The 57,671-nt window shown below is 42.0% G+C and carries 48 protein-coding genes and 13 pseudogenes (1 of these 61 running past the window's edge); 56 read left to right on the top strand and 5 right to left on the bottom strand.

All coding sequences use genetic code 11. From position 1 onward, the window contains the following. A protein-coding gene (fdhD, locus tag MFLO_RS05805; protein WP_036096978.1) for a formate dehydrogenase accessory sulfurtransferase FdhD crosses the window boundary here: on the top strand, positions 1-551 show its 3' portion. Its footprint begins 241 nt before the window's first position; 551 of the gene's 792 nt are visible here — the last part of the coding sequence; its start codon lies beyond the left edge, outside the window; its stop codon occupies positions 549-551. Positions 552-586: 35 nt separating this feature from the next. On the opposite strand, the pseudogene MFLO_RS16315 reads toward fdhD, so the two are convergent. Continuing rightward, positions 587-1,322: pseudogene (locus tag MFLO_RS16315) on the bottom strand (alpha/beta hydrolase). A 241-nt stretch (positions 1,323-1,563) separates the two neighbouring features. On the opposite strand from MFLO_RS16315, the gene MFLO_RS05795 reads away from it, so the two are divergent. The 6 genes and pseudogenes from MFLO_RS05795 (at position 1,564) to MFLO_RS05770 (ending at position 6,469) form a co-directional block, all read left to right on the top strand. Then, positions 1,564-2,385: a Cof-type HAD-IIB family hydrolase gene (locus tag MFLO_RS05795; RefSeq protein WP_036096977.1), complete on the top strand. Its 822-nt coding sequence runs from the start codon at positions 1,564-1,566 to the stop codon at positions 2,383-2,385. Between the two features lie 64 nt (positions 2,386-2,449). Next, positions 2,450-2,710, top strand: a complete 261-nt coding sequence (locus tag MFLO_RS05790; RefSeq protein WP_036097001.1) for a hypothetical protein — start codon at positions 2,450-2,452, stop codon at positions 2,708-2,710. A 141-nt stretch (positions 2,711-2,851) separates the two neighbouring features. Further along, positions 2,852-3,376: a dihydrofolate reductase family protein gene (locus MFLO_RS05785; protein ID WP_036096975.1), complete on the top strand. Its 525-nt coding sequence runs from the start codon at positions 2,852-2,854 to the stop codon at positions 3,374-3,376. A 2-nt stretch (positions 3,377-3,378) separates the two neighbouring features. Next, complete coding sequence (locus tag MFLO_RS05780) at positions 3,379-4,011, top strand: nicotinamidase (protein ID WP_036096973.1); 633 nt, start codon at positions 3,379-3,381, stop codon at positions 4,009-4,011. Between the two features lie 26 nt (positions 4,012-4,037). Then, positions 4,038-4,652, top strand: coding sequence for a DUF1648 domain-containing protein (locus tag MFLO_RS05775; protein ID WP_036096971.1), 615 nt, complete (start codon positions 4,038-4,040; stop codon positions 4,650-4,652). Between the two features lie 154 nt (positions 4,653-4,806). Beyond that, positions 4,807-6,469 (top strand): annotated as a pseudogene (locus MFLO_RS05770) (peptide ABC transporter substrate-binding protein). Between the two features lie 48 nt (positions 6,470-6,517). Here the strand turns inward: MFLO_RS05770 and MFLO_RS15030 are convergent. Next, positions 6,518-7,012, bottom strand: coding sequence for a hypothetical protein (locus tag MFLO_RS15030; protein ID WP_241433555.1), 495 nt, complete (start codon positions 7,010-7,012; stop codon positions 6,518-6,520). A gap of 662 nt (positions 7,013-7,674) precedes the next feature. On the opposite strand from MFLO_RS15030, the pseudogene MFLO_RS16960 reads away from it, so the two are divergent. The 7 genes and pseudogenes from MFLO_RS16960 (at position 7,675) to MFLO_RS05730 (ending at position 13,292) form a co-directional block, all read left to right on the top strand. Continuing rightward, positions 7,675-8,653: pseudogene (locus tag MFLO_RS16960) on the top strand (glycosyltransferase family 2 protein). Continuing rightward, positions 8,643-10,124: a DUF6056 family protein gene (locus tag MFLO_RS05755; RefSeq protein ID WP_036096968.1), complete on the top strand. Its 1,482-nt coding sequence runs from the start codon at positions 8,643-8,645 to the stop codon at positions 10,122-10,124. Before MFLO_RS16960 ends, MFLO_RS05755 begins: the two are co-directional and overlap by 11 nt. A gap of 155 nt (positions 10,125-10,279) precedes the next feature. After that, positions 10,280-10,603, top strand: coding sequence for a YxeA family protein (locus MFLO_RS05750; protein ID WP_036096967.1), 324 nt, complete (start codon positions 10,280-10,282; stop codon positions 10,601-10,603). Between the two features lie 23 nt (positions 10,604-10,626). Next, positions 10,627-10,830 carry a hypothetical protein gene (locus MFLO_RS05745; RefSeq protein WP_036096966.1) on the top strand — a complete coding sequence of 68 codons (204 nt, stop codon included), beginning with the start codon at positions 10,627-10,629 and terminating at the stop codon, positions 10,828-10,830. Between the two features lie 66 nt (positions 10,831-10,896). Beyond that, the gene (locus MFLO_RS05740) at positions 10,897-11,091 is read left to right on the top strand and encodes a hypothetical protein (protein WP_036096965.1); all 195 of its coding nucleotides are present in this window, start codon (positions 10,897-10,899) and stop codon (positions 11,089-11,091) included. 32 nt (positions 11,092-11,123) lie between these two features. After that, a pseudogene (lipL, locus tag MFLO_RS05735) lies at positions 11,124-11,961 on the top strand (lipoyl-[GcvH]:protein N-lipoyltransferase). Positions 11,962-11,978: 17 nt separating this feature from the next. Next, a complete protein-coding gene (locus MFLO_RS05730) occupies positions 11,979-13,292 on the top strand; it encodes an HD domain-containing protein (RefSeq protein WP_036096963.1) in 1,314 nt (437 codons plus the stop codon). Positions 13,293-13,370: 78 nt separating this feature from the next. On the opposite strand, the pseudogene MFLO_RS05725 reads toward MFLO_RS05730, so the two are convergent. Then, positions 13,371-13,557, bottom strand: a pseudogene (locus tag MFLO_RS05725) (2-hydroxymuconate tautomerase). Between the two features lie 73 nt (positions 13,558-13,630). On the opposite strand from MFLO_RS05725, the pseudogene MFLO_RS05720 reads away from it, so the two are divergent. The 6 genes and pseudogenes from MFLO_RS05720 to MFLO_RS05700 form a co-directional block, all read left to right on the top strand. After that, positions 13,631-14,289 (top strand): annotated as a pseudogene (locus tag MFLO_RS05720) (site-2 protease family protein). 75 nt (positions 14,290-14,364) lie between these two features. Further along, on the top strand, positions 14,365-14,814 hold the full coding sequence (locus MFLO_RS05715; protein WP_036096961.1) for a YwiB family protein: 450 nt from the start codon (positions 14,365-14,367) through the stop codon (positions 14,812-14,814). Next, a complete protein-coding gene (gene argS / locus MFLO_RS05710) occupies positions 14,801-16,471 on the top strand; it encodes an arginine--tRNA ligase (protein ID WP_036096959.1) in 1,671 nt (556 codons plus the stop codon). The genes MFLO_RS05715 and argS overlap by 14 nt, the downstream gene beginning before the upstream one ends. A 142-nt stretch (positions 16,472-16,613) precedes the next feature. Continuing rightward, a complete protein-coding gene (locus tag MFLO_RS15835; RefSeq protein ID WP_173400575.1) occupies positions 16,614-16,763 on the top strand; it encodes a hypothetical protein in 150 nt (49 codons plus the stop codon). Between the two features lie 114 nt (positions 16,764-16,877). After that, on the top strand, positions 16,878-17,429 hold the full coding sequence (gene rpoE, locus MFLO_RS05705; RefSeq protein ID WP_036096999.1) for a DNA-directed RNA polymerase subunit delta: 552 nt from the start codon (positions 16,878-16,880) through the stop codon (positions 17,427-17,429). Positions 17,430-17,819: 390 nt separating this feature from the next. Further along, positions 17,820-19,409: pseudogene (locus MFLO_RS05700) on the top strand (CTP synthase); the annotation flags it as partial. Positions 19,410-19,488: 79 nt separating this feature from the next. Here the strand turns inward: MFLO_RS05700 and MFLO_RS05695 are convergent. Then, a complete protein-coding gene (locus MFLO_RS05695) occupies positions 19,489-22,002 on the bottom strand; it encodes a GW domain-containing glycosaminoglycan-binding protein (protein WP_162148140.1) in 2,514 nt (837 codons plus the stop codon). 306 nt (positions 22,003-22,308) lie between these two features. On the opposite strand from MFLO_RS05695, the gene MFLO_RS05690 reads away from it, so the two are divergent. From MFLO_RS05690 to MFLO_RS05510, 36 genes and pseudogenes are all read left to right on the top strand, one after another. Further along, entirely contained in the window at positions 22,309-23,226 is a 918-nt protein-coding gene (locus MFLO_RS05690) for a diacylglycerol kinase (RefSeq protein ID WP_036096958.1), read from the top strand. Positions 23,227-23,424: 198 nt separating this feature from the next. After that, a complete protein-coding gene (gene fba / locus MFLO_RS05685) occupies positions 23,425-24,279 on the top strand; it encodes a class II fructose-1,6-bisphosphate aldolase (RefSeq protein WP_036096957.1) in 855 nt (284 codons plus the stop codon). Positions 24,280-24,587: 308 nt separating this feature from the next. Further along, positions 24,588-25,865, top strand: a complete 1,278-nt coding sequence (locus tag MFLO_RS05680; protein WP_036096956.1) for a glycosyltransferase family 4 protein — start codon at positions 24,588-24,590, stop codon at positions 25,863-25,865. Continuing rightward, a pseudogene (locus tag MFLO_RS05670) lies at positions 25,858-26,882 on the top strand (glycosyltransferase family 4 protein). Before MFLO_RS05680 ends, MFLO_RS05670 begins: the two are co-directional and overlap by 8 nt. 41 nt (positions 26,883-26,923) lie before the next feature. Continuing rightward, positions 26,924-27,940, top strand: coding sequence for a lysylphosphatidylglycerol synthase transmembrane domain-containing protein (locus MFLO_RS05665; protein WP_051993523.1), 1,017 nt, complete (start codon positions 26,924-26,926; stop codon positions 27,938-27,940). Between the two features lie 110 nt (positions 27,941-28,050). Further along, a complete protein-coding gene (locus MFLO_RS05660) occupies positions 28,051-29,322 on the top strand; it encodes a UDP-N-acetylglucosamine 1-carboxyvinyltransferase (protein ID WP_036096953.1) in 1,272 nt (423 codons plus the stop codon). An 89-nt stretch (positions 29,323-29,411) separates the two neighbouring features. Then, positions 29,412-30,684 (top strand): annotated as a pseudogene (rho, locus tag MFLO_RS05655) (transcription termination factor Rho). A 103-nt stretch (positions 30,685-30,787) separates the two neighbouring features. Further along, positions 30,788-31,033 (top strand): type B 50S ribosomal protein L31, encoded by a 246-nt coding sequence (locus MFLO_RS05650; protein ID WP_036096952.1) that lies wholly within the window; start codon positions 30,788-30,790, stop codon positions 31,031-31,033. Between the two features lie 200 nt (positions 31,034-31,233). Then, positions 31,234-32,520 (top strand): homoserine dehydrogenase, encoded by a 1,287-nt coding sequence (locus MFLO_RS05645; protein WP_036096951.1) that lies wholly within the window; start codon positions 31,234-31,236, stop codon positions 32,518-32,520. A 2-nt stretch (positions 32,521-32,522) separates the two neighbouring features. Further along, complete coding sequence (gene thrC, locus MFLO_RS05640) at positions 32,523-33,578, top strand: threonine synthase (protein WP_036096950.1); 1,056 nt, start codon at positions 32,523-32,525, stop codon at positions 33,576-33,578. Further along, the gene (gene thrB, locus MFLO_RS05635; RefSeq protein ID WP_036096949.1) at positions 33,578-34,444 is read left to right on the top strand and encodes a homoserine kinase; all 867 of its coding nucleotides are present in this window, start codon (positions 33,578-33,580) and stop codon (positions 34,442-34,444) included. Before thrC ends, thrB begins: the two co-directional genes overlap by 1 nt. Positions 34,445-34,584: 140 nt before the next feature. Next, positions 34,585-35,161 (top strand): annotated as a pseudogene (locus MFLO_RS05630) (thymidine kinase). A gap of 22 nt (positions 35,162-35,183) precedes the next feature. Continuing rightward, on the top strand, positions 35,184-36,260 hold the full coding sequence (gene prfA / locus MFLO_RS05625; RefSeq protein ID WP_036096947.1) for a peptide chain release factor 1: 1,077 nt from the start codon (positions 35,184-35,186) through the stop codon (positions 36,258-36,260). After that, complete coding sequence (gene prmC, locus MFLO_RS05620; protein ID WP_036096946.1) at positions 36,250-37,107, top strand: peptide chain release factor N(5)-glutamine methyltransferase; 858 nt, start codon at positions 36,250-36,252, stop codon at positions 37,105-37,107. Before prfA ends, prmC begins: the two co-directional genes overlap by 11 nt. 269 nt (positions 37,108-37,376) lie before the next feature. Next, positions 37,377-38,423 (top strand): L-threonylcarbamoyladenylate synthase, encoded by a 1,047-nt coding sequence (locus MFLO_RS05615; protein WP_036096944.1) that lies wholly within the window; start codon positions 37,377-37,379, stop codon positions 38,421-38,423. Next, positions 38,420-38,827, top strand: a complete 408-nt coding sequence (locus MFLO_RS05610) for an arsenate reductase/protein-tyrosine-phosphatase family protein (RefSeq protein WP_036096943.1) — start codon at positions 38,420-38,422, stop codon at positions 38,825-38,827. Before MFLO_RS05615 ends, MFLO_RS05610 begins: the two co-directional genes overlap by 4 nt. 141 nt (positions 38,828-38,968) lie before the next feature. Then, positions 38,969-40,211, top strand: a pseudogene (gene glyA / locus MFLO_RS05605) (serine hydroxymethyltransferase). A gap of 142 nt (positions 40,212-40,353) precedes the next feature. Further along, a pseudogene (gene upp / locus MFLO_RS05600) lies at positions 40,354-40,985 on the top strand (uracil phosphoribosyltransferase). A gap of 14 nt (positions 40,986-40,999) precedes the next feature. Beyond that, entirely contained in the window at positions 41,000-42,142 is a 1,143-nt protein-coding gene (wecB, locus tag MFLO_RS05595) for a non-hydrolyzing UDP-N-acetylglucosamine 2-epimerase (RefSeq protein WP_036096941.1), read from the top strand. 769 nt (positions 42,143-42,911) lie between these two features. Further along, complete coding sequence (locus MFLO_RS05590; protein ID WP_036096939.1) at positions 42,912-43,310, top strand: ATP synthase subunit I; 399 nt, start codon at positions 42,912-42,914, stop codon at positions 43,308-43,310. A 6-nt stretch (positions 43,311-43,316) separates the two neighbouring features. Beyond that, positions 43,317-44,033 (top strand): F0F1 ATP synthase subunit A, encoded by a 717-nt coding sequence (atpB, locus tag MFLO_RS05585; protein WP_036096937.1) that lies wholly within the window; start codon positions 43,317-43,319, stop codon positions 44,031-44,033. 48 nt (positions 44,034-44,081) lie between these two features. After that, positions 44,082-44,300, top strand: a complete 219-nt coding sequence (gene atpE / locus MFLO_RS05580) for a F0F1 ATP synthase subunit C (RefSeq protein ID WP_003723467.1) — start codon at positions 44,082-44,084, stop codon at positions 44,298-44,300. A 102-nt stretch (positions 44,301-44,402) separates the two neighbouring features. Further along, positions 44,403-44,915, top strand: coding sequence for a F0F1 ATP synthase subunit B (gene atpF / locus MFLO_RS05575; RefSeq protein WP_036096934.1), 513 nt, complete (start codon positions 44,403-44,405; stop codon positions 44,913-44,915). Further along, positions 44,912-45,451, top strand: a complete 540-nt coding sequence (locus MFLO_RS05570; protein ID WP_036096932.1) for a F0F1 ATP synthase subunit delta — start codon at positions 44,912-44,914, stop codon at positions 45,449-45,451. The genes atpF and MFLO_RS05570 overlap by 4 nt, the downstream gene beginning before the upstream one ends. Positions 45,452-45,477: 26 nt before the next feature. Further along, the gene (atpA, locus tag MFLO_RS05565) at positions 45,478-46,992 is read left to right on the top strand and encodes a F0F1 ATP synthase subunit alpha (RefSeq protein WP_036096930.1); all 1,515 of its coding nucleotides are present in this window, start codon (positions 45,478-45,480) and stop codon (positions 46,990-46,992) included. Positions 46,993-47,034: 42 nt separating this feature from the next. Next, positions 47,035-47,907 (top strand): F0F1 ATP synthase subunit gamma, encoded by an 873-nt coding sequence (locus MFLO_RS05560; protein WP_036096928.1) that lies wholly within the window; start codon positions 47,035-47,037, stop codon positions 47,905-47,907. A gap of 72 nt (positions 47,908-47,979) precedes the next feature. Further along, on the top strand, positions 47,980-49,401 hold the full coding sequence (gene atpD / locus MFLO_RS05555) for a F0F1 ATP synthase subunit beta (RefSeq protein WP_036096927.1): 1,422 nt from the start codon (positions 47,980-47,982) through the stop codon (positions 49,399-49,401). Between the two features lie 21 nt (positions 49,402-49,422). Beyond that, a complete protein-coding gene (locus MFLO_RS05550) occupies positions 49,423-49,824 on the top strand; it encodes a F0F1 ATP synthase subunit epsilon (RefSeq protein ID WP_036096926.1) in 402 nt (133 codons plus the stop codon). A 117-nt stretch (positions 49,825-49,941) separates the two neighbouring features. After that, complete coding sequence (locus tag MFLO_RS05545; RefSeq protein WP_036096925.1) at positions 49,942-50,178, top strand: DUF1146 family protein; 237 nt, start codon at positions 49,942-49,944, stop codon at positions 50,176-50,178. A gap of 204 nt (positions 50,179-50,382) precedes the next feature. Beyond that, positions 50,383-51,684: a UDP-N-acetylglucosamine 1-carboxyvinyltransferase gene (gene murA / locus MFLO_RS05540; protein ID WP_036096924.1), complete on the top strand. Its 1,302-nt coding sequence runs from the start codon at positions 50,383-50,385 to the stop codon at positions 51,682-51,684. A gap of 149 nt (positions 51,685-51,833) precedes the next feature. Beyond that, entirely contained in the window at positions 51,834-52,829 is a 996-nt protein-coding gene (gene mreB, locus MFLO_RS05535) for a rod shape-determining protein MreB (RefSeq protein ID WP_036096923.1), read from the top strand. A 26-nt stretch (positions 52,830-52,855) separates the two neighbouring features. Beyond that, the gene (gene fabZ / locus MFLO_RS05530) at positions 52,856-53,287 is read left to right on the top strand and encodes a 3-hydroxyacyl-ACP dehydratase FabZ (protein WP_036096991.1); all 432 of its coding nucleotides are present in this window, start codon (positions 52,856-52,858) and stop codon (positions 53,285-53,287) included. Between the two features lie 233 nt (positions 53,288-53,520). Continuing rightward, positions 53,521-53,901 carry a single-stranded DNA-binding protein gene (locus MFLO_RS05525; protein ID WP_036096922.1) on the top strand — a complete coding sequence of 127 codons (381 nt, stop codon included), beginning with the start codon at positions 53,521-53,523 and terminating at the stop codon, positions 53,899-53,901. A gap of 123 nt (positions 53,902-54,024) precedes the next feature. Next, positions 54,025-54,759, top strand: a complete 735-nt coding sequence (locus tag MFLO_RS05520; protein ID WP_036096921.1) for a WecB/TagA/CpsF family glycosyltransferase — start codon at positions 54,025-54,027, stop codon at positions 54,757-54,759. Between the two features lie 12 nt (positions 54,760-54,771). Next, on the top strand, positions 54,772-55,884 hold the full coding sequence (menC, locus tag MFLO_RS05515; RefSeq protein ID WP_036096919.1) for an o-succinylbenzoate synthase: 1,113 nt from the start codon (positions 54,772-54,774) through the stop codon (positions 55,882-55,884). Next, positions 55,884-56,956, top strand: a pseudogene (locus MFLO_RS05510) (glycosyltransferase family 4 protein). The gene menC and the pseudogene MFLO_RS05510 overlap by 1 nt, the downstream one beginning before the upstream one ends. Positions 56,957-56,981: 25 nt before the next feature. Here MFLO_RS05510 and MFLO_RS05505 read toward each other — a convergent pair. Continuing rightward, positions 56,982-57,671 (bottom strand): transposase (locus MFLO_RS05505; RefSeq protein ID WP_036096917.1); only part of this gene is annotated, 690 nt, incomplete at its 5' end.

The following is a 57,671-nucleotide window of genomic DNA, read 5'->3' as shown; positions in this document are numbered from 1 at the left end:
CCTATGTGAGCGCGAATTTCGTCAATAAATTCAATGCCAAATACCGATCCAAACGCTACATCACATCTTGCTGCGGCAAGTCACGAGAAAATTTTTATTTTCAATCCGATGCATCTCTTCTGGAAAGCTACAATGAAACAGAGACGACATTAACAATTCCGGCTATCTTTGCAAGAATGAATGAATTTGAAGCCGCATCTGAAACATTCAAGCGAACAGGCGGTGTTCACAATGCTGGACTTTGCACGGCTGATGAAGTGCTACTTTCGCGGATGGATATTGGGCGGCACAATGCGCTTGATAAAATATATGGATATTGTCTGCGCAATGGGATTGAGGTTCAAGATAAGGCGATTATTTTCAGCGGTCGGATTTCATCGGAAATTCTTATTAAAACAGCAAAAACTGGATGCGGTATTATTTTGTCGCGCTCGGCACCGACGGAACTTGCGATTCAAATGGCGCAAGAACTGGGAATCACGGCAGTTGGTTTCATTCGCGGGGAAAGTATGAATATCTATACACGCTCTGATCGGATTTTGATGAAGTGAAGCAAAAACAGGAGCTCGCGCCGCGAGCTCCTGTTTTATTTGGCGGTTTGGTAGACTTTCTCTTCGGGCGACCTATATTCGGAGAGAAACCAGTGAACGAGTTTGACGGTTTCGTCAGATTCGAAAATAGCTTGGTGCGCTGCATCTGAGCCGACTTCAATTTTTTCAATGTAAGTGTGAATGTTATCGAAAATCAAGCGGGATGAAAGGGCGCTTCGGAGCGGGACAATGCTATCGCTGAAGGTATCCTCTGCTGTTTTTCCAGCGATTGAAAGCATTTCAAGGCCGCTTGGGTTCTTTTTTTTTGCGGTTAAGAAAACTTTTGAGCATATCGGTTTCGTGCGGTACGCTGTCAAATTCAGCACCGCCAGCATTGTCTTTCTCGTCCAAGTCATTATACGGCGCGCCTAGGATGATCAGCTTTTGGAAATTCGGAGTCTCATGATATTTTTGGACATAGGCCGAGAGTGCGAGGCCGCCATTGGAATAGCCGATGCCGTTTAGTTTCTTGAAGTGAAAACGGGTTTTTAAGTCGGTAATCGCGATGTTCAGCCAGTCACGCCACTCTTCGATTGGAGCTTGGTTGTCATCAAACGCCACAGCAATAATCGGATTTTTAGCTTGTTTGGTCAGTTTACCCATATAATGAAGCTCGCCGTTCGAGCTGACGGTCACGGTTAGTTGCTCGTTTGAGGTTTGATAGTCGTTTAGGAGCCGGTCAGCCAGTTCGTCGAAGGTATGGGCATTTCCGCCGCTGCCATGGACGAGGATGATCGGCTCAGTGGAACTAAGGTCGACCGCATCCGGCGCATTTAGGGTGTCTGATTCATTGCAGCCGGTTAGAAGCAGTAGGAAAAATCCGGAACAAATGATTTTTAAAAAAAAGACGCATCGCTAACTCCTCCTAGAGACGAAAATTCAGCTCCATTATAGCATAGATAGGGAAAATAACGTGACTTTTCCAATTTATGCTATAATGCGGGTAGACTCTTTAAATGAAGGACGTGTAAGAATGATTAATACGATTGTAACGGATATGGATGGAACGCTGCTTGTCACAAAGGGAGACGCAATTGAAGCACGGAATAAAGCGCTTCTTCACGACTGGCAAAACGAAGGGAATAAATTGTTTTTAGCAACGGGGCGGCTCGATCTTGCCATTTTGCCGTTTATTCATGAACTTGAAATCACACAGCCAGTTATTTCTTGTAATGGTGGGCTTGTACGCGATTTTACAACGGGTGAAATTTTATTTAAAAGCGATATGTCGCGTGAAACGATTGCAGCAGTGCTTGAAGCGCTTGCGCCATTTGAAGCGGATTATCATGTGTACACGACGAAACGAATATTAGGTCCGTCAAATTCAGGGAAAATTGCTTTTTTTAATGAGCAAAATAAGGTGCTCCCTGAAAATGAACAAGTGCCGATTACGCTGACAAAAACGCCGCTTGATGTCATGGAAAATGATGAGTTTCCGCTTAAGATTTTAGTAGTTGAAGAAGACGATACGAAGCGGGTGAAACTGAAGGAACGCTTACAGGAATTTGATTTGTCTGTGATGTCCTCCGGAAAAAACTTGATTGACGTGATGAACAAAGGAATTGATAAGGCACACGGACTCCGTTACTTGGCCGAGAGAGGCTATCTTGATCTCGCTGAAACGGCTGCGTTTGGCGATAATGAAAACGATGCGGGAATGATCGAACTCGCAGGTATCGGTGTTGCAATGGAAAATGGGATTCAAGCTGCCAAGGAAAAAGCAGATTTTATAACGAAAACAAATGATGAAGGTGGGCTTGCAGATTTTGTACGCAAGGAGATTTTGAGCCGCTAAATGTCGCATCTGGCGTAGCTTTCATGGTATGATTGAAGTACAAAAAGAGCGGGGAGCTGATTTTATGGAAGAAAGTTTTGATTTTGGACATTTTCTTAAGAAAGCTTTTGTGGCGGTAGCAAGTATCAGTTTGATTTTCATTGGTTTTATTGCACTGCTCACGCTGATCGGTGTGATACTCGCAATTCCACTTCTAAGGAAAGGCTGCACCATGCTGTTTGACAAGGAAGAAAAAAGTGGCGGACGCAAACTGAAATGGAAAACACCGGAATATGAAGCGAAAGTTAAGTTTAGCGACCGTGATTTGCTTGACGAAAAAAGCTGATCAATTTTAAAGTCTGCCTCGGACTATTCCAAGGCAGACTTTTGTTGTTTTTTTTCAAAAAAAAGGCTTGATTTCTAAAATATCGGGGAATAAAGGACGTAAGAAGTGCTAGAAATCTGTTTTTGAAGGGATTTGATCAAGATGGCGGATGAAAAACATGTTTCGCTCTATATTGCGGCAAGTTTAGACGGTTATATCGCCGATGAGCTCGGCAGTGTAGCTTGGCTCGAAGCGTTCGAACGTGAAGATGATGCCGGCTATGCAGCTTTTCTTGAGAATGTCGATACGGTTGTGATGGGGCGCACCACTTATCAGCAGATTTTTTCGTTAACGGATACGTTCCCCTATAGTAAGAAAAATGTCTATGTTTTTTCACGGAAAAAAGCACAGACTGCTGACGAGTATGCCGATTTTGTTTCAGGGAATATTCGAAAGTGGCTGGATGAAATTGAAAGCACAAATATTTGGCTTGTCGGCGGAGCTGAACTGGTCAAAGAGTTTTTAAAGGAAAAGGCGATTGATAAATTTGTGATCACAATTGCACCGGTTATTTTGGGTGGTGGAATTCCGCTATTTGAATCGGACAGTCGTCATTTGCTCGAGCTTGAGGAAGTCGCGCAATATGGTCAATTTGCACAATTAACTTACAAAAATTTGGAGGAATAAGAATGAAGATTGCAACATTTGATGTAGATGCACAAAATGGTTTTAGTCCCGTATGTCCAAATGAGCTACCGGTTCCGGAAGCGGAAGAAATTGTTCCTGAGCTTGAATTTATGGCAACGCTTGGGGAAATTCGGATTGGGAGCAAGGATGCACATCCGGCAAATGCGGTGTGGGTGGTCGATCGGCCGGAAGAGATGCTTCGCCCGCTGGATTATCCCAATGCAGATCTGACTTGGGTGAGGCACTGTGAACCGGGAACGAAAGGGTTTGAATTACTTGAGGGTCTCCCAGCTCCTATCAACTATGATTATTTTGTTTGGAAAGGGATGGAACCAGATCTCCATCCATATGGTGCTTGTTATCATGATATCAAGGAAGATTTGTCTACAGGTGTAATTGAATTTTTAAAGCAGCACGATGTGGAAGTTGTTGTAGTAGGAGGGCTGGCTTTTGATTTTTGTGTGAAGACAACGGTACTTCAGCTGGAAAAAGCCGGTTTCCAAGTCATTGTCTATTTAAAGGCTACGCGTGCGCTTTCTCCGAGCGGCTACGAAGAGACGAAAAAGCAACTGGATGAAATGGAGAACATCAGACTAGCTGAAAGTCGGGAAGACCTCGCTAAGCTTTTAAATTAATTTTTAAAAGTAGGAGGGTGAGGAGAATGAGAAAAGTCGGAGTGTTTCCAAGTATGGTGATTTTTATGACTGTAGCGGTCTCGCTAATTTGTTATCCGCTACTTCCGACAGAGCTGGCCGTTCACTTCGGCAGTGATTTCTCCCCAGATATGTTTATCCAAAAATGGCTAGGTCTTGTCATGATTCCGTTTTTAATGGTGATGTTCACCGGAACAGAATATTATGGCAAGGAAAAAGTGAAGGAAGAAAGTAGATTGGAGTTTGAATATTGTTTCCGCCTACTGCTCGTGCTCCTTTCGATTGTTCAACTCTCGATTATTGCATACGGACTCGGTTACGAGATACCGACTGGACGCTTTGCGTTACTTTCCGCCGGTTCATTGTCGCTGCTTGTCGCTGCATACTTAATGTATTCAAAAAAAGTATTCTTATTTTTGCGGCTGGTCGGCTTTAAAAAAGCAGATGCTTATTTAAAAAATCTTTGGAAAAAAATCACGATCATTACACTCAGTATGTTTGGCTCGGCTTGTTTGATTCTTGCCGTTTTTATGAAAAATGATCCAAGCTACTTTATGATAACTATGTTTGCTTTAATGTGTATTATTGTAGTCGGTTCTGGATTTTACTTGAATAAAAAGTAATAAATAACACAGTTTTTATTTACAATAGATACAGTTGATACTATAATGAAAGACGGAAGACCTGCACTAGATTTTTTGCAGTCTCCCGTCTTTTTTTATTGTGCGGGAAAAGCGCTTCCAAAAAGGAGAATGAAGCACAAAAGGAGGAGAAATATTGCGGAAAAAGGTGAGAAATGTTTTAGCTCAAGGTTTTGTGGTTAGTTTGGCACTGCTCGCAGCATGTGGGAGCGGCTCTGATACGAGCAAGGAAGACAGCGCAAAAAAAAGAACAGAGTAAAACAGTCAATATCATGGAAACAAGTGCGGTGCCAAGTGTCAATCCAATCACAGCGGATAACAGTGTCAGTTTTCGTGTGGTGAATCAGATTTTTGAGGGGCTTTATCGACTTGATAAAGAAGGAAAACCTGAACTTGCGATGGCAAAAGCAGAGCCAAAAGTGACAAATGGTGGTAAGACTTTTGTTTTTGAGATTCGCGAGGATGCGAAATGGTCGGATGGCAGTCCTGTTACGGCGGCGGATTTTGAATATGCGTGGAAGAAAGTCGTCGATCCAAATACGGCAGCAGCGTACGGGCCGCAAATGGAAGAGGTAGTCAAAAATGCCACACAAATTTTAAAGGGAAAACTTGACCCAGATATGCTCGGGATAAAGGCGCTTGGTGAGAAAAAACTCCAAATTGATTTGGAAAACCCAGTGCCGATTTTTAAGGAACTACTCACAACGGGGACGTTTTTCCCGCAAAAAGAAGCGCAAATGAAAAAGGCGGGCGATCGTTATGGAACGAATAGTGAAACGATTCTATCGAACGGCCCATACCTACTTAAAAATTGGGATAGCACGAAACTCAGTTATGATTACGTGAAAAATCCGACTTACTGGGATGAAAAAAATGTGAAAGCAAAGAAAATCCATGTGACGGTCGTAAAAGATACGAATGCGGCATTAAATTTATATAATACGGGAAAACTTGATCGGATTGAGCTTGATGGTGATTTTGTGAAGCAGTTTAAGAAAGACAAAGAGTTTCATGAAATGACAACTGGGCGTTCGGTTTATATGAAAATGAATCAAGGAAAAGACGGCGAGAAAACGGATCTGGCTAACCTTAATATCAGACGCGGTCTTGCGATGGCAATCAATAAATCGGGACTTGTGGATACACTGCTTGCAAATGGTTCAAAACCGCTTGACGGAGCTGTTCCCGGTGGAATCATGTTCAGTCCAGCAAATGGAGAGGATTTCCGCAAATTGAATGGTTCTTTGATTCCTTATGATAAGGAAGCGGCAAAAGCCTATTTTGAAAAAGGGCTTAGGGAACTGGGCAAAAAGGAACTAACTTTGACGCTTACGGCGGGCGATACGTCGCTGATTAAGAAGCAGACAGAGTTTATTCAAAATGAGCTAGAAACAAATTTGCCAGGGCTTACTGTGAAGCTTAAAAATGTACCTACGCAGGTCAGTTTTAAAGCAGATGTCACTCAAGATTTTGAACTCTTGCTCGGCGGCTGGGGCGGCGATTATCAGGACCCGCTGACGTATTTGAATTTGTTCTTAACGGGAAGTCCAGGTAACCACACTGGGTTTTCAAATGCGAAATATGATGAACTTGTGCTTAGCGCGAAAGGAAAACTGGCGGGCGAAGCCAATGCGCGGTTTGATGCGTTACTTTCTGCGGAGCGGATTCTGTTGAAGGATAATGCAGTCTTGATTCCGCTTTATCAAGGGGGACGTGGCTATCTTTCGAAGGATAGTTTGAAGGATTACATCGCTTATCCGATCGGTGCTGAAAATTATAAATGGATGTATAAGAAATAAGCGAAAACCCGCTCGATCAGCTGATCGAGCGGGTTTTTGCAATGTGGATTACCAAAACTGGAATGGGCTGATAAAGCGGAAGAGAATAGCAAAGAGGCAAGCTAGGACAACAAGAAGAATCATTTCTTTGATTGAACGGCGACGCAAGACGATTAGGCTTAAAATTAGCACGAATAGCTCTAACTCGGATTTTAGATCTATATATCCGGCTCCGTAAGCGAATGCGGTATTTATAAAGACGGAAAGTATTCCGGCGGAGAGGAGAATAGCAAATGTTCCGTTTCCAGAAGCGTACCAGCAAATATATCCCAGAAATGGAGATAAAGCCGTAAGACCAATCCAAATTAGCGCATAGGATTGCGGGAAAAATCCAGCAATGTAATGAGAGTAGAGATAGTAACTTCCAACCATTCCAATGAAAAATAGGAAAACATGAAGCGCGGCTTGGAAAGGAGAACGGCTATAAATGGATACGCATAAGGCGATAAAAAGCCAGATTGCAAAGCCGCCAAGAAAGTTTCTTATATCCAAAGTTTCAAGCAAGGAAGGTAATTCGTTAGTTGGTATGTTATCTAAAAATTTAGATAATGTTCCGGATAGAATTCCGAAAAGTGTTATGCAAAGCGAAGATACCAATTTTTTCCAATTGTTTTAGTTTCGGTTTTGGCTTCCTAATGCGATTTAGGTAAGTAATCATAGTTCCTCCTTGTTGCGGTAGTGCAGTTTTTGTGTGGACATATGCCGCTTTGTGATGTTAAATCGTGCGCTAAAATCTCTGTTTTATAAGCTCAGAGCAAAAATTTACGACGCAATAGAGCTGGATGCTTATATGGACTCGGACTAAATCAGCTGTTCAATTTGCAAGTTTTATTTAGCGGGATTGAAAGGGGACATTCCGGCGATAATTTTTTGATAATGACTGTTTATGTTCTCGAGTTCGGGATCTATTCGCGGTTTTCATCTTTGCAAAATCTTCTTACTTCAACGTTAACGGATTGGATAGAATGCGTCAATAGTGAAATGAGAAAATTTGATTTTCGGCAAGGAGACTATTTAATGTCTAATTTTTGAACTAAGTTTAAAAAAAAGTGATTTTTCTGCTTAGGTGTGATAAAAACACTACAATCTGAGTTGTGTTCTGTGCTAAACTATGAATGGATATTTTGAGGGAGGGGTTTTGAAAGAAAAAGGAGGAATTCTTTATTTTGAAACTTATTACGATCTCTGTTCCAGCTTACAATGAAGAAGCCATGATTCAATCGCTCTATCAGCGAGTTGTTGAAGTAATGGACAAGGTTTCAGTGAATTATCAATTTGAGCTACTGTTCATCAATGATGGGAGTAAAGATGGAACGCTTGCCGAAATAGAGAATTTGCGGGAGAACGATGAACGTGTATCAGTGGTGGATTTATCGCGCAATTATGGAAAAGAAATCGCAATGGCGGCAGGGTTTGACTATGCAAAAGGGGATGCGTTAGTTACCATGGATGCCGATTTGCAGCATCCGCCTGAAGTGATTCTCAAAATGCTTGAGCTGTGGGAACTAGGTTATGAGGATGTTTATGCAAAGCGAAATCACCGCGAAGGAGAACGCTTTTTGAAAAAGGCAACATCGAAGTGTTATTACAAAATTTTACAAAAGCTTTCTCGCATTCCAGTTTTGCCTGATGCAGGAGATTTTCGGCTACTTGACCGACGGGCTATTGATGCGCTTCGGAATTTGCGCGAAACTCAGCGTTATACAAAAGGACTTTATAATTGGATTGGTTTTAAAAAAAATTGAAGTGGAATTCGATGCAGCACCGCGGTTTTCAGGAGAGTCAAAATGGAGCTATCGTTCGCTAGTCAGCTTAGCGATGGAAGGAATTACTTCCTATACGACTTTTCCGCTTCGGCTTTCAACCTTTACTGGGTTTATCATATCTGCCGTTGCCTTTATTTACATGATCTATCTTTTTATCCGAACGTTGCTTTACGGAAGTGATACGAGCGGCTTTCCGTCATTAATGATCATCTTATTATTTCTTGGCGGCGTTCAGCTGATCAGCATCGGGATTATTGGGGAATACTTGGGACGAATTTTCCAAGAAGTAAAACAAAGACCGCTTTACTTTGCCGAAAGCTATAACGGCAGGAAACAAGATATTTTTGTAAAAGAACGAGGTAAACAAGATGATGAATAAATTTAACCGCATCCAGATTACGCTTTTCAGCATGGCTATACTGTTTTTCTTTTTGGTGCTTTCTTATATGACGCCGCTTACGCATGATGATTGGACTTGGGGAATTCACTTTGGAACCGATCGCTTAGCCGAGTGGTTTAAAGATTATAATGGGCGGTATATGGGAAATTTGACTGAAATCCTCATCACACGATCAAACCTTGCGCGCTATCTATTGATGGGAGTTCTTGGTGCGGCTTTAGTTGTACTGCCGCTTTTCATTGCAAAAACATCAAGACTTGCTTTAGGTTTTTTAAGCTTCTTTTTAATTCTGTCTGTTCCACTTGGAATGTTCAAATCAACCTTTGCTTGGACAGCCGGATTTGCGAACTATAACACGGCAATCTTTTTCATTTTGCTTTATCTTTTGATCGTTAAAAATGTTTTTAATCAAGAAACTCCGCGATACAACACATTGGCTATTTGGATTGCACTTCCGCTCGGCTTCATTTCGCAGTTGTTCGTTGAGCATGCAACGATCTATAATGTTTTTGCCGCACTTTTTATCATTGTTTATAGCTTCGTGAAGTTCCGAAAATATTACGTTTTTCAACTGCTTTATTTTTTAGGAACTATCATGGGTGCGGTCATGATGTTCACAAATAGCGCCTATGTTAAAATATTCAGCGGCGCAGACAATTATCGTTCTGTTGAAACTGATCAAGGCCTGCTTTCGCAGATTTATGAAGTTTTTTACAAAGATATGTACAAGCTTTTTATTATGAACAACATGTGGTTGAACATTGTACTGGCTCTCGTTACGATTCTTCTGCTTGTTAAAGCCGGAAAGAATGCGACGACTGGCCTAGTGATCATAAAAAACAGTTTAGTAACAATCCTTACGATTTATGCACTGTACGTCCCGATTGTGAAAAATACACTGCATTTTAATTTTTTTACAGATACGTTTAAAAATGCGAACTTCGAAGCGTGGCTATCTGTCCTATTTTATCTAGCCATTTTGCTGAGCGTTCTTTTCTTTGCTGCGAGCAAGATAAAAGTTGAATTGCTGTTTTATCTTTTATCTGCAGCATTTGTATCCGCACCGCTCTTCCTAATCACACCAATCGGATCAAGATGCTTTGTTATTCCTTACCTGTTCTTTGTACTCTATATCATTCGTCTTCTTGTCTATGCTTGCGAATCAGACTGGATTCAGCTATCGAATTGGCTCGTACCGCTTGCAGCAATTGCTATCGTAACAAGCGTTGCTTACGGAGTTATTTTTTATCAGATTAAAACGGCTGACGATGCTCGAATGACGTATGTCTCTGAACAAGTAAGTTCTGACGCAAAAATCATCGTACTCAAGCGCTTGCCCCATGAAGAATTTCTTTGGAACAGCACACCAATAAGTGGGAGCTTACAAGAAAAAACATTTAAATCCTATTATAAAATCCCGCAAAAAACAAAAATCATTATTCAAAAGTAAGCCTGTTAAACTGCCGCGCATCTCGCGGCAGTTTTTTTAGGTCGTATCTGAACTAAGACTAAGGGAGGAAAAAAGAATCGTGCTACAGCCTTTTTTGATTGAACGCCACTCCCGCTATAATAAAACTATCAACAAAACAAGAGGAGCGAAGGGAAATGAAAAAGGCTTGGTTTGGCTTATTTGCAGCAATGTTTGTCGTCGTCATGGTGTTTATTGAACTAGCTTCTCCGCTCGCCGAAGCTACAAGTACATATACAGTAACGATCAGCGGTGCTGGCGAACAAGTTCAAAAAGCAAAATTTAAAGGGTATTATTTTAGTGAAAAATGTAAAACCGATAGCGGAAAAAACGTACAGCTTGATTTTTACTCGAACGAACAGCTCGAACCTAACAAATCATATCAGCTTGTCATTCAAGATAACCACATGGTTGTGAGGTCGAAAGAGCTTTCAGATACACAATTAGTTTCATCCAAATAAAACGAGGAAATGAGGAACCTATCATGAATAACTTTTGGAAATATTTCTTTACTATTATCTTAGCCATCATTGCACTGAACATCTTGTTTGAGGTCATTGGAATTACACTTCACTTCTTATTCCCAATCTTGATCCTAGCTGGAATTGTCTTCTTGATTAACAAAATCTGGACTGGGCAAAGCAAAAACAAATACCAAAGAAGTAGCCGCGATCCTTACGACTATTAAGCTCACTTAAAAAGCTCCCTAGCTTTTTCATAGAAAAACGAGACTTTCCCCAAAGAGTCTCGTTTTTTGTTTGAAGAAATTTATAAAGAGGAAAAGGCAAAAGAAGGAGGTTTGAGACATGAAAAAATTGATACTCTTTTTGGCGGCAGGTATATTTTTTTTTCTTTTTCAAAACCAAAAAAGCAGAATAAAGAGCAGGTTGTGAAAGAAATCCTCTGTTTTCAGGCGTTTCCCCCACATAGAAGCCTCATTATGCTATAATAACAAAAAAGAAAAGCGGAGGAATTTTTGTTGTGACTTTACTTGAAGGAAGTTTATTGAAGCAAGACAAATGGCGCTTCATTGACCAAACTACATTAAACCCGAGCTTCAGTGCGCTTGAATCCTATGCGACGGATGATACGCTTTGCCGGACAATCGGGAAAAAAGCAAGTCCTCCAACAGTTCGGGCTTGGGTACATGAAAAAACAGTTTCAATCGGCATCCAAGATACGAAGCTTCCTAATCTAGAAGCGGGCATAGCCTTTTTTAAAACAAGCGGGCTATCAAGTTGTGCTACGGAACTCGGGCGGTCTCGCGGTCGTGCTCGACCGCGATGTTTTGAATCTTTCGATGGTGCTTCAAGATGCTGAACGCGGCATTGCAATTGATCGCGGATACGAAACGATGTTCACGCTCGTTAAAGATATGTTTACGGATTTTGACCAAACAATTCATGCCTTTGAAATTGAAAACTCTTATTGTCCCGGCAGCTATGATTTAAGCATTGAGGGGCGCAAATTTGCTGGGATTTCTCAGCGGCGGATGGCAAAAGGCGTAGCCGTACAAATTTACCTAGCCGTTCGCGGCGACCAGGATGCCCGCTCGGAACTCATTCGCGAGTTTTATGAACGTAGCGGAAAAGATTTGCAGGAGAAGTACAAATTTCCAAGTGTAAATAAAGCGGTCATGGGCACCCTAACAAATTCGTTCGGCGCAGAGCTTTCGATTAACGACACGGTGCTTCGGCTTTTAAACAGTTTGCGTTTTTACGCTGGCGAGCTCTATTCGAGTACGCTTACGGCCGAGGAGCTCGATCTTTTACCGGCTTATTACGAACGAATCATTCAGCGCAACGAGAAAATCAAATAATGGGAAGGTGACGCAGTTTGAGCTATCTTGAACAGAAAATGCCAGAAGGAAAAGTATTTAAGGATCCCGTGCACGGTCTCGTTCATGTCGGCGACCAGATCATTTGGGATTTAATTGCTACATCAGAATTTCAACGTTTGCGGCGCATTCGTCAGCTTGGTACAACGTCGCTCACTTTTCATGGTGCAGAACACAGCCGATTCAATCATTCTCTTGGTGTGTATGAAATCGTTCGTGAAATCTTAGATATTACTTTCGCGGAAGATACATTTACACCGCTTGAACGTATCACAGCCCTTTGTGCGGCGCTGCTTCACGATCTGGGGCACGGTCCATTTTCACATGCTTTTGAAAAAGTCTTTCATACGGATCATGAAGAATTTACGCAAAGTATTCTTACAGGAAATACAGAAGTAAGAAGTGTCCTTTTACGCGGCGGACGAGAATTCCCGTTTTTGGTGGCTTCCGTTATCAACAAAACGCATCCCAACCAAACACTCGTCAAATTGATTTCGAGTCAGCTTGATGCGGACCGGATGGATTACTTACTGCGTGATGCGTATTATACGGGAGTTAGTTACGGGAAGTTTGACCTGGAGCGGATTTTGCGCGTACTGCGGCCAAGTCCGGATGGAAATGGTGTCATCATTAAAGAATCGGGGATGCATGCAGTGGAAGATTATTTGATGAGCCGCTATCAAATGTATCAGCAAGTTTATTTTCACCCAGTCAGCAGGAGCGGCGAGGTACTGCTCTGGAAAATATTAGATCGAGCAAAATCGCTTTATCAAGCGGGCTATGAATTTTCGGTTAACCCCAGTCAAGTACTGCCGTTTTTTGAAGAAGACATAACGCTTGATGAGTACTTGGCACTTGATGATTCTATCTTAATGTTTTATTTTTCAATTTGGCAAAACGAAAAAGATAAAATTTTAAGTGATCTGTGCAACCGCTTCTTAACGCGGCGTTTGCTCAGCTATGTTGATTATGAACCGTCTTCTGATCAAGATTTCTATAATCAAATGAAAGGTTTATTTGAAAAAGCGGAAGTTGATCCAGCTTATTATCTTGTGATTGATTATTCATCCGACTTACCTTATGACCTGTATAAACCGGGTGCAAGCACAGGAAAGTCTCCGATTCAGCTTTTGATGCGAAATGGCGAATTGCACGAGCTTTCAACAGAATCGCCAATTGTTGAATCCATCGGTGGGAAAATTCGGACAGATGTAAAACTCTATTTCCCGCTCGATTTTATCGAAAATGGGCGCATTCCAGCAGAAATTGCGAAGGAAATAGTGACGTTGATTCATAAAAAGGAAGTGCAGTAAGGGGAAAACTTTCTAAACCTGATAAAGGTCACTTAATGTCCAGAAAAAAACCTCGCCGCATGCGGCGAGGTTCAGGTATTACTGATCGGAACTGCGAACGCCGGCAACGCCGTAGTCCGTTTTTTTTCATTTCTTCAAGAATGACGTGAATGTTTTCTTTCGGAGCTTTTAAATCGGCTGCGATGACATCTGTTACGTCTTTTACTAAAGCTTTCTTTTGATCATCACTGCGGCCTTCTAAAAATTTGATTGTTACGATTGGCATGACTATCACCTCTAGTAATTATTTGGATAATGTCATTATAATATAAATATTTAGGAAACGAAAGGAATTATTTATGAGCAACTTTTTAGCCTATCCGCTTGAAACTCTACCTTATGTGGTACTTACCATTTTAATCGCCTTTACGGTTCACGAATGGGCACATGCTTTTGTTGCACTGCTGTTTGGCGACGACACAGCTAAAAATGAAGGGCGCTTATCGCCAAATCCACTTGTCCATGTGGATATTGTCGGACTGCTGATGGTTGTGATCGTTGGATTCGGCTGGGCGAAGCCAACCCCTGTCAATCGTTTTAAGTTGAAAAAGCGCCGTCTCGGCAGCATACTTGTATCGCTTGCCGGCCCGCTCAGCAATTTACTGCTCGCTTTTATCGGTCTTGGTATTTTTATGTTTTTGATGAGCAATTCAGCCGCTGTTATGACCAACTCAATCTGGTCGAATTTTTTCACGATTTTCATTCAACTGAACTTAGTACTTGCCGTGTTCAACTTAATTCCGTTTCCGCCACTTGATGGTTATCACATTCTCGTTGAATTTTTACCGCAAAACATTAGACGGAAACTGGAACCATTTGAGCAATATGCCTTTTTTAATTTTTTCTTATCATTGCACTTACACCACTGTATAATTTTACGATTGGACCAATTTTTCATACAGTCATTCCATTCTTGCTCGACGGGATGGCAAGTTTCTACAGAGGAATTTTCTTCTAAAAGGGATTTGCTTTTCCCTCTTTTTTTCTCTATAATATAGTACGTCTAAACTTCTGCTTGAAAGGAATTAGAAGCATGGCAAAAGAACGTAAAACGGTGCAAATTCAAATTACCAACTTAATTCGACAAATGGATGCTCTGGAAAAAACAGAAATGACGGTTCCAGGCGTTTTTTATCGTGATGCAGGAAATATTTATCTGCACTATGAAGAAAAACAAGTCGCGGGCAACATTCGCTCTGTTCTAAAAATCTCCGAAAAGGAACTCTTACTCCTTAGAAGCGGGGCGGTAAACATGCGTCTGCACTTTTTTAAAGACCGAAAAAGAAGCACTGCCTCGGTAGATTCTGGTGCTGGCAAACTTGTTTTTGAGTCAGAGCTCGTCGGATATAACGAAACATTCCAAGAAGAAGCAGAAGTACGAGGAGAAGTGGCATTTCAATATGACTTGCTAAGCGCAGGAACGTATATCGGTTCCTATGAAGTAACAATGCGGATAGAGGAGGCCCCAGATGAATTTAGTTAAAGAAAACCAAGACCATTTAATCGCCCAAATCAAGCAAGCCGTGGTGAAGGCGACTGGAATTAATGAAGCTGACATTCCTGAGATTTTACTTGAAGTACCAAAAGAGAAAGCACACGGCGACTATTCAACCAATATTGCTATGCAACTTGCTCGTGTGGCAAAAAAAGCACCGAAAGTTATCGCTGAAAGTATCGTAGCGGCATTTGGCGAAGCAAACCAGCTGGTTGAACGCGTTGAAATTGCTGGTCCCGGCTTCATCAACTTTTTCATGGATAACCGTTATTTAACAGGCCTCGTTCCGACTATTCTTGCAGCAGATGAGCATTACGGCGAATCTGACTTCGGCAAAAAAGAACGCATCCAAATTGAGTTTGTTTCAGCAAATCCGACTGGTGATCTTCATCTTGGTCACGCGCGTGGAGCGGCAATCGGCGATTCACTTGCCAACATCATGGATATGGCAGGCTTCGACGTTGAACGCGAGTATTACATCAATGATGCCGGCAACCAAATTCAAAATTTAGTCCTTTCAGCAGAAGCACGCTACTTTGAAGCGCTAGGTATCGAAAAACCTTTCCCAGAAGATGGCTATCACGGGAAGGACATTATCGAGCTAGGGAAAAGTCTGGCAGATAAGTACGGCGACCGTTATATAGACGCATCCGAATCAGAGCGTCAAGATGTATTTCGAAAAGATGCACTGGCCTTTGAAACGGCTAAACTTCGTGCCGATTTGGATGAATTCCGTGTGCACTTTGATAGCTGGTTCAGTGAGTCTTCGCTTTATGAAAATAATAAAATTATGCCGACGCTTGAAAAATTACGTGCAAACGGTTATGTATTTGAACAAGAAGGTGCTACGTGGCTTCGGACGACCGATTTCGGCGACGACAAAGATCGTGTGTTAATTAAATCAGACGGCAGTTACACTTATTTCTTCCCAGATATTGCTTATCATTTGGATAAGCTTGAACGCGGATTTGATATTTTGATTGATGTTTGGGGCGCAGACCATCACGGATACATTCCGCGGATGCGCGCAGCGATTGAAGCACTGGGATACAAACCGTCACAGCTCGAAGTGGAAATTATTCAGCTGGTTCACCTTTATGAAAACGGCGAGCAGGTCAAGATGAGCAAACGGACAGGGAAATCTGTGACGATGCGTGATTTGATCGAAGAAGTTGGACTTGATGCGACGCGTTATTTCTTCGCGATGCGCAGTTCGGATACACATATGAATTTCGATATGGGACTTGCCAAGTCTACATCGAATGAGAATCCAGTTTATTATGTGCAATACGCGCACGCGCGTATTGCAAGCATTCTTCGCTCTGGTGCTGAAAAAGGAATCGCGGCTCCGGAAAATGCAGATCTTGGGTTACTGCATTCAGAAGTAGAATTTGATCTCTTGAAAGTACTGGGCGACTTCCCGGATGTTGTTGCGGAAGCGGCAGCCAAACGAGCACCGCATAGAATTGTCCGTTATCTGAATGATCTTGCGGCAGCATTCCACCGTTTCTACAATTCAAACAAAGTACTTGATGAAACGAATGTTCCGCTTACAGAAGCGCGGCTTGCGTTGATTAAAACAGCCAAGATTACGCTGCGCAACGGTTTGAAGCTACTTGGAGTTTCTGCTCCGGAAAAAATGTAACGACGCTTAAAACGAAGGGGATTTTTAGAACTCTTTCTCGAATAGTTGTGTATGTACCTTTTAGTGCTGATCATTGACGAGAGAAACAAAATGTTTTAAAGTTAAACAAACAGAAGCATTTTGGTAACGGGGAGAGCAATAAATGAAGCGAATCATTATACTAGCGCTGCTTTTCGTGTTTCTGTGCATCGCAATCTATATTCTCTATAATTTCCAGCTCGGCTCCATCCCGATTTTGCTGATGGCAATTCTTTTTTTCTACATCGGCTATCAAATTGTGAAGCGAAGTTGAAAATTTAGGTTGTGCTTGCCTTAAGTAACATGTAAAATAGTGAAGTTAGAGAAACGATCAGATAATCGACGAGAAAATAAATGAAGAATAGTGTGAAGAAAGGGCGTGCCAGCTTTGGATTTAAGTAAGTTAACGCAAGAAGAACGGAAAGAACTCTCGCTAATTGATGTGGCGCATTTTGTACTTGAAGAAAAACGCGAAGTCATTAATTTTAGTGAGCTAGTAGATGAAATCAAAAAGTTCATGAACTTGTCTGACGATGAAATGAAGGAACGTCTCGTTCAATTTTATACAGATATGAACATTGACGGAAACTTTATTTCGCTTGGAAACAATACGTGGGGACTTCGTGCATGGTATCCAATTGATGCTATTGATGAAGAAGTTCAAACGCAAACCAAACCGAAGAAAAAACGTAAAAAAGATGACGACGATGAAGATGATGAGGAAGAAGTATCTGATGACGACATGATGGACGATGATGTGGACTATGAAGATGATGACATTGTCGAAGAACTGGGTGAAGAAGAAATCTCACTTTCAGATGGTCTTGTTGATGAAGATGATGATATGGATGATCATTTGCCTGATGGAATCGAAGGCGATCTTGCTACAGTCGAAGATGATTACAGCAATGGTGACTATACAGAAGATCCAGAAGAATAAGGATAAAGAATCCCGCTTGAGAATTTCTCAAGCGGGATTCTTGTTTTCAAAACAAGTAATGGCAGCAAAGTAAACCGTTTCATTTCCCTTAGAAAGAGCCGCTCAAAAAAGAAATGCTTGACTTATTTTCGTTTACTAGGTAGTATTTTATTTGGGCTCCCTTAAAAGGGACAGATGATCGGATACGAAGCGCTCCCATTTTTATTTTTGGGGACGCTGTTTTTATTTTGGAAAATGCAAAGGCATAAAGCGGCCAAGTGCAGAAACTTCATTTTGCATTTGGTGCTTTTATATTTGTAAGGCGATTTTAAATGTCGACTTAGTCTCACCCCGAACCGTCTTTTAAAGAGACAATCATTCACGGAATTTGGAAGGAGTAGATTTTAAACGATGACGAAGTATATTTTTGTAACAGGTGGCGTAGTTTCTTCTATCGGAAAAGGGATCACAGCAGCTTCTCTCGGACGTTTGCTGAAAAACCGCGGGCTGAGTGTAACTATTCAAAAGTTTGACCCTTATATTAACGTTGACCCAGGAACAATGAGTCCTTATCAGCATGGTGAGGTATTTGTAACGGATGACGGTGCAGAAACCGACCTTGATCTTGGACACTATGAACGCTTCATCGACATCAATTTAAACCGTTACAGCAACGTAACAACTGGTAAAATTTACTCTGAAGTAATTAAAAAAGAACGCCGCGGCGATTATCTCGGCGGAACCGTTCAAGTTATTCCGCACATTACGAACGAGCTGAAAGACCGTGTTTTCCGTGCAGCACGAATGACGAACTCAGATATCATTATTACAGAAATCGGCGGAACCGTTGGAGACATTGAATCGCTTCCGTTTCTTGAAGCCATTCGCCAAATTAAAAGTGACGTCGGTTCAGAAAACGTGCTTTACATCCACACAACCTTAATTCCGTATATTAAAGCGGCTGGCGAAATGAAAACCAAACCAACCCAACATAGTGTAAAAGAACTGCGCAGTTTGGGGATTCAACCAAACATTATCGTCGTACGGACAGAACATGCGGTATCTACCGAAATGAAAGAAAAAATCGCGCTATTTTGCGATATTAAAGCATCCGAAGTGATTGAAAGTCGCGATGAAGATACGCTTTACAACGTACCGCTTTCGCTTCAAGCGCAAAAAATGGATCAAATCGTACTAGATCACTTACAACTTGATGCACCAGAAGCGGATATGACAGAGTGGAAAGAACTTGTTCACCGTGTGAAAAACTTGACGAAGAAAACGCGGATTGCACTTGTCGGCAAATACGTTTCACTGCAAGATGCTTACCTTTCCGTAGCAGAAGCACTACGCCATGCCGGATATGCCCACGACACAGAAATCGAAATCGACTGGATTGATTCGGAAAAAGTAACTGACGAAAATGTCGCTGAACTACTTGGTGCGGCTGATGGAATTTTGGTTCCCGGCGGCTTCGGAGATCGCGCGATCGAAGGTAAAATTGCTGCAATACGCTATGCTCGCGAAAACAAAGTCCCTTACTTTGGGATTTGCTTAGGCATGCAGCTTGCAACCGTTGAATTTGCGCGTAACGTCGTTGGGCTTGCTGGAGCGCATTCCGCTGAGATTGATCCAGATACACCATACAATATCATCGACCTTCTGCCAGAACAAAAAAATATTGAAAACTTAGGCGGAACACTTCGTCTAGGACTTTATCCAGCAAGAATAAAAGAAGGCACAAAAGCTGCTAGTGCGTATGAAACGAACTTGGTAGAAGAACGTCATCGTCACCGTTATGAATTTAATAACGAGTACCGTGAGCAAATGGAACAAGCAGGCATGGTTGTCTCAGCAACAAGCCCTGACGGACGCCTAGTAGAAGTTGTCGAGTTGAAAGACCATCCGTGGTTTGTCGCTTGTCAGTATCACCCGGAATTTATTTCCCGTCCAAACCGCCCACAAGGCTTATTCAAAGATTTCATTGGTGCCGCATTAGAAGCATCACAAAAAATAAAAAATACGCATCTAAGCATTGCAAAAAACAGCCCCCTTCGAAAAGAAGGGGGCTGTTTTCACGTTAACTAATCGTTAGAGCACGTTTATCAATCCAACCAATTACCTTGCCGTCCAAGCTGAACTGATAATAAATAATATTATTCGTCTTCACTTCACGGACAAGTTTAATGGTTTTTCCAGCATAATTAGAAGCAGGTCCGACAATCTTAGAAGTGCTTGACGTATTATAAGGTTCTGTCCAAACTGTGTGTCCTTGCGTCGTCGTAACGCGGGCATTTAGTGAAACAGCCTTGTTGTAGTCAATCGTCCAGTATGGATCGCGCAAATTGGCTGCAAGCGTCCAACCGAGCAATCCAGAACTTGTTTTAATCCGGTTCCAAACGGCACCGTCGACAGTAACCTTGCGATCAACCATTAATGTAGTTCCTGCAAGCGTGCTGAGCACACCGCGTTTATCAACCGGTTCTGGAACAGGTAACATATAGTAGATGCCGCTCGTATTTTTCACGATTTTATTTCCTGAAAGACTTTGTTCCATTGCTGTCTTGTAGAAGGTGTCAAGCGCGCCATTAGTGACCCAACCGATCACTTTTTCGTCTACACTGATTTGGGAAGAAACGACTGATCCGACGCGTGCTTCACGAACAAGCCGCATTTGCTTTCCGGAATATGTCGAGAGATTTCCAACCGAAACCGATGTAGCGAAGTCGACCGGAGCCGAATAGATCGTTGTGTTCGGCGTTTTCACTCGTGCGTAAGCCCAAACCACATTGTTGGTAGAGACAGTCAGCCCAAGATTGCTTGCTTTCGTCCACCCAACGAGCTTCGAACCTTCCTTCATGCGATTCCAGACAACTCCGTCCACAGTGACTTGGCGATCAATCGTCAAGACTTTGTTATAAAGGTCTTTCAAGTTTCCATAATAGTCAGCCGCTTCAGCAACCGGAAGCATGTAGTAGCCCTCATTTTGGCTGTTCGCTTTCACCATTCTGTATCCAGAAGCTGAACTTTCATTTGCTGATTTATAGAAAATATCGAGAGCATTATTGTTTACCCAGCCGACCACTTTTCCATCCACACTGATTTGCGAGGAAATCGTATTTCCAACACGTGCTTGGCGCACAAGTCGCATTTGTTTTCCAGAATAGCTCGAAAGATTTGCGACAGATGTTGCCGTTGCAAAATCAACAGGTCCAGAGTAAATGGCTGTATTTGGAGTTTTCACTCGTGCATAAGCCCAGATGATATCATTAGTTGACACAGTTAAACCAAGGTTGCTTGCTTTCGTCCAACCGAGCAGTTTCGATCCGTCTGTAATGCGGTTCCAAACAACCCCGTCCACTGTTACTTGACGATCAATCGTTAAGACTTTGTTGTAAAAATCGGATAAGTTTCCTTTTTTATCAACAGCTTCAGCGACCGGAAGCATATAATAGCCTTCACTTTGACTAGCCGTTTTCACCATCCGATATTGTGATAACGATGTTTCATTTGCCGATTTATAGAAAATATCAAGCGCTGAATTTGCTACCCAGCCGATTACTTTCCCATCTACACTGATTTGCGAAGAAACAGTGCCACCGACTTTAGCTTCGCGCACAAGTCGCATTTGTTTCCCGTTGTAACTGGATAAATTCCCAACGGAAACTGCTCCTGTTGCTCCAGTTGGTTTGGAATAAATGGCTGTGTTTGGTGTTGCAACACGCGCATAAGCCCAAATGACCTTATCATATTGAATGATACCGTTATTGATCTTATTATATTTCTCTTGAATCAGCGAAATCATACTGTTCATGTTGTAGCCATATTGATTGAAGTAGCCGATCGGATCGGTGTGCGTTGTACCACCAAGGTATTTTGTAACCGCGTTATGCGACCAAACGGTACCTTGACCGTCCGCCTCAGCGCTGTCAACCGGCATGCCATACGCTGATAACAAATAAGCTGCATAATAAGCATAATTATTGATAGAACGTGCGAAATCATCAAAAGTTTTTGAACGTACAAGCTCAAATTGAATGAAACGGGCATTGGCGTATTGACCGGCTCCCCAAACAGCATTATCAGTCGGGTGAATCTGGATAATACGAGATTTGTCTACAAAAGCGTGAACAAAGGCATTTTGCCAGTTCGAACTCATATAATCAATTTCGTTTTGGATAGTGGAACTATTGTTTGCTGTTTCATGGAGGACAATTCCTTCTGGTTTTCCGTAGCCGTTACGATAATTGAATTTGGCAAATTGACTTTTAAGCTGATATTCAATTGTAGCGGTACTAAAATTTTGCGATTTAATATAGGTGTTTACATCGGGGTATCCAGCTGCTCGAGGCATTGGGACAGCGGCAAGTATATTCGTTTGAGAACCATCTTCAAACCCGTCAGTCTCTTCTGTGACTTTCCCTTCACGAATAGCTTGCGGTACATAAATCGACTGCTCTGAAGCGGGCTTTAAATCGTCCGTCGTGTCTCCCGGTTTTGGTGTATTTACTTCATCAGCGGCTAGTGCAGTGTTAGGTATTGCAACAAGTGCAAATCCAGCTGCGAGAAAAGCTGATTGCAGAAGTATTTTCAAATGATAATCAACTCCTTTTTTCTATTAAAAAACGAAAATACCGTTTCTTATCTTCTATTATGACAATCCTTTAAGGTAGCGTCAACATGTCAAGGGAAAATGATTCTTTTGTCTAGGTGAGTGTAAAATATTTACCAAAATTATCCAGTTTTGCTGTTTATTGTACTTTGGTAGGACTCTTTAAACAGCGAAAAGGGTTTTTTATCCTAGGTAAAAAGTTGAATATTTGAAGCGCTAGATTTGACAGTCAAAGTCATAATATAGGAAACTAAAGGGGTATTTAAGGAGATTAGGGGGAAACAAAACGTGCTCAAGACAGCAATGCTCATTTATAATCCGGCGGCGGGTCAAAACAAATTCCGTAAAATAATGCCTAAAGTCGAGAAGCTTCTACTAGAAGCAGAATATGATGTGACACTCGTTTCTTCAACGGAAGAACCGAAAAGTATTACGAAAATTGCTAAGGAAGCCTCGGATAGAGGGTTTGATGCGATTATTGCCGCAGGAGGGGACGGTACTGTGAATGAAGTAGTGAATGGTATCATGTTGTCTTCAAAAAGGCCTGTTCTCGGGATTCTGCCTGTTGGAACGACTAATGATTATGCGAGGGCGCTTGGATTCCATTTTGATCCACTCGTTGCGGCAAAGCAAATTGCTGATCGAAAAACGGTTCAGGTTGATGTGGGCTGCTGCAATGGTTGTGAGTATTTCATTAATAATGCAGCTGTAGGGAGAATCACGGAAATCACGTACGCTGTTCCAGAAGCTGAAAAGAAACGTTATGGTCGGCTAGCCTATTTATTTAATGGACTTAAAGCGTTGCCGAATCTGAAGCCGGCAAATGTCTCGCTTGAATTTGACGGTGAGCATTTTGAAGGTTCAATTTTGCTTGGATTTATTAACAATAGCCATACGGTTGGAGGACTTGAATCGCTTGTTAAGAAAGCGGAAATCAGCGATGGTTATTTTGATATGATAGTTTTGAAGAAAGTGTCGCCGGCGAAATTATTTTCACTGTTTCTTTTGCTTAAACGCGGTAAGCATCTCGAGAGTCCAGATGTGATTTATCGACGTGTGAAGAAGGTTAAAATTGATGCGGCGCAGCCGCTGAATGTAAGTTACGATGGTGTATACGGCGGAAAGACGCCGTATGAAATTGAAAATTTACATCAAGCACTCTCTGTTTTTGCGGATGTGCATGCACTTAAGTCAAATCAGTTTTAAAGGAAGGCTTGATGCAAGAAGGATTACTGCTAAAGCGTTTTCAGAAAATAATAATGATCTTTTATGGTAAAACACTCACAAATCTGTTATTATAATCCTGTTAGGGGAAAATAGCTGCCACTATTTTCCGCGGCGGAAATTCAAATCTTATTAAGAAAACTTTGGTTTTCTTATATTCCTGAGGGAGGAAATTGTATTATGCCTATCGTTAACATGACAGATATGCTAAATAAAGCATTAGCTGGGAAATATGCTGTAGGTCAATTCAACATCAATAACCTTGAATGGACTCAAGCTATTTTGAAAGCTGCAGAATCTGAAAAAGCACCTGTAATTCTTGGAGTATCTGAAGGTGCTGCAAAATACATGGGAGGATTCAACACAGTTGTAAAAATGGTTCACGGTCTTGTTGAAGATCTTAAAATCACAGTTCCTGTTGCAATCCATTTAGACCATGGTTCAAGCTTCGATTCTTGTAAAGCTGCGATTGATGCAGGTTTCACATCAGTAATGATCGACGGCTCGCATCATCCAATTGATGAAAACGTAGCGATGTCAAAACAAGTTGTGGACTATGCTCATCCAAAAGGCGTTTCTGTAGAAGCAGAAGTAGGAACAGTTGGCGGTACGGAAGACGGCGTTACTGGCGGAATCAACTATGCTGATCCGCAAGAATGTTTGCGTGTAGTGAAAGAAGCTGGAATTGATGCTTTAGCTGCAGCGCTTGGTTCTGTCCATGGCCCTTACCACGGCGAACCTAAACTTGGTTTTGACGAAATGAAAGAAATCTCCGAACTTACAGGTACTCCACTTGTACTTCACGGCGGTTCTGGCATTCCTGAACACCAAATCAAAAAAGCAATCGAACTAGGACATAGCAAAATCAACGTAAACACTGAGTGCCAAATCGTTTGGACAGCTGCTGTTCGCGAAAAACTTAACAGCGACAAAGATGTTTACGATCCTCGTAAAGTTATCGGACCTGGTGTCGATGCAATCATCAAAACAGTTAAAGAAAAAATTCAAGAATTCGGTTCTAACGGTAAAGCGTAAGATTTTAATCGAATTTTAGAGAAAAGAGAGGCTAAAGGCCTCTCTTTTTTTTAATGGTGTTTAAAGCCTCTTTAGAATGGTTATTGTGTTATGATGAAAAAAGTTGTAAAATGGAAAGGTTCAGGTAATTCTGGCGAAGCCGAAAAGGCTGAGTTAAAAATCATTCTAAGGGCGCATGTAAAAGAAAAAGTAAACAGGCATAATAATAGTAGTTAACCGGATTTAGGATACATATATAGTGAATTATGCTATAATTATAGAACGGATTTAAGATGAATGAACCAACTTGGAGAGAGTAGGCGATAGTAATGAATATAGGAATCTTTACCGATACCTACAGTCCGCAAATCAGTGGAGTGGCAACATCCATTACCATTATGGAAGAAGAGCTGAGAAAAAGAGGACATAATGTATATATTTTTACGACCACCGACCCGAATGCTGACCGAGCAAGCGAACAAGGACGTGTATTTCGCCTGCCTAGTATTCCATTTGTGTTTTTTCCAGAACGGAGAGTTGCAATTGCAGGAATGGCGAAGTTTATTCGTCTCGTCGGGGAACTGAATTTAGATATCATACACACACATACTGAATTTTCGCTTGGACTGTTAGGAAAAAAGATTGCAAAGAAATACGGGATTCCTATCGTTCATACTTACCATACAATGTACGTCGATTATCTGCATTATATTGCAAAAGGCAAGATCTTGAAACCCAATATGGTAAAGCGAATGACGCGTTCGTTTTGCGAAAGCTACCAAGCTTTAATTGCACCGACTGAAAAAGTGCGACACCATTTGGAAGATTGCGGCATTCATAAGCTGATTTACACAATTCCAACTGGGACGAATTTAAGTTCGTTTGAGCGAGTCAGTGAGACAAAGCTGAATGAGATTCGTGCAAGTCTTGGAATTTCTAAAGATGATCCAGTTATTCTTTCGCTGGGACGGGTGGCTTATGAAAAGAATATTGATGCGATTATTGATGCTTTTCCAGATGTTTTGGCTGAGATGCCGAATGCAAAGCTTTTGATTGTTGGTGACGGACCTGTGCGCGGTGAACTTGAAGAAAAGGCCGCTGCAATGGGACTCGAGCGTTCGATTTTATTCCCAGGAGCCATTCCTTGGAATGAAATTGGGACATATTATCAGCTTGGACATGTGTTTGTCAGTGCTTCAACAACAGAAACGCAAGGATTGACTTACATGGAAGCGATGGCTTCGACACTTCCAGTTGTAGCAAAACGCGATGAGAGCATTGAAGATTTCTTAATAGATGGCAAGACAGGGCTGTTATTCGATTCGGATGATGAACTTTCCAATCGGTTGATTTATGTGCTTAAAAACCCAGCGCGAGCGAAACAAATTGCGCAAAACGGACGTAGCGAAGTAACGCGCTACTCGGCGGATAATTTTGGAAAAACGATTGAAGAAACCTATCTTGAAATCGTTGCGATGTTTCAGACGATCCAGAAAAAACCGATCGATTTGAAACCGACGCTTATTAAAAGCAAGATGGCTTCTCAGGTATTTTCGTTAACTTCAAATTCGCACGTTAGGAAAGGAAGGTCGAGTCGGCGTGATTAAACTGACTATGCTGTCTTCTGCGGAAAAGGTAAAGGGGCAAGGTGTTGCTTCTGCTTACCGCGAACTTGTCAATCTCGTTGAAGAACATTTGAGCGACCAGTTCGATCTTGCGATTAACAGCTTTCGAAAAAGTGATATAACACATTATCATACTGTGGATTTTCATTTTTATCTTTCGACATTTTTTCAAAAAAGAAGCGCGGGGTTAAGGTCGGCTATGTTCACTTTCTGCCGGAAACACTGGAGGGAAGTCTCAAACTGCCGAAAATAGCTCGCGCTGTTTTTTTTAGATATCTCATTTCATTCTACAAGCGAATGGACGAGATCGTCGTTGTTAATTCGTCGTTTATTCCAAAACTTGAAGCACACGGAATTAAACGCGAAAAGATCCACTATATTCCTAATTTTGTTTCTAAAAAGACGTTTTATCCGCTTGACCAAGAAGCCAAAAATCGTGAGCGGGAGAAATTTGGGATTCCTGCTGACAAATTTGTCGTGCTTGGCGTTGGACAAGTCCAACACAGAAAAGGCGTACTTGATTTTATTGAAGTTGCAAAGGCACTTCCAGACATTGAATTTGTCTGGGCCGGTGGATTTTCATTTGGGAAAATAACGGCTGGCTATGAAGAGCTGAAAAAAATCTATGATGCTCCTCCTGAAAACGTAAAATTCATTGGGATTATCGGGCGTGAAGAAATGAATGCTTGCTTTAATATGGCTGACGTTTTCTTTATGCCGTCGTATAATGAGTTATTTCCAATGGCGATACTCGAAGCGATGAGTTCCGATACTCCAGTACTTTTACGCGATCTGGATTTGTATCAAGAAATTTTAACGGGTTACTATGATGAAGCGAGTGATAACCCGGGCTTTATCAAGAAACTTAGCGAATTAAAGGAAGATCAGTTTGCTTATCAATCTTTGGTTAGAAAAGCGCAAAATGGGGCGGCCTTTTACTCAGAAGAACGCCTTACAAAAATATGGAGTGATTTCTATCATCAATTAGTGAAGGAGTGAAAGCGGCATGAGCAAAACGGCTAAAACGCAACTGGCTCAACATTTTTCTTATCATTGTGATCAGTGTCGGCTTTCTTGTTTGGCAGTTTCGCGATGTCAATTTGAAAAAATTTACGCTTGAACTCGATAAGGTCAATCTCTGGTGGATTCTCATTGCCTTTTTGTTCATGTTTCTTTACTGGCTATTTGAAGGGGTTGTACTCCATCACTGTGTGAAGCCGATTCATAAGGAGCAGCGCTTTCTCTCTTCGTTTCGCATTACGATGATCGGCCAGTTCTTCAATACGATTACACCAATGCAAGCGGGAGGTCAGCCGGCACAGCTCTATGCGCTTGTGAAAAAAGGTGTCGATATCGGTTCGGCAAGCTCGGTTCTCTTGTTTAAATTTATTATTTATCAAGCGATGATTGTGATTAACTTTTTGCTCGTCCTTATCTTCGGCTTTCATTATTTGATGACGGGAGCCGTTCCACAGGTGAAGTATCTTGTTGTGATCGGATTTTTGGTTCACTTTCTTGTGATTGTCGGCTTGATTCTCGTCGGAAAGAGCCGCGGATTTACAACCAGCTTGGTGCATATTGTGCTGAAGCCGCTTGGCTGGTTTTTAAAGAAAGAACGTGTGCTTAAAATGCAGGAAAGTATTGACGAAAAAATCAATACTTTTCATCAAGAAACGAGTCGAATTGGAAAAGATTGGAAACTTATTTTCTCGTCTTGTTTTTATACGACTTTGCAGCTTTGGGTCTATTTTGCCATTCCATACTTTATTATGCTCAGCATGGGCATTACGACGATGAGCCTTTACATGGTCATTACGTTCCATGCTTTTATCATGATGTTCGCAACGGTTGTACCAACACCGGGCGGAAGCGGAGGTGCAGAATATACCTTCACGCTGCTGTTTGGTCCGCTACTTAGCTCAGTTCAACTGTTGGCGGCTTTAATTTTATGGCGGATTGTTACGTATTATAGTTGCATTCTATTTGGGGCGGTAGCGATGATGATTCGTGAGAAGGTTCCGGATGCGAAAAAAAAAAACAGCAAATATACACCTTGAAAAAAAAGCTGTCCTGACGCGGGGTAGCTTTTTTTACGTAGTAGAACCTTGCATAAATGGATCGTTTTAGAGATAATGTAAAAAGAAATTGAAAAGAAAGAAGGTAACCCATGGCGAATCGGTTAGTGATAGAAGGCGGGAAGAAACTCTCAGGAACGGTGACGATTGACGGTGCCAAAAACAGTGCGGTAGCTTTGATTCCTGCTGCGATTTTGGCGGATTCTGAAGTAACGCTTGAAGGTCTTCCGAATATTTCGGATGTGGAGACACTTTATCAGATTGTTGGGGAATTAGGCGGAAGTGTAGAATACAATGAACATAAGGCGATCATTGATCCAAGCGAAATTGTGGATATGCCGCTTCCATCAGGAAACGTAAAAAAATTACGTGCTTCGTATTATTTAATGGGAGCACTGCTCGGTAAATTTAAAAAAGCGGTGGTTGGATTGCCAGGTGGATGTTACCTTGGTCCACGACCGATTGATCAGCATATTAAAGGATTTGAAGCATTAGGTGCGCAAGTGACAAACGAACAAGGTGCAATTTATTTGCGCGCGGAAAAACTGCGAGGGGCACGTATTTATTTAGATGTTGTGAGCGTCGGAGCAACGATCAACATTATGCTTGCTGCTGTTCTTGCAGAAGGCAAAACGGTGATTGAAAATGCGGCGAAGGAACCAGAAATTATTGATGTGGCAACGCTTCTTAATAACATGGGGGCTAGCATTAAAGGAGCCGGTACAGATACCATCCGAATCCATGGTGTAGAAAAGCTACATGGCTGCCACCATACGATCATCCCAGATCGAATTGAAGCTGGCACATATATGATTATGGCTGCGGCAAGCGGAGCGGGTGTTAAAATCCAAAATGTTATCCCAGATCATCTTGAAGGAATTACTGCGAAGCTGATTGAAATGGGTGTTCCGATTGATGTTCATGAAGATTCGCTTGAAATCGGCGAAGCGAAAGATCTGAAAAAAGTCGATATTAAAACGTATGCCTACCCAGGGTTCGCTACAGATTTGCAGCAGCCGATGACGGCGCTGCTGACGCAGGCAGAGGGAAGCGGAATTGTCACGGATACGGTTTATCCCGATCGCTTCAAGCAAATTGCCGAACTTGAGCGGATGGGCGGCAAATTTAAGCAAAACGGCCGAAGTGTGGTCGTGTACGGTAAAACCGCGCTAAAGGGAACGAAAGTGACAGCTACTGACTTGCGAGCTGGTGCTGCACTCATGGTGGCCGGTTTGATTGCTGAAGGGAAAACAGAAATCCTTGAAGCTGAGCATATTGAACGCGGCTACGGAAATATCATTCAAAAATTAACAGGGCTTGGCGCAAAGATATATAAAGAATCAGGCGAGCCTTCCATATCTTAATCAACTTCTCACATTGAACTGGGGGCAGGTAGGGCTCCAGTTTTCCTTCCTTATCTTCATCTCATAAATAAACATAAAGGTGGTTCATTATGGCGAATTTGTCTATGTCTTACTTAGAGAGCCTCACGATCAAAGAGATCTACGCGCTCGCCAAAGAACATAAAATTGCATATTATAGTAAACTCACAAAAAAAAGAATTAATTTTTGCGCTACTGAAATCAAACGCTGAAAAAGAAGGTTTTTTCTTCATGGAAGGCGTGCTGGAAATTATACCGCAAGAAGGATTCGGGTTTTTAAGACCGATCAATTATTCGGCGAGTTCAGAGGATATTTATATTTCGGCTTCGCAAATTCGCCGATTTGATCTTCGGACGGGTGATAAAGTTTCTGGGAAGGTTCGTCCACCTAAAGAAAATGAGCGCTATTTTGGACTCCTGCATGTTGAAGCCGTAAATGGAGAAAACCCGGAAGTGGCGAAGGAACGGGTTCATTTTCCAGGGCTGACACCGCTTTATCCGGATAAACAAATTGAGCTTGAAAGTGGACAATTTCCGCTCTCGATGCGTATGATCGACATGATTGCGCCAATCGGATTCGGACAGCGCGGTTTGATTGTGGCGCCGCCGAAAGCAGGAAAGACGATTCTTTTGAAGGAAATTGCCAATGCGGTAACGAAGAATCATCCGGAAGCGGAACTGATTGTGCTACTGATTGATGAACGCCCAGAAGAAGTGACTGACATTGAACGTTCGGTTTCTGCAGATGTGGCAAGTTCCACGTTTGATGAAGTTCCAGAAAATCATATCAAGGTAGCGGAATTAGTTCTGGAAAGGGCGATGAGGCTTGTTGAACAAAAACGAGATGTTATCATTTTAATGGATAGCATTACACGTCTCGCGCGTGCTTATAACCTTGTCATCCCGCCTAGCGGGCGCACACTTTCCGGCGGGATTGATCCGGCTGCATTTCACCGTCCGAAGCGGTTTTTTGGTGCGGCTCGAAATATTGAAGAAGGCGGCAGTTTGACGATTCTTGCAACGGCGCTTGTTGATACGGGTTCGCGAATGGACGATGTAATTTATGAAGAATTTAAGGGAACTGGCAACATGGAGCTTCATCTCGATCGCACGCTCGCGGAAAGACGGATTTTCCCTGCGATTGATATTAGACGCTCTGGCACGCGAAAAGAAGAATTATTATTAGGCAAAGACCAATTGGAACAGCTTTGGAAAATTCGTAAAGTATTACCGGTTCAAGGCGATGGCTTGGATATGTCGGAACGCTTTATTCGTTATATGAAAAAAACCAAGAATAATCAAGAGTTTTATGAGCTTTTACAAGAAGAAATGTTTAAAAAATAATGGTTGATTGTTTGTAGTCGACTTGTTATAATTATGATACTGTGTGTTTCTTGCAGTTAATATCTCTGTTTCAGATGATTCAGGGCGAAGGAGTTGAAATGAAATGAAAGCTGGAATTCATCCTGAATACCGTCCAGTTGTTTTCGTTGATACTAGTACTGATTTTAAATTCTTGTCGGGTTCTACTAAACCGTCGAATGAAACAATCGCTTGGGAAGATGGTAACGAATATCCGTTGCTACGCGTCGAAATCTCTTCTGATTCGCACCCATTCTATACTGGTAAACAAAAACATGCGACTGCAGACGGCCGTGTGGACCGCTTCAACAAAAAATACGGAATCAAATAATTTCGTACAAAGAACGAAGCTTAATTATGAAAAACGAATGCACCTCCTTTGTGGGGTGTATTTTTGTATGCTTTGAAATAAAAGAATGATTCATTTGTTAGCAAAAGTGAAAGAAATGTGAATTTTCGCAAGATGGGGTTTACTTCTGATAAAAGAAATGCGTATAATAGCACTAATTACTTTTATAAGGAGGTTTTCAAGTGAAAGCAAAATTACAAGTAGGTGTGTTGGGATTTGGCACTGTTGGAAGCGGTGTGATCCACATTTTAAAAGAGCACCAAGAAAAAATCAGTCAAGTGACGGGCTATGACATTACCGTAAAAAAAGTGCTTGTGCGCGACTTAGAGAAAAACCGGCGCTATGAGACAGAGGGATTTAGCCTGACAACCGAACCGCTCGATGTTTTGGATGATCCAGAAATCGCTGTTGTTGTCGAAGTGATGGGAAGCATTCAAACCGCGCGCGAATATATTTTGCACGCACTGAAAGCCGGAAAAAGCGTCGTGACTGCCAATAAAGATTTAATTGCGCTTTACGGGGATGAACTCGTGGCTGTCGCGCATGAAAACCGCTGTGATTTATTTTATGAAGCGAGTGTAGCAGGCGGAATTCCAATTTTACGCACAATCGTGAACAGTCTTGCAGCAGACCGAATCCAAAAAATTCTCGGGATCGTAAATGGTACGACGAACTATATGTTGACACAAATGACATCAGAAAATAAAAGTTATGAGGAAGCTTTGAAAGAAGCTCAGGAATTAGGCTTTGCCGAAGCCGATCCGACAAGTGATGTGGACGGAATTGATGCAGCTCGGAAAATGGTCATTCTAACGCGGCTTGCGTTTGGAATGAACGTGAATTTAGATGATGTTGAAACAAAAGGTATTCGCGGAATTTCTGAAAAGGACATTCAGGTAGCTTATCAACTCGGCTATAAAGTGAAACTCGTTGGACGAGCAGAAGAAATTAATAATACGGTTGACGTGACGGTAGGCCCGGTGCTTTTGCCGCGTTCGCATCCGCTTTCTGGTGTGAACTATGAGAATAATGCTGTGTTTGTAACGGGTGCCGCTGTAGGTGAAACGATGTTTTACGGGCCGGGTGCAGGGGAGCTTCCGACGGCAACGAGTGTTGTGAGCGACTTAATCACCGTTGCTAAAAATGCAAAACTCGGAACAACCGGCAATGCTTTTAACAGTTTTGTGCACGAGACAAAAAATACACCATCTGACCAAGTGTATTCCAAATACTATTTCCGCCTTGAAATGGACGATAAGACGGGAACGTTCCTCAAGCTGACCAAGATTTTTGCAGATGCCGGAGTAAGTTTTGACAAGATTTTACAAGAGCCGCTTGACGAACATACGGCGACCGTTGTGATTATTACGCACGCCGCAAGTCGCAAACAAATTGATGAAGCTTCGAACGCCGCGCATGCAGAACCTGAAATGCGCTTAATCACAAAATATGCAGTTGTGGAGGGTTAAAGATGTATAAAGGATTACTTGACCGCTATAAAGATTATCTACCCATTACGGAAAAAACACCGCTTCTTTCACTATCAGAAGGGAATACACCGCTGATTCCACTGATTCACCTTTCAGAAGAGCTTGGAATCGAACTTTACGGAAAATTTGAAGGCTTGAATCCGACCGGCTCCTTTAAAGACCGCGGCATGGTGATGGCTGTTGCTAAAGCGAAAGAAGATGGTGCGGAAGCTGTCATTTGTGCCTCAACGGGCAATACATCAGCCGCAGCAGCTGCATACGCGGCGCGTGCTGGTATGAAAGCATACATTGTGATTCCTGACGGGAAAGTGGCGCTTGGGAAGCTTGCTCAAGCCGTTATGTACGGTGCTGATATCATTGCGATTAAAGGCAATTTTGATGAAGCCCTTACAGCCGTGCGCGAGCTTTCGGAAACAGAAGCAGTGACGCTTGTCAATTCTGTCAATCCTTACAGGCTTGAAGGTCAAAAAACCGCAGCTTTTGAAATTTGTGAAGACTTGGGCGGTGCTCCCGATGTTCTGGCTATCCCAGTTGGCAACGCCGGCAACATTTCGGCTTATTGGAAAGGTTTCAAAGAATGGAACAACAAGCATCAAAGTGGCCTTCCTGAAATGCATGGATTTGAAGCAGAGGGAGCTGCCGCAATCGTAAGAGGCGAACCAATCGAAAATCCTGAAACGATCGCGACGGCCATCCGAATTGGCAATCCGGCGAGCTGGAAGCTCGCCGAAGCCGCACGTGACGAATCCGGTGGTGTGATCTCATCTGTTACGGACGAAGAAATTATTGAAGCTTACAAACTCGCAGCTGCTAAGGATGGCGTATTCATCGAGCCAGGTTCTGCAGCATCACTAGCCGGTGTGATCAAAAGCTTAAAAGCTGGAAGTATCAAACGCGGATCGAAAGTGGTTTGCGTCTTTACAGGGAATGGGCTGAAAGATCCGGATACAGCAATGAGCGTCCATGACTTTGATATTGCTCATATTGAAGGCGTTGAAGCGATGCGCGACCATCTGAGAAACGGAGTGAACGCCTAATGCGCATCCAAGTTCCGGCAACAACGGCGAATCTTGGTCCCGGTTTCGATTCAATCGGACTTGCGCTAGGCCTTTACTTGACGGTTTCTGTGGAAGCGCCGAGTGACACTTGGAACGTCAGCCACAATCTTGGTGCGGATATTCCCACGGATGAAACCAATCTCGTGATTGAAACAGCGCTTAAGCTCGCGCCAGAAATTTCGCCGCATCAAATCACTATGAAGTCAGATATTCCTCCTGCAAGAGGGCTTGGTAGCAGTTCTGCTGCGATTGTTGCGGGGATTGAACTGGCGAATCAGCTTGGGAATTTGGCGCTTACGGATAAACAAAAAGTCGCGTATGCAGCGGAATTTGAAGGGCATCCTGATAATGCTGCTCCGGCGATACTGGGCGATCTCGTGATTTGTTCCAAACAGTCGGATGCGGATTTTTATGTGCAACAGCCGTTTCCAGATGCGGATTTCTTGGTTTTTATTCCGGAAACACCGCTTCTTACGAGCGAAAGTCGCGCGGTTTTGCCGCGCGAGATGGCATTTTCTGATGCAGTTCGGGCGAGTAGTGTGGCAAGTGTGATGGTGGCTGCGGTTTTATCAGGCGACTTGGTACTTGCCGGGAAGATGATGGAGCGCGATGAGTTTCATGAGACTTACCGCGCGAAGCTTGTTCCGCATCTTGCGGAGATTCGGAAGATCTCAGCTGAAACTGGCGGTTATGCATCTGTGCTAAGCGGCGCGGGACCAACCGTACTTGTTCTTGCACCGCGCGGCAAAAGTGCTCATTTGAAGGAGAAGCTCGAACAATTTGATCCGGCAGCGGAAGTGCTGCTTTTGCAGACGGAATCAAACGGGGTTCGCGTTTTTAACTAGTAAAAATAGATTTTCTAGGAAAGCTTGGCGAAAAGACGCCAAGCTTTTTTTGCGATGAACTTTCCAGCTTCGTTATCCCAATTTCTGTGTGTCTGTGGTAGAATAGGAAAAGAGTTTAGAAAAAGAGGTAAGGTGAAACCATGGCACAGTTATTTTTCCGCTACGGCGTGATGAACAGCGGTAAAACTATTGAAATTTTAAAGGTAGCGCATAATTATGAGGAACAAAATAAATCGGTCGCTATTTTTACATCGGGAATTGATAATCGCGATCAGGTCGGCGTTGTCTCAAGTCGAATTGGATTGAAACGCGACGCAACACCGGTTTTTTCGGATACGAATATTTTTGAAGAAGTAAAAAAACTTGATCCGCGCCCAAACTGTGTCTTACTTGATGAATCACAGTTTTTAGAAAAATCACCATGTTTTTGAACTGGCGCAGATAGTAGATGAGCTTGGAATTCCTGTGATTGCTTATGGTCTTAAAAATGATTTCCGGAATGAGTTGTTTGAAGGATCGAAATATCTTTTGCTTTATGCGGATAAAATTGAAGAAATGAAAACGATTTGCTGGTTTTGTGCGAAAAAAGCAACAATGGTGCTTCGAGTAGATGAAAACGGCAAACCTGTCTATACGGGAGAACAAATTTTGATTGGCGGAAATGACCAGTATTATCCGGTATGCCGGAAATGCCATGCACATCCGCCAATCGCTTAATGAGAAAAGTGAGGGATGAAAGATGTATGATCGTCTGCAAGCGGTTGAAAACCGCTATGATGAACTGAATGAACTCTTGAGTGACCCGGATGTGGTTTCAGATGCGAAACGGCTGCGTGATTTGTCAAAGGAACAATCGAGCATTGCTGAAACGGTGGAAACCTATCGTCATTACAAAGAAGTAACGGCTGGGATTAGCGACACAAAAGAGCTGTTAGCTGAAAAATTGGATGATGATATGCGTGAAATGGCGAAGGAAGAACTTAGTGAACTTCAAACGGAAAAAACGGAACTCGAAGAGAAAATGAAGCTGCTGCTTGTTCCAAAGGACCCGAATGATGAGAAGAATGTCATTATGGAAATTCGCGGCGCAGCAGGAGGCGATGAAGCAGCACTGTTTGCTGGCGATTTATTCCGTATGTATAGCCGTTACGCTGAATCACGCGGTTGGAAAGTCGAAGTGATGGATGCGAGTCCAACTGGAATCGGCGGTTATAAAGAAGTTATTGTGATGATTAACGGAGATGGTGCATTTTCGCGTCTTAAATATGAGAATGGGGCACACCGTGTTCAGCGGGTTCCAGAAACAGAATCGGGCGGACGGATTCATACTTCGACGGCCACGGTTGCGATTTTGCCGGAAGCAGAAGATGTTGAAATTGATATTCAAGATAAAGATATTCGGACGGATACATTTGCTTCAACGGGAGCCGGCGGTCAAAGTGTCAATACGACCATGTCAGCTGTTCGTTTAACGCATATTCCAACTGGGATTGTTGTTTCAATGCAAGACGAACGTTCGCAAATCAAAAATAAAGAAAAGGCAATGAAAGTTTTACGTGCTCGTGTTTATGACAAGTTTGAACGTGAAGCGCGCGAAGAATATGATGCAAACCGAAAATCGGCTGTTGGGACGGGTGACCGTTCGGAACGGATTCGGACATATAATTATCCGCAAAATCGAGTAACCGATCACAGAATTGGACTTACGCTGCAAAAACTCGATCAAATTATGGAAGGCAAACTTGATGAAATCATTGATGCGCTTATTTTAGAAGATCAAACGAGCAAGCTGGAGCATTTAAACGATGTCGAATAAGACGATCTTGACCTTGCTGAATGAAGCGCGAAAACAACTTAAAGCGCGCAATCTCGATCTCAATGCAGCTGAAATTCTGCTTGAAACGCGGCTTGGTATCAAACGAACGGAACTGTGGACGAGTCTTGACCGGACGCTTGAAGAGAAGCATGAGCTTCAGTTTAAAGCTGATTTTGACCGTTATTTAAACGGGGAACCAGTTCAATATATTTTGCAGACAGCGCCGTTTTATGGTTATGACTTTTATGTGGATGAAAATGTTTTGATTCCGCGTCCGGAAACTGAGGAATTGGTGCTTGCGGCAGAACAGTTTCTCACGAAGCATCCACAGAAAACGCTGCTTGATGTCTGCACGGGGAGCGGAATTATCGCCATCGCGCTCAAAAAGTCATTTCCTGAACTCGAAGTATCGGCTTCGGATATTTCCCCCGAGGCGCTCAAAATTGCGGAGCGAAATAGCCAAGAACTTGGTGCGGAAGTCGAATTACGCGAAACAGATTTAGTCAAAGCGTTTCGGGATGAAAGCCGCACGTTTGATGTTGTCCTTGCGAACCCGCCTTATATATCAACTGGGGAAAAAGGGGAAATGTCGGCTTACGTTCTAGCGAACGAACCAGAACTTGCGCTCTTTGCAGAAAATGATGGCTTAGCAATTTACGAGCGCTTGGCGGCGGAACTTCCAAATGTGGTGAATGAAAGATTCTGGATCGGCTTTGAAATTGGCTACAAGCAAGGAGAAGCTGTGAAGGAGCTGCTCGAAAAGCAATTCCCGGAAGCCAAAACCTTTATCCAGAAAGATATAAATCAAAAAGATCGAATTGTGGTTTGTTCCAATTTGATTTCCTAGAGGCGCGGAATTTTCTGCTGCCTTTTTTAATAACTAAAAAAGATGACTTGTGGATAAGTTGCGAGAAACCAACTTTGTGTAAATAAAATTACAGTTGTGACGCTTGTTTTGAAGCCGTTCTCATGGTTATCCACAAATTCACAGCAAGTTATCCCCATAGTAGAAGTTATTATCCACAACTTGGGGATAACTTTACAGCCGCTTAGGATTGTCATTTGGCCTAGAAAGGCGTTAAAATAAGGCAAGAAGTCTGAAAAGGAGTTTAGAAGATGGAGACAAAACTTTGGAATATTGATGAAGGTAAAGAGGTTTACCAAGAAGCGGCAAAATTGCTTCAAAACGGAGAAACGGTAGCTTTTCCGACTGAAACGGTTTACGGTCTTGGTGCGGATGCAACAAATCCGGATGCGGTTGCAAAAATCTATCAAGCAAAAGGGCGTCCATCGGATAATCCTTTAATTGTGCACATTGCAGATGTGAAGCAAATGGATGAATTTATTGCAGATATTCCGGAGAAGGCGCAAAAATTGATGGATGCATTTTGGCCAGGTCCGCTGACGCTGATTCTGCCGCTGAAACCCGGGGCGCTTGCTCCAAGTGTAACGGCCGGTCTCGATACGGTCGGCGTTCGGATGCCTGTTCATCCGGTGGGGCTTGAACTTTTGAGAGTGACAGGTCGTCCTATTGCTGCCCCGAGTGCCAATCGTTCGGGGCGCCCTAGTCCTACTACGGCGCGGCACGTAGAAGAAGATTTAAAGGGGTTAGTTTCTGCGATTATTGATGGCGGAAGTACGGGCGTTGGGCTTGAGTCGACGGTTGTGGATGCTACTGCTGCGGTTCCGCTTATTTTGCGTCCAGGCGGTGTTTCGATTGAGCAGATCGAAGAAGTGATCGGTCCGGTGAAGTCGGCTAAAAATGTCGTGAAGCAAGAAGAAACGCCGAAAGCTCCTGGAATGAAATATACGCATTATGCACCTCTTGCTCCGGTTTATCTTGTACAAGGGGATGCGGATTTTTGGGAAAAACAAATTGAACGAGGACTTGATCGCGGTGATAAAGTGGGTCTGCTTTTATCAGATGAACTTGCAGCTAAAATCAGTGAACCTGTGATGAAGATTAAAATCGGTAGCAAGTCACAAATGGATGAGATTGCCCGCAGGCTTTATGATGGCTTGCGATTATTTGATCATACGGATACCACGTTAATTTTAGCGGAAACCTATCCACGCGACGGCATTGGAGAAGCGATTATGAACCGACTTGAAAAAGCTTCGGGCAACAGATATCTTTCGAAAGAAAAAGAACTACCGCGATGAATATTTTATTTGTTTGTACAGGAAATACATGTCGAAGCCCGCTTGCGGAAGGTATTTTAAAATCAATTCGACCGGACTTAAATGTCCGTTCAAGGGGAATTGCGGCGCATACGGGAGAAGCGATTTCTGACTGGGCGGGACAGATTTTGCTGGAAAATGGTATTGAACTGGCTCATAGCGCAATGCTTCTGACGGAGGGGGATATCGACTGGGCAAATCAAATTTTTGTGATGACCTCAGAACAGTTAGCCTTGCTCGGCACTCTCTTTCCAGAAAAAAAGAGGAAAATTGATTTGATTGCACAGGATGGATCAAATATTGCAGATCCATTTCTTGGCGGTAGGGTTGAATATCAAGCAACATTTGATGCGCTGAAAACGGCTCTAAGAGAACGCTTTGAATAAGTGAAAGCGTTCACTTTCAAAATTTACTAAAAACTCGCACAAAATACTTGCTTTTCCGTTCGGTTTGCGTAATGATAGATCTAACTTAAATACATACTACTAGCTATTTGCGCAAAATAAAAAAGATGGGGGTTCGGTGAAGTGGTTTATCTACAAAAAAAGGATACTGAAGTTTTTGATGCTGTTAATTTGGAACTTGGAAGACAAAGAAACAATATTGAACTCATTGCCTCGGAAAATTTTGTAAGTGAACAAGTTATGGCTGCAATGGGCTCCGTTCTCACAAACAAGTATGCGGAAGGCTATCCGGGAAGAAGATATTATGGCGGATGCGAATACGTAGATATTGTTGAGAATTTGGCACGAGATCGAGCGAAACAACTATTCCATGCAGAATTTGCCAATGTTCAGCCGCACTCAGGTGCACAAGCGAATATGGCGGTGTATCAAGCGGTACTTTCGCCAGGGGATACGGTTTTAGGGATGAACCTTGCACACGGCGGGCACTTGACGCACGGAAGCCCCGTGAATTTCAGCGGTTTGCTTTATAATTTTGTGGAGTACGGGGTAGATCCGGAATCAAAACAAATTGATTATGATAAGGTGCGTGAGCTAGCACTAGCAAACAAACCGAAACTGATTGTTGCAGGAGCAAGTGCTTATCCGCGCGCTATTGATTTTGCGAAGTTTCGCGAGATTGCAGATGATGTTGGAGCGATGCTCATGGTTGACATGGCACATATTGCTGGTCTTGTTGCAGCAGGTCTGCATCAAAATCCGGTTGAATATGCGGATTTTGTTACAACGACAACGCATAAGACATTACGCGGACCGCGCGGCGGGATGATTCTTGCTAAAGAAGAATATGGAATGAAGATTAATAAAGCGATTTTCCCTGGTATTCAAGGCGGACCGCTCATGCACATTATTGCTGCGAAGGCTGTGGCATTTGGTGAAGCTCTGCAACCTGAGTTTAAAACGTATGCAGCACAAATTATCAAGAATGCGAAGCAGCTCGCTGAAACGCTACAAGCGAATGGTGTAGATGTTTTGACGAATGGAACAGATAATCATTTGCTTCTCGTAGACTTGAAAAATTTAGGGATTACCGGAAAAGATGCGGAAGAAGCATTAGATTCAGTCGGCATTACGGTCAATAAAAATTCAATTCCATTTGAAACGGAAAGCCCGTTTGTAACAAGCGGTATCCGAGTTGGAACAGCGGCGATTACGACGCGCGGATTTGATGAAAAGGCCGTAGCTGAAGTGGGTGAATTGATTGCGAAAGTGCTGCACAATCTGAAAGACGAAGTAGTACTTAATGAAGTGAAAAAAAGGGGTTTCTGAGCTAACAAGCCAGTACCCGCTTTACAAAGATTTATAAAGCGCATAAGGGTGCTTAGTTTGGGCAGAACGATTTTCGTTCTGCCTTTTTTGCGAAAAAAACAGTTTGCAGTTGCACTCGTTTCTCGTTCTGATACAATAGGAAGAGAAAAAGTTCGATTGGAAAAGGAGCGGAACTAAAAATGTCAGAAGTACATGTAACGAGTCACCCACTAATACAACATAAATTAACCATTATTCGCGATAAAGAAACAGGAACAAAAGCGTTTCGTGAACTTGTCGATGAAGTCGCAACTTTGATGGCCTACGAAATCACGCGCGATATGGAGCTTGAAGAAACTGAGGTGGAAACACCCATTCAAAAAACGAAAGCAAAATCACTTGCTGGGAAAAAAGTTGGGGTTGTACCGATTTTGCGTGCCGGCCTTGGAATGGCAGACGGTATCTTGAAACTGATTCCAGCAGCAAAAGTAGGCCATGTCGGTCTTTACCGAGATCACGAAACACTTGAACCGGTAGAATATTTCGTTAAACTTCCTTCTGATGTGGAAGAAAGACTTTTCATTGTCGTTGATCCAATGCTTGCAACCGGCGGATCGGCAATTATGGCAATTGACTCGTTAAAAAAAACGCGGTGCGAAAAATAATGAAATTCATGTGCCTTGTAGCAGCTCCGGAAGGTGTTAAAGCTCTTCAAGAAGCGCATCCAGATGTTGATATTTACATCGCGGCGCTGGATGAAAAATTAAATGAAGACGGATATATCATTCCTGGCTTAGGCGACGCAGGGGATCGCTTATTCGGAACGAAATAAAGAGGATAGTGGCTATGAAAAAAATTAAAGTAATGAGCGTATTCGGGACGCGCCCTGAAGCAATTAAAATGGCGCCGCTCGTCAAAGCGCTTGAAAACAAACCGGAACAATTTGAATCCGTTGTAGTCGTGACGGCGCAGCATCGTGAAATGCTCGACCAAGTCATGGAAATTTTCGATATCAAGGCAGATTATGACTTTAATATTATGAAAGCAGGCCAAACACTTGCGGATATTACTTCGCGTGTGCTTACTGGACTTGTTGAAACGATCCGTGAAGTAAAACCAGATATTGTTCTCGTCCATGGCGATACAACGACAAGCTTTGCAGCTGGACTTGCTGCTTTTTATGAACAGACTGCGATCGGGCATGTGGAAGCAGGACTTCGGACATGGAATAAGTATTCGCCGTTCCCAGAAGAAATGAATCGTCAGCTAACAGGTGTCATGGCGGATTTGCATTTTGCACCGACAGAAACAGCTAAAGAAAATCTCTTAAATGAAAATAAAAACGCAGAATCGATTTTTGTAACAGGAAACACAGCAATTGATGCACTTAAAACGACGGTTCAAGAAAACTATGCACATCCGATCCTAGATAAACTCGGCGATCATCGTTTGATTTTGATGACAGCGCATAGACGCGAAAATCTCGGCGAACCCATGCAGGGAATGTTTGAAGGTGTGCGTGAAATTGTGGAACAACGGCCGGATGTGGAGCTGGTTTATCCAATGCATAAAAACCCAGCTGTGCGTGAAAAAGCACTCAAAATTTTAGGCGGGCACGACCGGATACACTTAATCGAACCGCTTGATGCGATTGATTTCCACAACTTCTTGAAAAAAGCCTATCTCGTCTTTACGGATTCCGGTGGTGTACAAGAAGAAGCGCCAGGGATGGGAGTGCCCGTCCTTGTCTTGCGTGACACAACTGAACGCCCTGAGGGGGTTGAGGCTGGCACGCTGAAACTGATTGGCACAAAAAAAGAAGCGCTGATCACAGAAGCCCTTCTTCTACTTGATGATAATTCTGAACATCAAAAGATGAGTCAAGCGAGTAATCCATACGGAGACGGTGAAGCTTCTGAACGAATCTTGGAAGCAATCTCGTATCATTTCAATGGAACCGAGCGCCCAATCGATTTTAAAACAAAATAAACCAAGCAGCTGTCTATTATGGACAGCTGTTTTTTTAATGAAAGCGTCTTATTGTTACAGATTTATTACATAAATGGATTTAACTAGTGCTTTTCTGTGACATGTGATAATATGTTCAATGTTATTTAATATAAAGAGCCCAAAAAACGAACTTTTCATAAAGCTGGAATGAAGTCCACTCAGCTGTTTTTGATTCTTGCTAGAAGTTTTGCCGACAAATTTGCTCATGCAGCCTGGAAGTTTCAGAACGGAGTTATGAATAAGTCCAGTTTTTTCCGTTCTTTTTCACTGGAAAAGAACTTTCGGTTTCATGATCTCTGAAATAGAAATGGAAGTCTTTTACTAGGTGTGAAAGGCTTTTTTCTTTTTTTATGGTTTGTGAAACGCTGTACTTGAGGACTACAGCAGAGGTTTTGTTCTTGTATCGGAGGTGTTGACTTAAGGCTATTCTGATGGCAGATTTTAGACAATCGGGATTTACAAAAAAGTAAATAAAAAAACAATCAAATGTTTTCTGAACGCCTGAAAAATATGATACTATAGGGGAGTAGGCGCTTATGAATTTGTGAAACGTTGTTGACTTTTATCTTTTTGCTGTTGTATGCTAAAGTGGACACATTGTTAAGGCTTTCATGTGTCATTAGGAAAAGGATCAAAGGCGCGAAATGTGCCGAATTTCACAAAGTTTTGACTGCTTGCTCCGAACAGGTTTGCGTTTTTCATTTATTTTGAATAAAAAACGCAGGAAAAACAGAAAGGACTGCACCGAATGTTAGAATCGCTAATAGGAATGTACCATCGTCATCAGAAGTATCTTGTCGTGTTTATTGGCTTTTGCCTTGTTGGCTGGTTTCTCACTCCATATGTACATATCTTCTTGGGACTGAAACTGGGACTCATCGTCGGCTGGTTCAATTACTGGCTTTTGATGAGGAGAACGCAAGCTATGACAAAGGCTCTTGCTGAAAATAAAAATTTTTACGGTATGGGAACAGTAGCGAGAATGGGAAGCGTTTTGCTTGCAACAATTATTGCAACGCAGATTCCTGAATACTTCCACATTTATAGTATGTTGCTCGGTCTTGGAGCTGCATATGCAGTTATCTTTTTAGATTTCTTATTCTATTCCTTATATCGGAGAAAAAAGTTAACAAAAAGAGAGGGGTGAACCAAATTGGAAGAAAACTTTCCCATAGTCCATTTTCTAGGATTGGATTTTAATCTTTCAAACTTGCTGATGATTACCATCACGTGCATAATCGTCCTCGCAATCGCGATTATCTGTACGCGCAACTTGAAACGCCGTCCAACTGGAAAACAAAATTTCATTGAATGGGTAATGGATTTCGTTCGCGGAATTATCGGTAGCAATATGGACTGGAAAACTGGTGGAAGATTTCATGTCTTAGGGATTACGCTTATAATGTTCATCTTCGTAGCGAATATGCTAGGTGTTGTTACATCTGTTGCTATTCACGATGAAGTATGGTGGCGTTCACCCACAGCTGATCCGATCGTAACGTTGACACTTGCGATCATGGTCCTTGCGCTTACGCATTACTATGGGGTAAAAATGCGAGGATTTAAACACTATTTCATGGGTACGTACTTGAGTCCGATGAAATTCTTGTTCCCGCTAAAAATTGTAGAAGAGTTCGCAAACACGCTCACACTCGGCTTACGTCTTTACGGTAACATTTTTGCTGGTGAAGTACTTCTTTCGATCATCGCAACACAGCTTGCGCATATCAACATCTTCACGGGTGTACTTGCTATCATTCCAGCACTATTATGGCAAGGCTTCTCCGTCTTTATCGGAGCAATCCAAGCTTATATCTTTACGATGCTGACAATGGTTTATATGTCGCACAAAGTTAGTGATGAACATTAATTTATAAATTAAACAAACTAAACAGGAATTTTAAGGAGGATATTAATTATGTCTTTAGGTGTTATTGCAGCTGCAATCGCAGTAGGTTTAGGTGCACTAGGTGCAGGTATTGGTAACGGACTTATCGTTTCAAAAACAGTTGAAGGTGTTGCTCGTCAACCGGAAGCTCGTTCTATGCTACAAACAATCATGTTCATTGGTATCGGTTTAGTTGAAGCCCTTCCAATCATCGCTGTTGTTATCGCGTTCATGGTTCTTAATAAATAATTTTAGAGCCCAGATCGTGCAGAAGATCGGGGTTTTTCCCCGTTTCTTTGAAGAAATTTGTAAACAAGTTTTAGCGAATGTTTGGAAAGGAGTGAAACAGGCGTGTTACAACCACATTTAGTAGTAGGTTCTGCTTTTACAATAGGCGATAGCTTATTTACACTCTTTACTTTCGCGCTTTTATTAGTTATTATCCGTATTTTTGCATGGAAACCGCTAATGAACGTTATGAAAGAACGTGAAGAGCATATTGCTTCTGAAATTGATTCAGCAGAAGAAAGCCGTTCTCAAGCGGAAAAACTGCTTGAAGAACAGCGCGAAGTATTGAAACAAGCGCGGGTTGAATCGCAAACAATGATTGAAAATGCTAAGCAGCTTGGAGAAAAAGAACGCGAAGAAATTATCAAAGCAGCGCGTTCTGAATCGGAACGACTAAAAGAAGAAGCGAAAAACGAAATTGTCCGCGAAAAAGAAGAAGCTATTTCGGCTCTTCGCGAGCAAGTCGGCTCCTTATCTGTTTTGATTGCCTCTAAAGTTATCGAAAAAAATCTGGATGAAAAAGCACAGAACGACATCATCCAAGATTATATCGAAAGGCTGGGCGATGACAAATGAGTAAAGATTTGGAAGTTGCAAGTCGCTACGCTACAGCCATTTTTCAAGTAGCTACTGAAAAGGATTTAATTGCGGAATTCGGTGAAGAATTTAGCGTGATTAAACAAGCTTTGGCAGAAAATCAAGATTTTGTAAAACTGCTTGAAAATCCAACACTTACGACTGAGCAAAAGAAAAATCTTGCTGGTGAGGTTTTTAAAGAAGCTAACGAAACGCTTCGAGATTTTATCTTTTTGCTGATTGATCGCGGACGTGAAGATTATTTGGCGACGATTGCCGATCTTTATGCGAAGCGTGTCAATGATCTGCACGGTATTGCTGAAGCAGAAGTTTATTCCGTGATCCCGCTTTCTGATCAGGAAAAAGCATCACTTTCTGCTGTTTTTGCAAAAAAACTGGGTAAAAAAGAACTTCGTATCCACAATCATGTTGACAAGTCCTTAATTGGCGGTGTTCGCGTGGTTATTGGAACCCAAATTTATGATGATAGTCTAAAAATGAAATTAAAGAACTTGGAACGGCAAATTAAAGCCTAGTTCCCGTTTTATGAGGGGTGAAATTGATGAGCATTAAGGCTGAAGAAATCAGCTCCATTATAAAGCAGCAGATCGAAAACTATCAAAGCGATTTAGAAGTAAGTGAAGTAGGTACGGTTACTTACATCGGTGATGGTATCGCGCGTGCTCATGGACTTGATAATGCAATGGCCGGAGAACTGCTTGAGTTCTCAAATGGTGTAATGGGTATGGCCCAAAACTTGGAAACAAATGATGTTGGTATCATCATTTTAGGCCCTTACACTGGTATTCGTGAAGGCGATGAAGTTCGCCGCACTGGAAAAATCATGGAGGTGCCAGTTGGCGAGGCCTTGATCGGACGTGTTGTTGATTCACTTGGACAACCTGTCGATGGTCTAGGTCCAATCGCAACAACTGGAACTCGGCCAATTGAGGCTGTTGCACCTGGTGTTATGCAGCGTCAATCGGTATCAGAACCGCTTCAAACAGGTATCAAAGCAATTGATGCTCTAGTTCCAATCGGACGCGGGCAACGTGAGCTGATTATTGGTGACCGTCAAACAGGTAAAACATCTGTTGCGATTGATACCATCTTGAATCAAGCTGACCAAGACATGATTTGTATTTATGTTGCAATCGGTCAAAAAGAATCTACAGTTCGTACTGCAGTTGAAACGCTCCGTAAACATGGTGCGCTTGACTATACAATTGTTGTAACAGCTGCGGCTTCCCAACCAGCACCGCTTCTATATCTTGCTCCATATGCTGGTGTTGCAATGGCAGAAGAATTCATGTATAACGGAAAGCATGTTTTGATTGTCTATGATGATTTATCAAAACAAGCAGCAGCTTATCGTGAACTTTCCTTGCTACTTCGTCGTCCGCCAGGTCGTGAAGCGTATCCAGGGGATGTTTTCTATCTGCATTCGCGTCTCTTAGAGCGTGCGGCTAAACTTAGTGATGCACTTGGCGGCGGTTCGATTACTGCGCTCCCGTTTGTTGAAACACAGGCAGGAGATATCTCAGCTTATATTCCGACGAATGTAATCTCGATTACGGATGGACAAATCTTCTTGCAATCTGATTTATTCTTCTCGGGTGTGCGTCCAGCAATTAATGCCGGCCTATCGGTATCTCGTGTTGGTGGGTCCGCGCAAATTAAAGCGATGAAAAAAGTTGCGGGGACACTTCGTCTTGATCTAGCTGCTTACCGCGAACTTGAATCATTCTCGCAGTTTGGTTCAGACTTAGATGCTGCAACACGTGCGAAGCTGGAACGCGGTAAGCGTACAGTAGAAGTGCTTAAACAAGATTTACACAAACCTTTAAAAGTAGAAAAACAAGTTCTGATTTTATATGCACTAATCCATAATTATCTAGATGATATTCCGGTTCATGACGTACTTCGTTTCGAGTCTGAGATGAATACATGGTTTGACCATAATCGTTCTGAGCTTTTGGAAGAAATCCGGACAACAAAATCGCTTCCTGATGAAGCTAAGCTGAATAGTGCGCTTGATGAATTTAAAAATACTTTCGTTCCAAGTGAAGAAAACTAATTCTTTCTAAAAGAACGGCAAGGATAAAGGTGGTGAAAATCTGTGGCATCTTTAATTGATATCAAACAACGAATCAATTCAACGAAAAAAACAAGTCAGATCACAAAAGCCATGCAAATGGTTTCCGCTTCAAAACTTGGACGTGCTGAAGCTAATGCTAGAGCATACTCGCCATATGTTTCGAAGATTCGTGATGTGGTTACTCATGTTGCTGCGACTGGTAACAGCTCGGATCATCCGATGCTTGTTTCCAGACCGGTGAAACGAACGGGTTACATTATCATTACCTCGGATACAGGTCTGGCGGGTTCGTATAATAGTTCTGTAATTAAAGAAGTCTATCAAGAAATCTCAACTCGACATAGTTCGAATGATGAATATGGGATTATCGCAATTGGACGAAACGCACGTGACTTCTTTAAGGCTCGTGGGATGAATATTGTCCTTGAAATTCAAGGAGTGTCTGATCATCCAGCTTTTGCCGAAATTAAAGACATTGCAAGCAATGCGGTACAAATGTTTGAAGACGGCGTTTATGATGAACTTTTTATCCATTATATTCACCATATCAATTCGATTTCGAGTGAGCTTAGACGTGAGCAACTTCTTCCGTTGACGGAGTTCCATGCCTCAGAGGATGAAGCCGAACAAGATTTGACCGTCTATGAGTTTGAACCGTCGGAGCAAGAAATTTTAGAAGTCTTGCTTCCACAATATGTAGAAAGCTTAATTTTTGGTGCGTTACTCGATGCCAAGGCTGCTGAACATGCTGCCAGAATGACAGCAATGCGAAGCGCGACAGATAACGCAACGGATTTAATTGATGACTTATCGCTTCAATATAACCGTGCTCGCCAAGCGGCGATCACGCAAGAAATTACCGAAATCGTTGGTGGTGTAGCCGCACTCGAATAGTTTTGACTATTTGAAATCGACTTTAGCCCGCACGACCCCGTAATGGGGAGGTAAGTGAGGAGGAATAATCGCATGACGAAAGGACGAGTAATCCAAGTAATGGGCCCAGTAGTCGATGTTAAATTTGAAGGCGGAGATTTGCCTGAAATTTATAATGCCCTAACTGTGGAATATCAAGCTCAGTCAGAAGAAAAAGCTACAAAAAGTCTTACCTTAGAAGTAGCGATTCAATTAGGTGATGATGTTGTTCGTACAATTGCGATGGCATCCACTGATGGTATACAAAGAGGTATGGACGTTGTCGATACAGGAAGTCCAATCACAGTTCCTGTTGGACAAGTGACATTAGGACGTGTATTTAATGTGCTTGGAGACACGATTGACTTGGATGAGCCAATTAGCGCTGATGTGAAGCGCAATCAAATTCACCGTTCAGCACCAACTTTTGATGAACTTTCAACTACAACGGAAATTCTTGAAACGGGAATTAAGGTTGTTGATTTGTTAGCTCCATATGTAAAAGGTGGTAAGATTGGTTTGTTCGGTGGTGCCGGTGTTGGTAAAACCGTACTTATTCAAGAATTGATCAATAATATTGCGCAAGAACACGGCGGTATTTCTGTTTTTGCGGGTGTTGGAGAACGTACACGTGAAGGTAATGACCTTTATTTTGAAATGAAAGACTCTGGCGTTATTGAGAAAACAGCCATGGTGTTTGGGCAAATGAATGAGCCGCCAGGTGCGCGTATGCGTGTAGCCTTAACAGGTCTCACAATTGCTGAATATTTCCGTGACGTAGAACATCAAGATGTTCTTTTGTTCATTGACAATATTTTCCGGTTTACTCAAGCCGGTTCAGAAGTGTCAGCGCTACTTGGACGTATGCCTTCAGCCGTTGGTTACCAGCCGACGCTTGCTACTGAAATGGGTCAGCTCCAAGAACGTATTACCTCTACAAATGTTGGTTCAGTTACATCGATTCAAGCGATTTATGTGCCAGCCGATGACTATACTGACCCTGCTCCAGCCACAACATTTGCGCATTTAGATGCAACAACAAACCTTGAGCGTAAATTAACGGAACAAGGGATTTATCCAGCGGTTGACCCGCTTGCTTCGACATCACGTGCTCTTTCGCCGGAAATTGTTGGAGAAGAGCATTATGAAATAGCAACTCAAGTTCAACAGCTGTTGCAACGCTATCGTGAACTTCAAGATATCATTGCTATCCTTGGGATGGATGAATTGTCTGATGATGACAAACAAGCAGTTGCACGTGCTCGTCGCGTTCAATTCTTCTTGTCGCAAAATTTCCATGTTGCAGAACAATTCACTGGGCAACCTGGATCGTATGTACCAGTCAAAGAAACAATCAAAGGCTTCAAAGACATCTTAGCTGGCAAATATGATCATATTCCAGAAGATACATTCCGTTCAGTTGGACGTATTGAAGAAGTTCTTGAAAAAGCTAAAAACCAAGGAATCGAAGTCTAATAAAAACAGGAGGGGATACGTATGAGTGAACTAAAAGTAAGTGTCGTTACTCCAGATGGACCTGTTTTTGAAGGCAAAGCAAATATGGTAATCGCTAGAACTAAAGCTGGTGAACTTGGTATCTTGCATGGACACGTGCCACTTGTAGCTCCGCTTAAAATTGATATTGTTCGTTTGAAACAAGATTCAGGTGAAGAGTGGATAGCTGTAAATGGAGGATTCATGGAAGTAAACGGTGAAGAAGTCAATATTTTAGCTGATACAGCTGAGCGTGAGCAAGATATTGATATTGATAGAGCTGAGCGCGCGAAACAACGTGCTGAGGATAGATTGAATGAAGCAAAAGAGCAAAAAGTGGATGCTGTTATGGCACAAGTTGCTCTGCAAAAAGCAATCAATCGAATTCATACGAAAAATCATTAAGTGAAGACCTTCAATCCGTGACGGATTGAAGGTTTTTTGTATGGAGACAATAAAATGTATTTTTACGCTTTTTTTTGGTAGAATATAAAAGGATGTTTAACTGGGAGAGTGAAGAACTTGTATAGTATCATTGCAGAGCAGCCAATGACGATTATTATTTCACATTTGGTATTCATTGTCATTACATTTTGGGCTCTACAAGCAATTAATTATGAAAAGCTTTTGCGAAAAAATCATGTTGTTCAAGCAAGACTGCTATTTGCGATTTTATCTATCGTCATTGGTTATCTGCTAAGCAGTTTTTTTATTGACTTTTTAGTAGTATTCAAACAACTTTTTCATGTTCCTTCATAAACATGTTTTAAATGATGGTTTTTAGTGAAAAATATAGAAATAAATCATATATAATGATTAAAGAAATACACAGTGGAAAAATAAAGTTGAATGTAGGGTTTAATGATGGTAAAATGATCAAGATGTATATGTATTTTGATGAATATTAACTAGTAAATGAGTAAAATAGATGATTAGAAGTAAGAGTAGTACGGAGGGATCGTTTTGGAAAAGATAATAGTACGTGGCGGAAAACAATTAAATGGTAGCGTGAAGGTTGAAGGAGCTAAAAATGCTGTTTTGCCTGTAATTGCTGCAACTCTTTTGGCAAGTAAAGGAAAAAGTGTTCTTAAAAATGTACCTAGTTTATCGGATGTTTATACCATTAACGAAGTACTTAAATATTTGCAAGCAGATGTGCAGTTTGAAAATGATGTTGTAACAGTTGATGCAACAGGAGAAATTTCTTCAGATGCGCCTTTTGAATATGTTCGTAAAATGCGTGCTTCGATTGTCGTTATGGGGCCGCTTCTAGCACGCACAGGTAATGCGCGTGTTGCACTCCCAGGTGGTTGTGCAATCGGTTCAAGACCAGTTGATCTGCATCTAAAAGGGTTTGAAGCAATGGGTGCGACTGTAAAAATTGAAAATGGCTATATTGAAGCGTCTGCTGATAAATTAAAAGGGGCTAAGATTTATTTAGATTTTCCAAGCGTAGGGGCTACACAAAATATCATGATGGCTGCCACTTTAGCTGAAGGAACAACTGTCATTGAAAATGTAGCTAGAGAACCTGAAATTGTTGATCTCGCTAATTTCTTGAATCAAATGGGAGCTCGTGTAATTGGTGCAGGAACTGAAGTTATTCGCATTGAAGGTGTAAACGAGTTAACCGCAACGGAACACTCGATCATTCCTGACCGGATTGAAGCAGGAACGTTCATGATTGCAGCAGCAATTACTGGTGGTAACGTTCTTGTTGAAGATGCCGTGCCAGAACACATTAGCTCTCTCATTGCTAAACTTGAAGAAATGGGTGTACAAATTATCGAAGAACAAAATGGCCTCCGTGTTATTGGTCCTGAAAAATTGAAACCTGTTGATGTGAAGACAATGCCACATCCTGGATTTCCTACTGATATGCAGTCGCAAATGATGGTTATTCAAATGCTTAGCGAAGGTACAAGCGTGATGACTGAAACAGTATTTGAGAATCGCTTTATGCATGTTGAAGAAATGCGCCGAATGAATGCGGATATGAAAATTGAAGGACATTCTGTCATTATCAACGGTCCAGCTAAACTCCAAGGAGCTGAAGTTGCGGCAACAGATTTACGCGCAGCTGCAGCGCTTATTTTGGCAGGTCTTAAAGCAGAAGGATACACTCAAGTTACGGAACTTCAATTTTTAGACCGCGGTTATACAGATTTTCATCTGAAATTAAGAGCTCTTGGTGCGGATATCGAACGTGTTGACGATGAAGTAGTGAAGGAAAAAGGTTTAGAATCTGTATTTGAAATGAAATAAACTTCAAAGATATGAGAGTCCTGGATAGGGGGCTCTTTTTTTGTTTGGTAAAAATTGTGAAGAAAAGCATTTCAGCGATGCTCAAATTGTGCTATAATTCAAAATGAGATGTGAAGAGAGTGTGAAACAACAAAGAAAGGGGAATCATTTTGGCTAAAGATGTAGGGATCGATTTAGGAACAGCAAATGTTTTAATTCATGTTAAAGGACAGGGAATAGTAATCAATGAGCCTTCTGTTGTAGCAATTAATAATAAAACTGGACAGGTTCTAGCTGTTGGAGAAGAAGCATACAACATGGTTGGAAGAACACCAGGAGATATTACAGCAATCAAACCAATGAAGGACGGTGTCATTGCTGATTTTGATATGGTTCAAGAAATGCTTCATTTTTTCTTGCAAAAGCTAAATTTGAAAACTTTCTTTTCACGACCGCGTATTTTAATTTGTTGTCCAACAAATATTACTTCAGTTGAACAAAAAGCCATTCGTGAAGTGGCTGAGAAAAGCGGTGGCAAGCAAATCTATTTAGAAGAAGAACCAAAAGTAGCTGCAATTGGCGCAGGAATGGAAATTTTTGAGCCGAGCGGCAATATGGTCATTGATATTGGCGGAGGAACCGCGGATATTGCTGTTTTATCAATGGGCGAAATTGTAACCAGTCAATCTGTGAAAGTTGCTGGGAATCAGTGGGATCAAGATATTTTGCAATACATAAAACGGAAATATAATCTACTAATCGGAGAACGTACATCTGAAACTCTGAAAATGACGATAGGAACTGCTCTATCAGGATTGAAAAATGAGACGATGGAAATTCGTGGGCGAGATTTAGTGAGTGGTTTGCCAAAAACCATCACAGTTTCAAGCGATGAAATCGAAGAAGCGTTACGCGAATCACTAAGCAATATTGTACATTCTGCTAGGCAAGTTCTTGAGAAAACACCACCCGAACTTTCAGCTGATATTATTGATCGTGGTATCATCATGACCGGTGGCGGGTCACTTCTGTTTGGGTTGTCTGATTTGATGGCCGAACAGCTTAAAGTGCCAGTCTTAATCACGGAACGTCCGCTCGATGTTGTGGCGCTTGGAACAGGTGTTTTATTGGAATCGCTAGGTAAGAAAAAACGCAGATGGCTTTAAATTTGACTGAGAAAGAGGGATTGAATTTGTTAGACATTAAACAGATTAAAGAACTTTTGCCGCATCGTTATCCGTTTTTGCTAGTTGATCGTGTTATCGAACTCGAAGAAGGAAAACGAGTGGTAGCGATTAAAAACGTATCGGCAAATGAACCGTTCTTCAACGGGCATTTTCCAGAATATCCTGTTATGCCGGGGGTTTTGGTTGTCGAAGCTCTGGCGCAAACATGCGGAATTGCAGTTATTCAAGATCCAGCTAACAAAGGCAAAATCGGCTTGTTTGCCGGAATTGATAAGTGTCGCTTTAAAAGACAAGTAGTTCCTGGTGATCAGCTTCGCCTCGAAGCAGAAATCACACGTCTACGCGGTGCGATTGCAAAAGCCAATGTAAAAGCAACTGTTGAGGATGAAATCGTATGTGAAGCCGAAATTATGGTTGCGCTTAGTGAAGTTGAATAAAGCAAAAGCCTGGTTCTTCGGAATCGGGTTTTTTTAGTTTAACATAGTATGTGAAATAGTAAAGAAGCTAAAAAAGAGTTTTTCAAGAATTAAAGGGTATAAACAGAAATTTTACTTGTGGAATTCGGCTAGTTTTAAGCTTAATAGTCATTGGAAAATTGATTTTGCTATTTTTACAAAAAAGTAAAAAGACGGTAAGCTTAACCTCTATATTTAGAAAAGAGGTGCCAAGTATGATTAACCAAGTGACACTTGTAGGAAGACTAACAAAAGATCCTGTACTGCAGCAAACAGCTGATGAGAAAAATGTTTTAAACTTTACGCTGGCTCTAAACCGTTTTGGAAGGGCAAAAAGACACGAACAAGATGCTGACTTTATTCCTTGTGTTGTGTGGGGAAAGCGAGCCGAAGAAATGGTGCAGTATTGCGGAAAGGGAACAATGATTGGAATAGCCGGTGAACTTCAGACGCGAAGCTATCTGAATAAAGAAGAGAAACGGATATATGTATTGGAAGTTCTTGCACGGAGAGTTCGCTATCTGAGCTCCAATAAAAAAGGCGAAGAACAAACCTATGCTCTTGGAGATGTTCAGAATACTAATCCAGTTGAATAAGTAATCTTGCTGCAGATAATGTTGTTTATTGTCTGCAGTTTTTATTTATCTTCCAGGAAATAGAATAGGAAGCGCATCGTTTTTATGATAAACTAATTTATATAGATTATTTAGGAGCTTGTTATGGAAAATAAAACAGTAGACATTTTAGACATTCCGTTTTATCGTACAACTCAAGAGAGATTCATTGACGAATTGTTAAGAGATGCAGAAAATGAATATAGACGTTTTGTAGTGACAGCCAATCCAGAAATTGTAATGAGTGCTAAAAATGATATTGAGTTTAAAAAAGTTGTTCAGCAAGCAGATTATATTACTGCTGATGGTATTGGAATTATAATGGCGGCTGAAAAACTTGGTTTGCCTTTATCAGAACGTGTCACAGGTTTTGATACAATGATAGGAATTCTAAAGCAAGCGGCTGACAAGAAAATGAAGATTTTCTTTTTGGGAGCAAAGCCGGAGGTAAGTAAAGCACTTCCTGTGATGCTAAGTAAAAATTATCCGGAGCTTGAGGTTGTTGGATGTAGACATGGCTATTTTACTGAAGAAGAGAATGAAGCCATTGTAGCAGAAATTCAAGCAGGTGAACCGGATTTTATTTTTGTAGCGCTAGGTTCCCCAACGCAAGAAAAATGGATCGAATCTCATTTGTCTGCTTTTTCCAAGGGTATTTTTATGGGAGTCGGTGGTTCTTTTGATATTTTATCAGGTACTGTGAAGCGGGCGCCGAAAATTATGATTAAGCTACGCTTGGAATGGTTGTACCGAATTGCAACGAACCCATCCAGGTGGCGTCGCTTTCTAGCGCTTCCGCGTTTTTTTGCGTGCTGTGAGTCACGAAAAAAAGCAGCGTGAAAGTGTGAGTCGATGAAACTAAGAAAAGCCTGTCTCTACAAAGTCCATCTGCCGCTTGTTACACCATTTCGCACGAGTTATGGACTTACTCTTGAAAAAAGCTTTTATTTGTTAGAGCTTTATGATGAAAAAGGAAATGTTGGATACGGAGAACTTGAAGCTTTTCCTTTACCTGAGTATACGGAAGAAACACTTGAAGGGGCAAAATTAATTTTAACTTCGCTTTTATTGAATGAAGCGCAAGGACAGAATTTTTCTGCACCAGAAGAAGTGAGTGAGTATTTCAGATGGATTAAAGGGAATGAAATGGCGAAAGCGATGTTTGAATCAGCTTGTTATGATTTGTTCGCTAAAAGAGAAGGTGTGAGCCTTGCGAAGCTTCTCGGAGCAGAAAATGATGAGGTAGCCGTTGGTGTGAGCATTGGAATTCAGAACAGTGAAGCGGACTTGTTAAGCGCGGTAGCTGATTTCGTTGAAGAAGGCTATTCACGCGTCAAAATGAAAATTAAACCGGGGCAGGATTTAAGCTATCTGGCGGCTGTTCGAGAACAGTTTCCCAATCTTGTGTTGTTTGCAGATGCAAACTCCGCATATACAGAGGCTGAATTTGATATCCTTCTTAAAATGGATCATTTTGATCTTGCTATGATTGAGCAACCGTTTGGGACGCGTGATTTTCTGCTGCATGCGAAGTTGCAGCAAAAAATACGAACTCCAATTTGTCTAGATGAAAATATCCGCGAATTAGGAGATGTACAGCAAGCCTATGCATTTGGGAGCTGCCAGGCTGTAAATTTAAAAATGGCGCGTGTGGGTGGATTTCATGAAGCACTTCGAATCGCTGAGTTTTGTGAGAAGCATCAAATGACCGTTTGGTGCGGAGGTATGCTTGAAGCTGGCGTAGGTCGGGCGCATAATCTTGCTCTTGCGGCGCGCAAGGAGTTTAAATTTCCAGGGGATATTTCTGCTACGAAACGATACTTTAAAGAAGATATTATAAAAAAAGATTTTGAACTTGTAAATGGTAAGATTCATGTACCTCAAGGGGTAGGGATTGGTGTTGAGATTGATTATAAAGCGCTGAAACGTTTTACGAAATCTACTGAGACCATTCTGCTAGATTAATGAACGGAGCTGAAGTGAGTTTGTACATTTGGGTTATTTTAGCATTTATTATAGGCGTTATTCTTATTTCGATCGTACGCCGTTTTGCCACATTTATTGGGGCTGTCGATGCACCGCGTGAGCGCCATAATCATAAGAGAACCACGCCCACTCTTGGCGGACTTGCTAATTTTTATTAGCTTTTCGATCGTTTTTTTTTCTAGCGCCAATTGATCGAACCGGCTTTTTGCCAGTATACGTGGGTGCTACTATTGTTGTAATAACTGGAGTAATTGATGATATCATTGAACTTTCTCCTAAGTTAAAATTGCTTGGGCAAGTATTGGCTGCTTTATGTGTCACTGTTTGGGGAAATGTTGTGATTGAGTTTATCAATGTGCCATTTTACGGTCCTTTCGAGTTTGGGTGGTTTTCAATTCCTATATCCATTATTTGGATTATAGCGATCATTAATGCGTTGAATTTGATAGATGGTTTGGATGGCCTTGCTGGTGGGATTTCGATCATTGCTTTGATGACTATTGCTGGAATGGCCCTGCTTTTGAAAGACATGTTTGTAGCTCCCGTGGCCATCATTTTAGTGGCGGCTGTGTTTGCTTTTCTGGTGTTTAACTTTCCGCCAGCTTCTATTTTTATGGGGGATACTGGTGCGCTCTTTTTAGGATATATGATAGCTGTACTTTCATTAATGGGCTTCAAGAATGTAACATTCATCTCGCTTCTTGTCCCTCTGATTATTTTAGGCGTACCTGTTTCAGATACTTTTTTTGCCATCATACGGCGGATGAAGAAAAAGATGCCAATTTCTTCGGCAGACCGCTCGCATATACATCACCGTTTGATGGCGCTTGGGTTTACTGAAAGGCAAACTGTTTTGCTTATTTATTCAATGGCTTTGCTATTTTCTTTAACGGCCTTTGTGTTTTCAGTTTCGACAACATGGGGTTCTGTTATCTTACTGCTGTTAATGCTAGTTTGTATTGAGGTCATAGTCGAGTTTATTGGGCTGGTTGGCGATGATTATCGACCAATTTTAAACGTACTACAAAAGATTCATCGAAAACGCAAATAAAAAAAACGCACCGTTCACCGGTGCGTCAGACTGTTGAAAAACGACAATTCCAAAATGAAAAAAAGACGGGATTGTCGTTTTTAGCTCTCAGAATGAAAAAACTCGAAGAAGAACAAGACTTCTTCCACGTCCATAAAGCCAGTTTTTTCAGGTTCATGGCAGTATAAGTAAGCGTGGCTTGCAGTGTGACTTTCGCTAATCCGCGATACGTCGCATAACGCATACCATGCTTTTCTTTTGCATCGGCAAAACATCGTTCAATCGTTTCTTTTCGCTTTTTATAGAACGCCTTGTGGCGTTCTGTATGGCGTAAGTCCTCCGATCGTTCAAGGTCAGCTTCCCATAGGTGGCGAGTCAAACTCTTTTCATAGACTCGGCTTTCCGTACATTCTGTGCGAAGTGTACATCCTTCACAAAGGGTTGGGTTGGATTTATAGAGGTAGTAACCCTCTCGGTTGAGACGGACATAGGACAAAAGGTGATTATTCGGACAATGAAACGCATTTAACCACGCGTCATACATAAAATCCCGTTTCGTGAAAAAGCCTTCTTTTCCTCGAGGCCGGGTATAAGGAAGCACCGCTTCCATCTGATTTCCCCACAGATAATGGGCAATCGCTGGCGTCTTGTAACCTGCATCCATTACCACCACTTCGGGTAGGTATTTTTGACGAAGTTTTTCCATTAAAGGGATGAGTACTTGGCTATCGTGAAT

Origin of the sequence: Listeria floridensis FSL S10-1187 (assembly GCF_000525875.1) — a bacterium.
GTDB classification, from domain to species: Bacteria; Bacillota; Bacilli; order Lactobacillales; family Listeriaceae; genus Listeria; species Listeria floridensis.
This window is presented reverse-complemented; position numbering and strand designations above follow the sequence as displayed.

Bases quoted from the DNA above. Each gene is read 5' to 3' on its own strand.
- thrC (WP_036096950.1), top strand. From the start codon at position 32,523: ATGTATAAAGGATTACTTGACCGCTATAAAGATTATCTACCCATTACG.
- fba (WP_036096957.1), top strand. From the start codon at position 23,425: ATGCCTATCGTTAACATGACAGATATGCTAAATAAAGCATTAGCTGGG.
- MFLO_RS05550 (WP_036096926.1), top strand. From the start codon at position 49,423: ATGAGTGAACTAAAAGTAAGTGTCGTTACTCCAGATGGACCTGTTTTT.
- MFLO_RS05650 (WP_036096952.1), top strand. From the start codon at position 30,788: ATGAAAGCTGGAATTCATCCTGAATACCGTCCAGTTGTTTTCGTTGAT.
- MFLO_RS05680 (WP_036096956.1), top strand. From the start codon at position 24,588: ATGAATATAGGAATCTTTACCGATACCTACAGTCCGCAAATCAGTGGA.
- atpA (WP_036096930.1), top strand. From the start codon at position 45,478: ATGAGCATTAAGGCTGAAGAAATCAGCTCCATTATAAAGCAGCAGATC.
- MFLO_RS05590 (WP_036096939.1), top strand. From the start codon at position 42,912: ATGTTAGAATCGCTAATAGGAATGTACCATCGTCATCAGAAGTATCTT.
- wecB (WP_036096941.1), top strand. From the start codon at position 41,000: ATGAAAAAAATTAAAGTAATGAGCGTATTCGGGACGCGCCCTGAAGCA.
- MFLO_RS05610 (WP_036096943.1), top strand. From the start codon at position 38,420: ATGAATATTTTATTTGTTTGTACAGGAAATACATGTCGAAGCCCGCTT.
- MFLO_RS05785 (WP_036096975.1), top strand. From the start codon at position 2,852: ATGGCGGATGAAAAACATGTTTCGCTCTATATTGCGGCAAGTTTAGAC.
- MFLO_RS05775 (WP_036096971.1), top strand. From the start codon at position 4,038: ATGAGAAAAGTCGGAGTGTTTCCAAGTATGGTGATTTTTATGACTGTA.
- MFLO_RS05570 (WP_036096932.1), top strand. From the start codon at position 44,912: ATGAGTAAAGATTTGGAAGTTGCAAGTCGCTACGCTACAGCCATTTTT.
- MFLO_RS05520 (WP_036096921.1), top strand. From the start codon at position 54,025: ATGGAAAATAAAACAGTAGACATTTTAGACATTCCGTTTTATCGTACA.
- MFLO_RS05795 (WP_036096977.1), top strand. From the start codon at position 1,564: ATGATTAATACGATTGTAACGGATATGGATGGAACGCTGCTTGTCACA.
- MFLO_RS05790 (WP_036097001.1), top strand. From the start codon at position 2,450: ATGGAAGAAAGTTTTGATTTTGGACATTTTCTTAAGAAAGCTTTTGTG.
- MFLO_RS05745 (WP_036096966.1), top strand. From the start codon at position 10,627: ATGAATAACTTTTGGAAATATTTCTTTACTATTATCTTAGCCATCATT.
- prfA (WP_036096947.1), top strand. From the start codon at position 35,184: ATGTATGATCGTCTGCAAGCGGTTGAAAACCGCTATGATGAACTGAAT.
- atpE (WP_003723467.1), top strand. From the start codon at position 44,082: ATGTCTTTAGGTGTTATTGCAGCTGCAATCGCAGTAGGTTTAGGTGCA.
- prmC (WP_036096946.1), top strand. From the start codon at position 36,250: ATGTCGAATAAGACGATCTTGACCTTGCTGAATGAAGCGCGAAAACAA.
- menC (WP_036096919.1), top strand. From the start codon at position 54,772: ATGAAACTAAGAAAAGCCTGTCTCTACAAAGTCCATCTGCCGCTTGTT.
- MFLO_RS05525 (WP_036096922.1), top strand. From the start codon at position 53,521: ATGATTAACCAAGTGACACTTGTAGGAAGACTAACAAAAGATCCTGTA.
- MFLO_RS15835 (WP_173400575.1), top strand. From the start codon at position 16,614: ATGAAGCGAATCATTATACTAGCGCTGCTTTTCGTGTTTCTGTGCATC.
- MFLO_RS05755 (WP_036096968.1), top strand. From the start codon at position 8,643: ATGATGAATAAATTTAACCGCATCCAGATTACGCTTTTCAGCATGGCT.
- argS (WP_036096959.1), top strand. From the start codon at position 14,801: ATGAATTTAGTTAAAGAAAACCAAGACCATTTAATCGCCCAAATCAAG.
- thrB (WP_036096949.1), top strand. From the start codon at position 33,578: ATGCGCATCCAAGTTCCGGCAACAACGGCGAATCTTGGTCCCGGTTTC.
- MFLO_RS05660 (WP_036096953.1), top strand. From the start codon at position 28,051: ATGGCGAATCGGTTAGTGATAGAAGGCGGGAAGAAACTCTCAGGAACG.
- MFLO_RS05750 (WP_036096967.1), top strand. From the start codon at position 10,280: ATGAAAAAGGCTTGGTTTGGCTTATTTGCAGCAATGTTTGTCGTCGTC.
- MFLO_RS05615 (WP_036096944.1), top strand. From the start codon at position 37,377: ATGGAGACAAAACTTTGGAATATTGATGAAGGTAAAGAGGTTTACCAA.
- MFLO_RS05715 (WP_036096961.1), top strand. From the start codon at position 14,365: ATGGCAAAAGAACGTAAAACGGTGCAAATTCAAATTACCAACTTAATT.
- MFLO_RS05780 (WP_036096973.1), top strand. From the start codon at position 3,379: ATGAAGATTGCAACATTTGATGTAGATGCACAAAATGGTTTTAGTCCC.
- atpD (WP_036096927.1), top strand. From the start codon at position 47,980: ATGACGAAAGGACGAGTAATCCAAGTAATGGGCCCAGTAGTCGATGTT.